General features: G+C 64.1%; 36 protein-coding genes and 1 pseudogene. 15 read left to right on the forward strand and 22 right to left on the reverse strand.

Annotation, left to right across the window (positions count from 1 at the left end; genetic code table 11):
* Positions 1-209, forward strand: a 209-nt coding sequence (locus tag HY852_RS22875) for a hypothetical protein (protein ID WP_291607168.1), incomplete at its 5' end; no start/stop codon positions are given.
* Positions 210-233: 24 nt separating this feature from the next.
* Here HY852_RS22875 and HY852_RS22880 read toward each other — a convergent pair.
* The 7 genes from HY852_RS22880 to HY852_RS22910 all read right to left on the reverse strand — a co-directional run bounded on the left by HY852_RS22880 (position 234) and on the right by HY852_RS22910 (position 11,146).
* Positions 234-1,742 (reverse strand): aspartate aminotransferase family protein, encoded by a 1,509-nt coding sequence (locus tag HY852_RS22880; protein ID WP_291607169.1) that lies wholly within the window; start codon positions 1,740-1,742, stop codon positions 234-236.
* Positions 1,739-3,007, reverse strand: a complete 1,269-nt coding sequence (locus HY852_RS22885) for a hypothetical protein (RefSeq protein ID WP_291607201.1) — start codon at positions 3,005-3,007, stop codon at positions 1,739-1,741. The genes HY852_RS22880 and HY852_RS22885 overlap by 4 nt, the downstream gene beginning before the upstream one ends.
* Positions 3,008-3,299: 292 nt before the next feature.
* Positions 3,300-5,171 (reverse strand): flagellar protein, encoded by a 1,872-nt coding sequence (locus tag HY852_RS22890; protein WP_291607170.1) that lies wholly within the window; start codon positions 5,169-5,171, stop codon positions 3,300-3,302.
* A gap of 23 nt (positions 5,172-5,194) precedes the next feature.
* A complete protein-coding gene (gene flgK, locus HY852_RS22895) occupies positions 5,195-7,063 on the reverse strand; it encodes a flagellar hook-associated protein FlgK (RefSeq protein ID WP_291607171.1) in 1,869 nt (622 codons plus the stop codon).
* Positions 7,064-7,102: 39 nt separating this feature from the next.
* Entirely contained in the window at positions 7,103-8,923 is a 1,821-nt protein-coding gene (locus HY852_RS22900; protein ID WP_291607172.1) for a flagellar hook-basal body complex protein, read from the reverse strand.
* Between the two features lie 182 nt (positions 8,924-9,105).
* Entirely contained in the window at positions 9,106-9,612 is a 507-nt protein-coding gene (msrB, locus tag HY852_RS22905; RefSeq protein ID WP_291607173.1) for a peptide-methionine (R)-S-oxide reductase MsrB, read from the reverse strand.
* Between the two features lie 109 nt (positions 9,613-9,721).
* A complete protein-coding gene (locus HY852_RS22910) occupies positions 9,722-11,146 on the reverse strand; it encodes an FAD-binding oxidoreductase (protein ID WP_291607174.1) in 1,425 nt (474 codons plus the stop codon).
* Between the two features lie 102 nt (positions 11,147-11,248).
* Between HY852_RS22910 and HY852_RS22915 the strand changes: the two genes are divergently transcribed.
* The 3 genes from HY852_RS22915 to HY852_RS22925 all read left to right on the forward strand — a co-directional run bounded on the left by HY852_RS22915 (position 11,249) and on the right by HY852_RS22925 (position 12,757).
* The gene (locus HY852_RS22915; RefSeq protein ID WP_291607175.1) at positions 11,249-11,785 is read left to right on the forward strand and encodes a histidine phosphatase family protein; all 537 of its coding nucleotides are present in this window, start codon (positions 11,249-11,251) and stop codon (positions 11,783-11,785) included.
* Positions 11,786-11,846: 61 nt separating this feature from the next.
* Positions 11,847-12,272, forward strand: a complete 426-nt coding sequence (locus tag HY852_RS22920; RefSeq protein WP_291607176.1) for a universal stress protein — start codon at positions 11,847-11,849, stop codon at positions 12,270-12,272.
* A 14-nt stretch (positions 12,273-12,286) separates the two neighbouring features.
* Positions 12,287-12,757: a hypothetical protein gene (locus tag HY852_RS22925; protein WP_291607177.1), complete on the forward strand. Its 471-nt coding sequence runs from the start codon at positions 12,287-12,289 to the stop codon at positions 12,755-12,757.
* A 59-nt stretch (positions 12,758-12,816) separates the two neighbouring features.
* On the opposite strand, the gene HY852_RS22930 is transcribed toward HY852_RS22925, so the two are convergent.
* Entirely contained in the window at positions 12,817-13,428 is a 612-nt protein-coding gene (locus HY852_RS22930; protein WP_291607178.1) for a hypothetical protein, read from the reverse strand.
* A gap of 68 nt (positions 13,429-13,496) precedes the next feature.
* Between HY852_RS22930 and HY852_RS22935 the strand changes: the two genes are divergently transcribed.
* The gene (locus HY852_RS22935; RefSeq protein WP_291607179.1) at positions 13,497-13,931 is read left to right on the forward strand and encodes a hypothetical protein; all 435 of its coding nucleotides are present in this window, start codon (positions 13,497-13,499) and stop codon (positions 13,929-13,931) included.
* A 95-nt stretch (positions 13,932-14,026) separates the two neighbouring features.
* Here the strand turns inward: HY852_RS22935 and HY852_RS22940 are convergent, their stop codons facing one another.
* Positions 14,027-14,533, reverse strand: a complete 507-nt coding sequence (locus HY852_RS22940) for a ferritin-like domain-containing protein (protein ID WP_291607180.1) — start codon at positions 14,531-14,533, stop codon at positions 14,027-14,029.
* A 388-nt stretch (positions 14,534-14,921) separates the two neighbouring features.
* Here HY852_RS22940 and HY852_RS22945 point away from each other — a divergent pair, with 388 nt between their 5' ends.
* Together HY852_RS22945 and HY852_RS22950 are read left to right on the forward strand one after the other, a co-directional pair.
* Positions 14,922-15,998, forward strand: a complete 1,077-nt coding sequence (locus tag HY852_RS22945) for a YbhN family protein (RefSeq protein WP_291607181.1) — start codon at positions 14,922-14,924, stop codon at positions 15,996-15,998.
* Positions 15,999-16,065: 67 nt separating this feature from the next.
* Positions 16,066-18,018, forward strand: a complete 1,953-nt coding sequence (locus HY852_RS22950) for a hypothetical protein (RefSeq protein ID WP_291607182.1) — start codon at positions 16,066-16,068, stop codon at positions 18,016-18,018.
* A 113-nt stretch (positions 18,019-18,131) separates the two neighbouring features.
* Here HY852_RS22950 and HY852_RS22955 read toward each other — a convergent pair whose 3' ends face one another.
* Positions 18,132-18,782, reverse strand: a complete 651-nt coding sequence (locus HY852_RS22955) for an acetyltransferase (protein WP_291607183.1) — start codon at positions 18,780-18,782, stop codon at positions 18,132-18,134.
* 150 nt (positions 18,783-18,932) lie between these two features.
* On the opposite strand from HY852_RS22955, the gene HY852_RS22960 reads away from it, so the two are divergent.
* Positions 18,933-20,381, forward strand: a complete 1,449-nt coding sequence (locus HY852_RS22960; RefSeq protein WP_291607184.1) for an aldehyde dehydrogenase family protein — start codon at positions 18,933-18,935, stop codon at positions 20,379-20,381.
* Positions 20,382-21,300: 919 nt separating this feature from the next.
* On the opposite strand, the gene HY852_RS22965 is transcribed toward HY852_RS22960, so the two are convergent.
* Together HY852_RS22965 and HY852_RS22970 are read right to left on the reverse strand one after the other, a co-directional pair.
* Positions 21,301-21,807 (reverse strand): DUF2147 domain-containing protein, encoded by a 507-nt coding sequence (locus HY852_RS22965; RefSeq protein WP_291607202.1) that lies wholly within the window; start codon positions 21,805-21,807, stop codon positions 21,301-21,303.
* Between the two features lie 224 nt (positions 21,808-22,031).
* Complete coding sequence (locus HY852_RS22970; RefSeq protein WP_291607185.1) at positions 22,032-23,060, reverse strand: NAD(P)/FAD-dependent oxidoreductase; 1,029 nt, start codon at positions 23,058-23,060, stop codon at positions 22,032-22,034.
* 169 nt (positions 23,061-23,229) lie between these two features.
* On the opposite strand from HY852_RS22970, the gene HY852_RS22975 reads away from it, so the two are divergent.
* Positions 23,230-23,712: a thioesterase family protein gene (locus HY852_RS22975; protein WP_291607186.1), complete on the forward strand. Its 483-nt coding sequence runs from the start codon at positions 23,230-23,232 to the stop codon at positions 23,710-23,712.
* A 72-nt stretch (positions 23,713-23,784) separates the two neighbouring features.
* Here HY852_RS22975 and HY852_RS22980 read toward each other — a convergent pair whose 3' ends face one another.
* Positions 23,785-24,105 carry a 2Fe-2S iron-sulfur cluster-binding protein gene (locus tag HY852_RS22980; RefSeq protein WP_291607187.1) on the reverse strand — a complete coding sequence of 107 codons (321 nt, stop codon included), beginning with the start codon at positions 24,103-24,105 and terminating at the stop codon, positions 23,785-23,787.
* A 117-nt stretch (positions 24,106-24,222) separates the two neighbouring features.
* The gene (locus tag HY852_RS22985) at positions 24,223-24,570 is read right to left on the reverse strand and encodes an Hpt domain-containing protein (RefSeq protein ID WP_291607188.1); all 348 of its coding nucleotides are present in this window, start codon (positions 24,568-24,570) and stop codon (positions 24,223-24,225) included.
* A gap of 409 nt (positions 24,571-24,979) precedes the next feature.
* Here HY852_RS22985 and HY852_RS22990 point away from each other — a divergent pair, with 409 nt between their 5' ends.
* Positions 24,980-30,133 (forward strand): negative regulator of septation ring formation, encoded by a 5,154-nt coding sequence (locus tag HY852_RS22990; RefSeq protein ID WP_291607189.1) that lies wholly within the window; start codon positions 24,980-24,982, stop codon positions 30,131-30,133.
* 142 nt (positions 30,134-30,275) lie between these two features.
* Here the strand turns inward: HY852_RS22990 and HY852_RS22995 are convergent, their stop codons facing one another.
* The 3 genes from HY852_RS22995 to HY852_RS23005 are packed head-to-tail and all read right to left on the reverse strand — an operon-like array spanning position 30,276 to position 33,076.
* The gene (locus HY852_RS22995; protein ID WP_291607190.1) at positions 30,276-31,154 is read right to left on the reverse strand and encodes an MlaD family protein; all 879 of its coding nucleotides are present in this window, start codon (positions 31,152-31,154) and stop codon (positions 30,276-30,278) included.
* 12 nt (positions 31,155-31,166) lie between these two features.
* Complete coding sequence (locus tag HY852_RS23000) at positions 31,167-31,940, reverse strand: ABC transporter ATP-binding protein (RefSeq protein WP_291607191.1); 774 nt, start codon at positions 31,938-31,940, stop codon at positions 31,167-31,169.
* A 2-nt stretch (positions 31,941-31,942) separates the two neighbouring features.
* Positions 31,943-33,076: an ABC transporter permease gene (locus tag HY852_RS23005; RefSeq protein ID WP_291607192.1), complete on the reverse strand. Its 1,134-nt coding sequence runs from the start codon at positions 33,074-33,076 to the stop codon at positions 31,943-31,945.
* 144 nt (positions 33,077-33,220) lie between these two features.
* Here HY852_RS23005 and dgcA point away from each other — a divergent pair, with 144 nt between their 5' ends.
* On the forward strand, positions 33,221-34,216 hold the full coding sequence (dgcA, locus tag HY852_RS23010; protein ID WP_291607193.1) for an N-acetyl-D-Glu racemase DgcA: 996 nt from the start codon (positions 33,221-33,223) through the stop codon (positions 34,214-34,216).
* Here the strand turns inward: dgcA and HY852_RS23015 are convergent.
* Complete coding sequence (locus HY852_RS23015) at positions 34,168-35,385, reverse strand: MFS transporter (protein WP_291607194.1); 1,218 nt, start codon at positions 35,383-35,385, stop codon at positions 34,168-34,170. The genes dgcA and HY852_RS23015 overlap by 49 nt on opposite strands.
* Before the next feature lie 75 nt (positions 35,386-35,460).
* Between HY852_RS23015 and HY852_RS23020 the strand changes: the two genes are divergently transcribed.
* The 3 genes and pseudogenes from HY852_RS23020 to HY852_RS23030 all read left to right on the forward strand — a co-directional run bounded on the left by HY852_RS23020 (position 35,461) and on the right by HY852_RS23030 (position 37,153).
* The gene (locus HY852_RS23020; RefSeq protein WP_291607195.1) at positions 35,461-36,597 is read left to right on the forward strand and encodes a hypothetical protein; all 1,137 of its coding nucleotides are present in this window, start codon (positions 35,461-35,463) and stop codon (positions 36,595-36,597) included.
* Between the two features lie 30 nt (positions 36,598-36,627).
* Positions 36,628-36,894 (forward strand): annotated as a pseudogene (locus tag HY852_RS23025) (ADP-ribosylation/crystallin J1); the annotation flags it as partial.
* 1 nt (position 36,895) lies between these two features.
* Entirely contained in the window at positions 36,896-37,153 is a 258-nt protein-coding gene (locus HY852_RS23030; RefSeq protein WP_291607203.1) for an integrase core domain-containing protein, read from the forward strand.
* 918 nt (positions 37,154-38,071) lie between these two features.
* On the opposite strand, the gene HY852_RS23035 is transcribed toward HY852_RS23030, so the two are convergent.
* Positions 38,072-39,007 (reverse strand): alpha/beta hydrolase, encoded by a 936-nt coding sequence (locus HY852_RS23035; RefSeq protein ID WP_291607196.1) that lies wholly within the window; start codon positions 39,005-39,007, stop codon positions 38,072-38,074.
* A 637-nt stretch (positions 39,008-39,644) separates the two neighbouring features.
* On the opposite strand from HY852_RS23035, the gene HY852_RS23040 reads away from it, so the two are divergent.
* Entirely contained in the window at positions 39,645-41,414 is a 1,770-nt protein-coding gene (locus HY852_RS23040; RefSeq protein WP_291607197.1) for a caspase family protein, read from the forward strand.
* Between the two features lie 70 nt (positions 41,415-41,484).
* On the opposite strand, the gene HY852_RS23045 is transcribed toward HY852_RS23040, so the two are convergent.
* The 3 genes from HY852_RS23045 to HY852_RS23055 form a co-directional block, all read right to left on the reverse strand.
* Positions 41,485-42,474, reverse strand: coding sequence for a threonine/serine dehydratase (locus tag HY852_RS23045; protein ID WP_291607198.1), 990 nt, complete (start codon positions 42,472-42,474; stop codon positions 41,485-41,487).
* A gap of 63 nt (positions 42,475-42,537) precedes the next feature.
* A complete protein-coding gene (locus tag HY852_RS23050) occupies positions 42,538-43,587 on the reverse strand; it encodes a glycosyltransferase family 1 protein (protein WP_291607199.1) in 1,050 nt (349 codons plus the stop codon).
* 101 nt (positions 43,588-43,688) lie between these two features.
* On the reverse strand, positions 43,689-44,472 hold a 784-nt coding region (locus HY852_RS23055), incomplete at its 5' end, for a UDP-2,3-diacylglucosamine diphosphatase (protein ID WP_291607200.1).

Genomic DNA, 44,472 nt, shown 5'->3' on the forward strand with positions numbered 1-44,472 from the left:
ACTTGAAACACGTTCTTCGCCAAATCCAAACCAATCGTGCTAATCTTTGTCATGGACGGTCCCCTTGTCTGGTCGAATCACAACAACCAGTCTGGCACACCGATGCCGTCGGGGGCCGTCCACCCCATCTTTGCGAGGAGCAAAGCGACGAAGCAATCCAGACTGTTGCCGCGGCAACATTCTGGATTGCTTCGCTTCGCTCGCAATGACGGCAGACACAGATCATCACGGCTCTAGTGCGCCGCAAGCGGCGGCACCTCGGCCTCGGTCAGGATCTTTGCCGACCGCCGCGCGCCGAATTCCAGCACCGCGGAAACGAGCGCATCGATATCGGCGATGTCGGTGCGGTGATTGACGATGGCCGCCCGTATCGCGAGCTTTCCGTCCAGCGTCGTGCTCGATGGCGCCGCGATCCCCGATTCCTGAACGTCGGCGACGATCTCGCCATTAATCCCGTCGGAATCCTCGGCGCGATAACGGAAGCAGACGATGTTCAGTGCGACAGGCGCAGCCAACTCCAGTTGCGGCTCGGCCAGCACGCGCGCTTCCAGGTATTTGGCAAGCGCGCAGGTTCTGGCCATTGCCGCGCCCAGCCTCTCCGTGCCGTAGGTCTTGAGCGTGAACCAGGTCTTGAGCGCCCTGAAACCGCGTGACAGATCGGGCCCGTAATCGCAGGGCCAAGGCGAACCCGCCGCGAGTCCCCGCGTCTCCCGACGCAGATACGCAGCCGGCGCGGCGAAAGCCTGCCGATGCTTCTCGCCGTCGCGGACCATGAGAAAGCCCGCGTCATAGGGCACCTGTCCCCATTTGTGGAAATCGAGCCCGATTGAATCGGCGTTTTCGATTCCGGCAAGGCGCGGCGCAATGGCCGGCGCGAGTATTCCGAGCGCACCGAACGCCCCGTCGACGTGGAACCAGAGCTTTTCCTCGCGGCACAAAGCGCTCAGGGCGGCAAGGTCGTCGATCGCACCGATATCCACCGTGCCGGCGGAGCCGACGACGAGGAAGGGCTTGAGGCCGCTCTCGCGGTCGATCGCGATCTGCCTGCGCAGGGCAGCGACGTCGATACGGTGGTCGCCGTCGACAGCGATCTGGCGCAGGCCGTCGCTGCCGAAGCCCGCAATATCCATTGCCTTGCTGATGCAGCCATGAGCCGCCTTCGACGTGTAGGCGGTCAGAAGCGCGCCTTCATTGCCGATGCCGTGCTGCCGCGCCATCGTTCCGAGCGCGGACGTTCGCGCGACCAGTACCGCCAACAGGTTGGCCATCGAGGTGCCGGTCACGAAGATGCCGCTTGCTCCTTCCGGGAAGCCGAACAACTCGCGCATCCAGGCGACGATCTGCCGCTCGACCGCGATCGGCATGTGGTCGCGACCGCCGAGATTGGCGTTGAGCGAGGCCGCGAGCATCTCGGCGAGCATGCCCACAGCGCTGCCGCCGCCGTGCACCCAGCCCATGAAGCCGGGGTGGACATTGCCGGTCGCAAACGGGACCACGTTGTCAGTGAACTCGCGATAGACGTCGGCGAGCGCGGATCCCTCGCGCGGCAGGCCGCTCCTGAACTTCGCGCGCACCTCGTCCGGTATCGGTTGCCAGACCGGCCGCTCGCGAATGTTCGCGATGTAGTCGATGGCATCGTCGAGCATGCGATGCGCCTGAGCGCGAAACTCGCTCCAATCCTGCGGATCGAGAGTTTCGCACGGCTCCGGCTTGACCTGCGCCTGGCGAAGGATCTCGTTCATGCCGCGCGCTCGCGGTCCGGCGCTGCGCGATCGCCTTTGGCGTAGCGATGCAGCATAGCCGCAAACGCGGCGAAGATCTTGCGCATCTGCGGCTGCTTGTAGGGAAAGACGTCCGGCGAATCCATGTTGTGTACGACCGCGGTGTTGTCGGCTTCGAAGATCAACAGCTCGCCCTGCTTGTTTTCGGCGCAGTCGATCGTGAAATAGTCGAGGCCGATGCGGTCGATCATCGCCGCAAGGGCGTTGCGATGCCGCTCGCCGAAAGCGGTGTCGAAATCGCGCATGAACGCCGCCTCCTCGTCCCGCTTGCTCTGGCTGAACGCCATGTTGGCGTTGAGATACCAGATGTCCCAGCGATCGGCGATCGCCATATGGCAGGCAAAGGGCCGGCCGTCGACGACGGCGATGCGATATTTGCGATAGAGACCGTCCGCGCTTGAATAGTCGACGAAGCGTGCGATGAAGAATTCCTGCTCCTGCCGCCCGGAAAGATAGCCCGCGAGCGCGGCGCGATCGTCCAGCTTGGCAAGTCCGACGCCGGCGTGCGAGCCGCGAGGCCGCGCGATGATCGGAAATCTTAGCTCGCTGGCGATATCGCCGCATTCCAGCGTTCCGCCCGCAAGGTCCGTCAGCCGCGATCGCGTGACGCTGAACGTCGTCGGGATATCGAGCCCCTCGATGCCGGCGAGCAGGCGATGCAGCTTGTCGCGATCGAGGTTGCCGATATCGCTCGGGCGATTGAGGAGCGGTCGCGGCCAGCGCGGAACGGCGCGCTCGATGACTTCGAGCGCCTCGCGGCATTCCTCGGAATCGGAAGCGACGACGATGGCGACGTCATGATCGGGCAGTTGCTCCGGCAGGCCGACGCCCTTCACGACGTAAAGCGTAAGCAGCTCGATATCGGCCCCCTCGAGCAGGAATTCGATCGGCGTGTTGCCACCCATGTCGATCGCCGCCGCGAGCGCCAGGACCCGTAAGGTTGGTTTTGCCGCCACGCAAGGCGAGCGATAAAGCTGGTGGAAAGCGAGAATCTCGTCCTGGATCGCAAGTCCGCCCTGCTTGTCGCCGAGAAGCTGCGTGATCAGGGACAGATCGAGCCCCTCGCCCGCTTCCGCGGTACCCGCGGCGATCTTGGCAAACAATTGGTCGCGCAGCGGCCGCAGGTCCGCACCATCGAACGCCCGGTGCGTCAGCGCGGCAAAGCCGATCCTGTCTGCATAACGTGGCACCGTCAGGGCGATCGGCTCGGCATTATTGGGCAGCATATTCACAGTCCAAACGCTCTTGAGCAGCGCGCCTGTGCCACCTTGGCGCCTGCGCGCGTTATCAGCGCATCGCCGCTGCAGCAGCACCTTCAGATCGAAGTTGGATCTCGCGAGTACCGCGTGCTGAAAGGCGATGATCAAGCCCACAAGGATGCTCGACAGCTGCCGATCGAAACGCGGGTTCGTGACCGGCAGATGAATGGGTTCGCTCATGAAGGCACCGCGCGCGGGATATCTCCCGCGCTCCTCACCAAAACGTAAAAAAGCGTGGTTAACGAAGTCCTAACGAGCATCATGCAAGGAACTTCACGAGCGTCAGCTGCGAGAGCATCGAGGTGGTCTGGTAGGACGCCTGCAGGGCGGTCTGCAGCGCCAGGATTTCAGCTGCGACCTGGTCGGGAGAGGCCAACTCGGTCTGGTCCACGAGGCTCTGGAGCGTAGCCTTGGCCTGCGATTGCCGGGCGGAGGCATCCTTCATCATGGACTGCGCCATCGCCAGATCCGTCTGGATGTCCTCGATGTTTTGCTGCCCGGAGTGCTCCAATAGTTGCAGCGTCACCCGGTAACTGAGCGCCGAAATCTGCCCACCCGAATTCGTACCTGTCGGCGAGGTCGAAAAGGCCGCGAACACGGCGACCGACTGCAGGGCCGAGCGGATGGCCGTCTCATTGGCCTGCGCTCCGTACTGAACCGTCAAGGCATCGTCGGCGCGCGCCGTCGCCGTCGAGCGCGCCGGGCCAGGTCCGGAATTTCCGGTGTACCACTTGACCGTGTTTGCAGAGCCGTTCACCAGCGTGGTCGCCGAACCCAGAGGCACGCCGCCGACGCGCAGCGGCGGCGTTGGCGCCGTCACGGTGGCGGGAAAGCCCAGTGCAGCGAGCGCCGCCGCATTCGAGCTCGTAACATTGAGGCTCGCCGCGTCGTCGGTGTGGATGGTAATGACGCCGCCGTGCACGGTCGACGGCGTTGACGTGCCTGTGATCGAATCGATCTTGCTCAGCAAGGTCTGGATGCTGTCCGTGACATTGAGCTGGTTGCCGGTCGCCCCCGCCGCGACGAAGGTGATTTGCGTGCCGTTGACGGTGATGGTGTCGCCGGGGGCGAAATCGGTCGCGATCGAATCGGTGGCGGCGGCACCCGACAGCAGCGTAGCTCCGGTGATCGGGGCCGGAACCGCCGCCTTGTTGTTCACGGCGGTGCCGGTGGCCGTGCCAGCGATGTTGAAGAAATTGTCGCTCGCTGCGACCGCGGAGGCCGCCACCAGCGAGGTATTGGCGAGCTTTTGAATCGCGCTGTTCAGTGCGTTATTGAGGTTGGTGGCCGTGATGGTCGAGTTGGCGCCGATGGCGAAGCTTCCCGACGGCAGCGGCGTGGCGCTCGACGCGGTGAGATCGATCTGTTCGGTCGATCCGTCAGGCAGCATGAACTGGAAGCTCACTTTCTCGCCGTCGTTCGGATTGGTCGCGCCGAGATCGACCGAGGCCGCAGCCGGCGATCCGCTCGGGCCGGTCACGGTTGATCCGCTCAGCGTCGAGGATATGGCCGCGAGCTTGAGCCCGAACGGCGATCCCGCAGCATCCTCGGCGATCTGCACCGAAGTGGGGACCGGCTGAGTCAGCACCAGGCGTCCCATGCCGGTGAGGCCGAGGTCGGCCTGCTGCCGTTCGGCGATCACCGTCTTCAAACCGGCCAGCGTCGTGGTGCCGTTCAGGATGTCGCTGACGGACGCGACCGACGGCGTATTCACGGCAGTGCCCGAAAACAAATAGCGGTTGCCGGACTGGGTGTTCAGAACGTCGAGCATGGACGTCAGTTGCGACAGCGCCGTTTGCTGTCCCATCGTCTGACCGTTACTATTGATGTTCTGCGCGGTGCTTGCGGCGGCGTTCTGAACGGTGTTGCGGCTGTTGACCAGCGACTGCAAGGCCGTATTTTCGATACCGATGTTGACATTCACGCTGGTGATCGTGTCGGTATAGGCGGAAATGTTCGACAGCTGCGCGCGCGCGGCGATCGCAAACCCTTCGTTGACGCCCATTCCGGCATAGGTCTGCGACAGCTTGCCGGTGGAAAGCTGCGCGGAGAGGTTGGTAAGTCTCTCGTTGATGTTGCGGACCGACAGCCCCAGGACGGACGATGCGTAATTGATACTGGCGATTGACATGGTTCAGCGCCTTACGTTTGACCCTAGACCTGAGCCTGGAGAAGCGTGTTCATCATGCTTTGCACCACCGACATGACGTGGGCATTGGCGGCATAGGCGTTCTGCAGCTGGATCAGGTTGGACATTTCGGTGTCGAGGTTCACGCTCGCGGTCGAATTGAACTTCTGCTGCAAGGTGCTGACCACGACACCCTGGCCCTGCTGCAATTGCGTGGCCTGCGTCGATGCGTTGCTTTGCAAGGTGAGGAACTGCTGCAGATAATTCGCGATCTTGCCGCTGAACGGCTGGCTGGTCGACCCTAACCCCGTCTCCGGGGAATAGGAGAACGTCGCACTCGTCAATTGCGAATACAGAAAGTCCGAGCGCGTGGTATCGCCCAGGGGCGTCACCGGCGATGTGTTGTAGACGGACAAGCGGGTCGGATCGGCAACCAGAGCTGCGTTCACCTGGATGCGACCGGCGAGGCCCGTCATCTGGGAGCCCGTCGCCTTGATCGCGCCGGTATAGATCGAACCGCCGTCGGTGAAGACCGGCAGTTGCGGGTTGCCTGAAGTCAGCGAGGTGATCGTCTTCGTGACCGAGGCGGCGTTGACCGTTACCGAGCTCGTGCCGTCGTCGACCACGCGTAGCGTCGTACCCGCGGGATTGGAAAATTGCAGGTGGTTGGCGCCCAGCGCCGTATTCAGCTGCGCGACGATCGAGCCCATGCCGCCGGAAAAATCGATGCCGACCCGCAACGGATTGGCATTGGCGGCGTTCTGCAGCGGCAACGCGGCGGGATCGGTCACGTTGATGATGGTGATCTGGCGCTGGCTATTGGTGGCGGTGTCGGTGTAGGTCAGGTTGACCGTGTTGCCCGGCAATACGTTCGAGACGTCGAGGTCGAAGCCGGAGGGCGGCCCCGCGACGGCCGTGCCAGCGGTCGTCTTGTCCGACAGCGCGCTTGCAATCGTGGCGGCGAGCTGGTCGACCTGGGTCTGCGCCTGCACCAGGGTCTGGTCGCGCAGTTTGATGTCTGCGGCGATCCGGCCCGAGGAGATGACGTTATTGGCGATGACATCGAGGTTGGCGCCGTTCGGCAGCCTGATATTCAGCGTCCCGACACCGGATTTCATGGGATCGCTGTTGTACAGCGAAGTCGCATCCAGCGCGCCCGGCGAGGTGAAGGTAAACTGAGAGGCGAGATTGGCGCCGACCAGCTGGATGCCGGTGCTGGTGAAGATGTTCGCCTGGTTCGTGCTGTCGACGACGACGCGGACGTCGACGAGCTTCGACAAGGCGTCGATCGTGGCGTCGCGCTGATCCATCAGCGTTGCCGCGGACGGGTCGTTGGGAGCGAGGCCCAGCAGCTTGCTGTTGATCTGCGCGATCTGCGTCATCGCCGCGTTGGCCTGGGTGACCGAGACGCCAATGTCCTGCTCGGCATTGGAACGCAGCGTCTGAATGCCCTTGGTCGTCTCGTTGAGCTGCAGGGCCAGCGCCTGCGCGGCCGAGAGAGCCACGACCTGTTGCGATTGCGAGCCGGCGCTGGTCGAGAGTGCCTGCAGCGCGTTGGTGAAATTGTTGAGCGTGCTTTCGAGCGTGCCGCTCCCTCCGGGCGTGCCGTAGACGCTCTGCAGCTGGCTCAGGATATTGGCGATCTGGTCCGCATAGGCGCCGCCGCCCGTCTCGGTGCGCAGCTGGCCCTGAACGTAGAGATCGAGCTCGCGGCTGACGCCGGTCGTGATGACCGAGGCGCCGAAGCCGCCATTGACGACCTCGCTCTGATTTGCACTTTCCCGGACGTAACCCGGCGTTTGCGCGTTGGCTACGTTGGATGAGACGATCGAGAGCGCGGCCTGGTTGGCACGCAGGCCCGACATCGCACTGGCGAGGGCTGAACTCAAACCCATATCACTGCCCGCCTTCTATCTGGTTACGCCGGTCGCCCGTCAGCGCAACACGTTCAAGAGATCCTGGACCATGCTGTTGGCCGTGGTGATCACCTTCGTGTTGGCCGAATAGGCCTGCTGGGTAACGATCAACTTCGTGAACTCGTCGGCGATGTCCGTGTTCGACCCTTCCAGCGACGAGCCGCTGATGCTGCCGGAGGCGCCCGCGATCGCCGGGCCGGACTGGTCGGTGACCGCATAGGCGGCGCCGTCCAACGACTTCAGGTAGTTGGTGCCGTTGAAGTGCGAGAGCGTGACGGCCGCGAGCTTGATGTTCTGGCCGTTGGAGAACGTGCCGATCACCAGGCCGCTGTTGTCGACGGACACCGAACGAAGCTGGCCCGCCGAGTAGCCGTTCTGGGTGATGGTGTTGATGGTCGCCGCGCCGCTCGAGCTCGCATATTGCGTGAGCGCGCCGGATGACAGATTGAAGTTGATCGTGCCCAGCGACTGACCGCCGACGGTGACGTTGGTGAGTGTGATCCCGCCGCTCGGCGACGACAGCGATCCATCGCTGCCGAAGATGAAATTCGTGCCGGCATTGACCCAGGCGACCTGCGCGCCAGTGGCGTTGGGATTGGTCTGGTAGAACAGGTTCCAGACGTCCTGATGCCCGACGCCGAGCGAGGCGCTGTCCGTCTTGGCCCAGCGCAGCTGCATGTTCACCGGCGTGCCCGCGGAATTGTAGCAGGTCACCGCGCCGCCGCTGATGGATTCGCTGGTGAAGGTCGTGAGGTCGTTGGCGATCACCGTGCCGGTGCCGGCCGTGCCGCCACCGCCGCGGTTCCGGGTCACGGGACTGGTGAAGCCGAGTGCGGAAAACCCCGGCGCCGCGCTTGTGACGGAGAGATTCTGCACCGTGCCGGTATGCAGCGTGATGGCGCCGGTGGCCGCGTTGATCGTCGGGGCCACGCCGGTGATCCCGCCGATCGCCGATAGCAGGTCGCCAACGGTGTCATCTGCGCGGACGTGCGTTGCGTCCTGCAGACCGACGCCTGCTGCGGTAATGGTGATCGTGGTGCCGTCGACCACGATGGTGTCACCGGCCACGAAGTTCGTGGTCAGCGAGTCGCTCGGCACCCCTCCCGACAGGAGGGTCGCCGCCGTGATCGGAGCGGGCGTCGCCGCCTTGTTCGACACCGCGGTGCCGGTGATGGTGGCGTCGGTGTAGGGCGCGGGCGGCGTACCGATCGGGAGCGGGTTCGCCGCGAAATCGGACGGGTTGAGGCCGCCGGCTGCGGTGATCGTGCCGGGGGTTGCGGTCGAGGACGCCTGAGTGCTCGGCGTCGTCGGCAGGTTTGCGCCGTATTGAATCGCGCTGGTTGCCTGCGCAGGGATGAAGTTGTTCTGGAACTGCAGCACCTGCGGCACGTTGCCGAGCGGGTTGCCCGTCTTGGGGTCGACCGCAACACCCATCAGGTAGTAGCCGGCGCCGTTGACGAGGTTGCCGTTGGCATTGACCTGGAAGTCGCCGCGGCGGGTGTAATAGGTGACGCCGCTGAACACGGGGACGTTGTCGACGACACCCGTCGCCTTCTGCACCGAGAAAAAGCCGTCACCGGCGATCGCCATGTTGGTGGCGACGCTGGAGGCAGAGATGGTGCCCTGAGTGGTGATCGTGGCCTGCGCGAATGCCGTGACGCCACCGGCGACCTGCCGGCTCGGCACGGAGGAGTTCGGGATGAGATCCTCGAAGCTGGTCCCGATGCCCTTGTAGGACACGGTGGAGGCGTTGGCGATGTTGCCGGAAATATTCTGCAGCGCGTACGACTGCGCCTGCAGGCCGCCAACCGAGGTCTGAAGTGCGTCGAAGATACCCATAACTTTGTCTCCAAGTTCGATCTCGGCGGCCACCCGGCCGCAATCGCAGGGACTCTCGCAAGCGCCGTGCCAGCAGGGGAAATGCAGAAATTTCAAGGGATTGAATAAAAAGGCCCCGGCCTTGCGACCGGGGCACAATTGCCGGGTCCGGCAACATTTGCCGGGCCGATTGATCAAAGAGCTCAGGTTGCGGAGCCTGGCGCCGGTTGGAAGACCAGTGCCAAACCGTTCATGCAGTAACGCAGGCCGGTCGGCTTGGGGCCGTCGTCGAAGACATGGCCGAGATGGCCGCCGCAGCGGCGGCAATGCACTTCGATGCGCACCATGCCGAAAGTGCGGTCCTCGGTGGTGCCGACGGCATTTTCAAGCGGCTTAAAGAAGCTCGGCCAGCCGGTGCCGCTTTCGAATTTGGTATCCGACGAGAACAGCGGCAGGTCGCAGCCGGCGCAGGCGAAAATTCCCTTGCGGTGCTCCTTCAGGAGCGGGCTCGACCACGGACGCTCGGTGCCGTGATTGCGCAGGATTGCATGCTGCTGCGGCGTGAGCTGCGCGCGCCACTCGGCATCGGCCTTTTCGATCTCGAACTTTTCCTTGTCCTTGGCCTGCGCCGGCACGGCCCTGAGCCATCGAAACGCGGTCAAGCCGAACAGGCCGGCTACGGACGCAAGAAGGATGCGGCGGTCGAACATCTTGGCCTCCGTGGGAAGGAATCCGGTTCTCCATCCGGAAAACTACGGCACGCCGGCAGGAAAGTTACACCGCGGCTTGAAGACGCCACTCACTTTCCTGCGAGCGGCTCTAACCACCCTCGCCTTCGGGATATTCGGCCGGCGGCGGTTGCATCTGGCCGGGCGGACGGCGCCGCGGCGGACGCGCGGCGGCCGCCCGGTTGGCTTCGGCGAGGCGCGCCTCCCGCAAGTTCTCCTGAAGTCGCGCCCGCTCGCGATAGCGGGCGAGCGCACCGGCCGCGGCGGAACTCGCCCTGCCCCACATTCCGACCAGTTGCCCGGCGACCCGGCCGGTCGGCCCGCCGGCCCAGACCAGTTCGAACGGCGAAAACAGGCGCCAGCGATCGTCGCCGAACAGGATGCTGCGGGCGATCAGTTGCCCGGCCATAGCCGCCGTATTCATACCCTGGCGGCCGAACCCGCTGGCCACCCACAGGCCTTTGCGCAACTGCCCGATCTGGGGCATGCCGTGCACGGTCTGGCCGGTGGCGCCGCCCCAAGTCTCGCTGATTTCGACGGGCCCAAGCCTGGGAAACACCGCATTGATCCGGCGTCGGATCGCGCCGGCAAAGCGCTCGGGACGAGCAGCCCAGGTCGTCTCCGGGCTGGCCCACATCAGGCGATCGCCGTCGACGATGCGGAAATGATCAACGCTATCGGAATCCATCACCGAGCCCTTGAAGGTGATCGCGTCGGCAAGCCGGTCGCCGAGCGGCGCGGTTACGCCGGCGTAGCGCCATACCGGCAACAAGGTCTCCCACAGGCGTCGCTGCGGGGCGCCCAGGTGAACGTTGCCAGCGAGCACGATATGCGAAGCCCGCAGCCGTGCCGACGGCGTGACGATGCGCTTGCGAATGCCCGACGGATCGATGCTGACGACCGGCGTATCCTCGAAGATCCGCGCTCCCGCCCGCCGCGCCAGCGCGGCGAGGCCGTGGACGTATTTGCGGCCGTCGACCTGGAAGGCCTTCGGATAGTAGACCCCGTGAAAGTAATGATCGGTCTTGAGCTGCTCGCGCACCCGATCGATCTGCCAGCCCTCGACTTCGGTGTCGAAATCCTCGTTGAGCATCTGGAGCCGGCCGATCAGCCGCTCGCCGTCGTCGACGTTGGAGACCTCGAGCGCGCCGTCGGACGGCGCGATGCCCGGCATCAGCTCTTCCGTGGCGTTGGCGCGGACGAACTCGGCGCCTTCCTTCGACAGCATCCACAGTTCGCGTGCATCTTCGAACCCGACGCGTTCGACCAGGTCCTGCAGAGGGAGCGAATAGCCCGGCATCACGGTGCCGAGCTGATGGCCGGAGGCGCTCCAGCCGATATGCCTGCCTTCCAGCACCGCCACGCTCGCCCCCAGGCGCGCCGCCTCCAACGCCACCGTGAGCCCGGCCAGCCCGGCGCCGACCACGCAGATGTCGGCGTCGAGGTCAAAGGAAAGCCGCGCATGATCGCGCAGGCCGAAAGCCTCATCGGATGCGCTTGTGAAAGTCTCGCTCATGTCGTTTTCTTAAGGACCCATCAGGCGCTTGTCACCTTGTCCTAAACCTGCACCTGTAGATTAATTCGGCCGGAACGACCCCAAACGAATCGAGATTACGTCATGCGCCGTTTGATGCTGCTGCGTCACGCCAAGACCGAAAGCGACGCGCCGAGCGGCCGCGACCAGGACCGCCGCCTCGACGAGCGCGGCCGCAGGGATGCGGCCGAGATCGGCACCTGGATCGCCCACCATCCCCCCTTCCCCAATTGCGTGCTGGTTTCCCCGGCTGTCCGGGCGAAGGAGACCTGGGACCTGGCCTGGGAAGCCATGAAGGATCGCGTGGACGCGCCGCAGGTCGAGCTCATTCCGGAACTCTACGGCGCCGACCCGGCCGAGCTGATGGAAGCCATCCGCACTGCAACAATCCCGGGCGATCCGAAACGGCTCATGCTGGTCGGGCACAATCCGGGCATGCATGAACTCGCGCTAATGCTTATCGGCAGCGGCGACAAGGCTGCGCGCAAGGCGGTCGAAGACAACCTGCCGACGTCGGGACTTGCCATCTTCGACTTCAAGATCAAGGATTGGGGCGATGTGGCCTTTCGCCGCGGCCATCTCGAGTTGTTCGTCAGCCCAAAGTTGTTGCGGCAATCCTGAAATTCTCGCGGCGCGAAGACATCGTTTGATGTAGCCTGATCGGCAGTCAAGGGAGGCGGAGATGTTCAAATCCATTCTCGTGCCGATCGATCTGGCTGATACCGACCTCGCCAAACCCGCGATCGCGGCAGCGGCCACGCTGTCGAAGACCTGGGGCAGCAGGATACGCCTGCTCAACGTTCTGCCGATGACGCCGGTGATGCTGGCCGAATATGTGCCGGCGGATTTCGACGAGCAGCAGCGCCAGACCTCGGAAGAGGCGCTTGCCATCATCGCGACCGAATCAGGCATCGATTCGTCGCTCATCTCTGCCGTGGTGCGGCAGGGCGGAATTTATCACGAGATCCTCGAGGAAGCCGCCGCGATGAAGGCCGACCTGATCGTCATGACCTCGCACCGGCCGGCCATGCGGACCTATTTCCTCGGCTCCAACGCCGGCCACGTCGTGCGCTACGCCAAGTGTTCGGTGCTGGTGGTGCGACACTGAATCAAAGGTCATTCGTGAAGAAGTGGTGGCGCAAGTGGTCGTATGACATCCCGCTGGCGATCAGCGATGCGCTGTGGGAGGTCATGGTCGTGCAGTTCGCCGCGTTTCTCGAGCGCCTGACCATCCGCAAGGTTCTGGAGTTCATCGCCATCGCGATCCTGGTGATGGCCTTTGCCCAGACCTTCCCGATCGATCTCGCGATCCTGTTTGCCGGCGATGCGCTGAGTTATCTCGAGATCGTCGTCGCCATCCGGCTCGCCGCCGGGCGGGAGGCCTTCCGGGACATAGTGCGAGTTGCCGTGCGCCTCGCCAGTTTCGCCTTCCAGATGGCGCAAGGCGGCATCGAGCAATCGCACATGCGGCTCAAACGGTGGCGTGCGCAGCGGAGCGCCACCCGCGCGGCAAGGCCGCGCCGCAGCCGACCGAAGCGCACCGAGGACGACGGGGGATTCGGCACGGCGTGGGGCGCATTCGTGGCTGCGTGAACTCCGGGATCCGCTTTCACGGACCTGGCGATCTCACATTGCACTTTGCCCTCGCCTGTTCACGCGACGAACTTCGGCAGCACCGTCTCGGGCAGCTTATCGTAGCTATAGACGACCGGCCGGTTGCGCCGGATGAAGCCGCCGACCTGCCAGGCGAACAGCGCGGCGAATCCGATGACGAACAGCCCGCCGGCGAATTCGCCGGTCGCGACGGCGCGAGCGAGCAGTGCCGCCATCGACGCCGCCAGCACGATCAACACCGCAATCGCCGCGGCATAGGTTTTCGGTCCAAGGCCGGCGGTGAGCACGGCGCGGGCGCCGGCCTCCGCCATTCGCCGATGCAGTTCGACGATAAAGCTGCGATAGCCGTGATCCTGCGGCGCCTGCAGGGTGACGGTTTGCCACGTCGTCGACAGGACGGCGATCTGGCTTCCGGAGGTGTGGCGGATGTCGGCGCGGAAGCGTCGCGACTGCATCGACACCGGCCGAAACGAGAGGTTGACCGCCATGATCTCCGCATACGGCCACAGGCCGGAACGGCCGCCGATGCGCCACGACAAGCCTTGATCGGTCAGATCGAACTCGTGCGCGCCCCCGATCAGCGAGGCCCTGTAGGCGTAGGCGACGGCAGGTGCTGCCGGTGCTGCAATGGCGGTTTCGTCCTGCTCCATCTATTCGATCTTTCCCGGCGACAGTAGCGCGCTTGCGCAGGCGAGGTGCTTTACCTTACAAGCGGGCGATGGCCGAGACGACCCCCTTTCCGCGCCACCTCATCCTCGGCGGCGCGATGATTTCCGGACTGCTGCTGGCGCTCGCCGTGCACATGCTCGGGGCACGCTACGGCCTCGACCTCGGGGGCCTGTGGCGAACAGACAAGCGCAGCTTGATGCCCGCGGGCGCCGCGATCGCCTGGTGGCTGATCGCCACCGTCGGTTTTTGCGGCGGCTACTTCACCGTAAACCTGATGCGCAGCGCCGTGTCTGGAGAGATACCGCAGCGGATGCGCCAGTTCCTGATCGCGGTCGGCGTGCTGTTGCTGGCGGGCGCGGGACACGTGGCGTCCGCCCCCAGCGCCGGACCGACGATCTCGGGCGTGCTTGCCGGACTCGCGGCCCTGTGCCTCGGCGCCGTCATGGCGTTCTGCGGCGCCCACTTTGCGCTTCGCCGGGCCTGAGCGCCTTCGGCCTCGGACATCAGCGCCAATCCACCCGCCCGCAGCAAAAGCGCCGCGCGAGTGCGCGGCGCTTTTCGATCCGCCGATTGAGGAGGTCAGCTCGCGGCGCGAAGATTGACCTTGCTTTCCGCCATGCTCGTCAACTTCTGGTCTGTCGCCTTTTCCTCTTCCAGGGTCTTGGCAAGCAGGTTCGCGCAATCGTTGCGTCCGAGCTGCTTGGCCCAGGCGACCAGGGTACCGTAGCGCGAGATCTCGTAATGCTCGGCGGCCTGCGCCGCGCTGATCAGGGCGGCATCCAGCACCGCCTTGTCATCGACATCACCCGCCGTATCCTCGGCTTCCTCGATGATTCCGTCGATGGCCGGGCAGTCGACCGCCTTGATCTCGGCGCCGTGCATCTTGAAGACCTGCTGCAGCCGCTGGACCTGGTTCTTGGTCTCTTCGAGGTGCGTCAAAAAGCTCTGCTTGAGCTGCGGGTCGGTGGCCTTGTCCGCCATTCTCGGCAGTGCCTTCGTGAGCTGCTGCTCGGCGTAATAGATGTCCTGCAGCTGATGCAGGAACAGGTCGTTCATCGTCTTGATGTCTCTGGTAAAGAGTCCCATCGCTTGGATCCTGTGTTGCCGGAACAAGGTCTCGCTTTGGCCCTTTTCCGGGCCTTTGGCGGACCATGTTCGAATTGCTGATGCTGCGCTAACAGCCTTCGCCCGAGGTTGTTCCTGAAAGCCGTGAAAAGCCGCGTTCCTGGAACATCCGGCGCTGCACGTGAGTTCGAATGCCAAATGCCGCAGCGGCTCGAATCCTTAACGGCGGCCGTATATGTACGGCATATGACAAAACTGCCGGTCGAAAGCAGAACCTGTCGTTGTCAAGGGCTGCACAAACGGCTGTTTTTGCCGTAATGAACCGTACGCTACTTGCGATCGCGAAACCGTCGTTGCCGACCGGTGTCGACAGACCTCTTTTTTCTAGCCGCCCCTGCCGGGAGGATGAATGCACGGACTGCTGACCGCGGTGCAACGCGGTTTCAAGAAATGGATCGGCTGGAGACGGCTCGGGGTCGCTGCAAGCATCCTCATCATTGCTTTTGCGATCACGACTCTGATCCGCACCCTCAAGGGTGTCGACACCAGCGTGATCCTGACGGCGTTGGCCGACATCCCGCACGGCCAGATCGGGCTGGCGGCGCTGTGCGTCTTTTGCGCGTTCTGCACCCTCACGTTTTATGACTTCTTTGCGCTGCGCACGATTGGAAAGAAGCACGTCCCCTATCGCATCGCGGCGCTCTCGAGCTTCACCAGCTACTCGATCGGCCACAATATCGGCGCCACCGTCTTCACCGGCGGCGCGATCCGGTTCCGCATCTATTCCGACTACGGCTTGAACGCGATCGACGTCGCGAAAATCTGCTTTCTGTCCGGTCTCACGTTCTGGCTCGGCAACATCTTCGTGCTGAGCATCGGCATGGCCTGGCACCCCGCGGCGGCATCCGCCATGGACCAGTTGCCCGACGCGATCAACCGGCTGATCGCGTTCGGCGGTCTCGCGGGTATCTTGGCCTACCTAGCCTGGCTCTCCATGGGCGAGAAACGCCGAGAGCTCGGCCAGAAGGGGTGGAAGGTGGTCCTGCCGTCGGCGCCCATGACGTTGGTGCAGATCCTGATCGGCGTCATCGACCTCGGGTTCTGTGCCATGGCCATGTACCTGCTCATGCCGGCCCAGCCGCCGATCGATTTCCTGTCGCTCGCGGTGGTCTTCATTCTTGCCACCCTGCTCGGATTTGCGAGCCATGCTCCCGGCAGTATCGGGGTATTCGATGCGGCAATGCTGGTAGCGCTGCCGGAGTTCGGGCGGGAGCAACTGCTGGCCACCCTTCTGGTATTCCGCATTCTATATTTCATCATCCCGTTCGGCCTCGCGATCTCCATCATGGGCACGCGCGAGCTCTGGATGAATGTCGTGGTACCCTGGCAGGAACGGCGCCGGCTCGCCGAGGCCTGCGCCGCCGCCAACCTGCCGGACCGGGTGATGCCGCTCGAGCGGGCAGCCAAGCGGGTCAAATCGCGCTAAGAGGAAGGCCGGAAGCCGAGGCAGGCCATCCTCTTATTTCTGCCTCAACATTGACGTTGAACGCGGCATGATCCGACTTGACCTTCGCATGGCGATCGCGGGCGCGCTAATCGCGGCGCCTCTTGCTCTACTGCCGTCCGGGCCTGCGGCAGCGCAAGGCGCCGGCGACGGCTCGATACAGATCACCTGGGAAGTCCGCAACCGTTTCCGGCTGTTTCGCGAGGAGCGCGACTTCCAGCTTCAGCTCGACGCCGCCCGCGCCCGCAGCGTTCTCGCCTCGGAGCAGGCGCTCGGTCTGCAGAGCGAAGGCCGTGGCTGGGCCCGCAACACCGTCAATCGCCTGTGCATCGATCTCCAGGGCCGCGTCAACGAGCCCTGCACCCGTGACAGCATCAAGGAAAGCTACCTGACGCCGATCGACCATCCGATCACCGTGCGCCTTCATGGTGCGGTTCCGGTCCGCGCCATCTGCGCATGGTCGTTCGACGACGGCGGCGACGGACCGCAGCAGTCGACCTTCGATTGCGCCGAGCCCGTCAACCTGCGGGTGCGCTACGGCAGGCAGACGGTCGCCACCGTCGACGTCTCCAGCGGCTCCGAGCCGACGCAGCGCATCTCGACCGAAATTCGGGTCCGCGACATTTTCATCGCCGGGCTGGGTGACAGCATCGCCTCCGGCGAAGGCAATCCGGACCGGGCGATCGCGCTCTCCGACGAAGGCTTCTGCTTCCGCTCCTATCTCGGCACTTCACAATACTACCGGCCGAGCCGCGCCGGTTTCAAAGGCGGACGCGCCTGCGAGGCGCCGGATACGCTGCAGAACTGGCAGCGCTACAGCGCGCTCTGGTTCAACGCCGCCTGCCACCGCTCGCTGTACAGCTACCAGACCCGCACCGCACTGGCGCTCGCGATCCGCTATCCGCACATCGCGGTGACCTATCTTCCCCTCGCCTGCACCGGCGCGAGCATCTCCAGCGGATTGTTGGGTTCGCAGCGCGCGCGGGAATGCCCGCCGGGAAAATCCTTTGCGAACTGCCAGGGCACCGTGAACGCGCAACTCGGCGAGCTGCGCGAGGCGCTCGCCGCCGCGAGACGCCGGCAACCCGACCGCACGCTCGATCTCGTGCTGTTGTCCGTCGGCGCCAACGACGTCTACTTTTCCGGACTGGTCGCCGACGTCATCGTCGACACGGGAACCGAGCGCGCGCTGTTTCGGCGCACGGGCGTGATGGCCAGCGTCGATGATTCACGCGACGCGCTGAGGCGCGAGCTGCCGCAAAGCTTCGCCAGGTTGCGGGAAGCATTGAAGCCGCTGGTCGGCGGCGATCTTTCGCACGTGGTCTATGTCTCCTATGCAAATCCCACGCTCGCCGACGGTGGCGTGCCCTGCCGGGGCGGGCGCGCCGGCTTCGACATCCATCCCTCCTTCAATGCCGATCCGCAGCGGCTCGCCATCGTCTCGACCTATGTGGAGACCGAATTCCTGCCGCAACTGAAGGGGCTCGCCACCTGCACGCGCGGCGCCCTCTGCCAGGACCCCGGCACTGAGGCGATGACCTTTATCGATACTCACCAGGCGGCCTTCGCCGACCATGGCTTCTGCGCCCGCGCCGGCAACGATCCCGAGTTCGACCGCACCTGCTTCTCCGAGCGCGGCGACAGCTTCGACCCGAATATCGTCACCGCCGCGAACCAGCCGATGCGGTGCGGCCTCAGCGCCTCCGACTATCGCGCCTATCTGCCCCGCGCGCGCTGGATCCGCGACGCCAACGACAGCTATTTCGCGGCCATGACCTATCCACAGGGCCTGCCCGCCGCGAGCCAGCCCGCCGACATTCACGACGCGACCTGGGGCGTATTGTCGGCGGTCTATGGCGGTGCCGTGCACCCGACGGCCGAGGGCCATGCCGCGATGGCCGATGCCGCGTTGCCGGCCGCCGTCGCGGTGCTCGGTCTCGACAACGTCCGCGGCGACGTCCAGCGCGGACAACTGGCGCCGGCCGGCTCCACCCAGCAATAGGTTGTCATTGCGAGCGAAGCGAAGATTCCAGATCTCAAACCGCAGCGACAGTGGTGCTTCGTCGCTTTGCTTCGCGCAATGACGATCATCAAGCGCCTGATCGACGTCTCGCCCTAGGCATCCGCGCCTGCACGCTGAGCCCAGCGCGCGCAGAAGGCCTCGATGTCGGACGACTGGAAATCCGGCAAGCGCGACATGATGGTCTCGATCGGCCAATCCCACCATGCGATCTGTCTCAGCTGCTCGGCAATGCTGCGCGGGAACCGCTCGCGGATGTGGCGGGCGGGCACGCCGCCAACGATGCTGTAAGGCGCGACATCCTTTGTGACCACGGCACCTCCGGCCAGCACCGCCCCGTCGCCCACCGCGACACCGGGCAGCACGAGGACACCGTGACCAATCCAGACATCGTTGCCGATGACCACGCGGTCGGCGCGGCGCTTCGCAAAAAACGCGTGATCGCGCTCAACGCCCTCGGAGTAATATTCCGGGCAATAGGTGAAACGGTGCATCGATGGACGCTCGACCGGATGGTTCGGCGCGCCGATGCGAACCTGGGCGGCGATCGCACAGAACTTGCCGATGCTCGCATCTGCGACGCTGCAGCCGTGCCCCAGATAGGAAAAATCGCCGAGCTCGCTGTATTCGACATAGGTGTCGCCGAGGAGTTCGCAGCACTTGCCGATCCTGGCTTCGCGCAGCTTGACCGCCGGATCGATGACGGTTTCGGCGATCTTCGGGCGCGGGCGGGCGATGTCGTTCATCGTGAGATTTCCTGGTCAGTCCAACGGAACAAGGCGATGCTGCTACCATCCACTATTGACGTGGAGGTGACATCCTCAAAGACTGGCATCGAGATCGACCGTCGGCCACCGTCCGTGCCCGGCGCGCCAGTGAACTGCCTGGAGGAAGCGATGACAGCGGTATTCAAGAACTTCATCGGCGGCGAATGGGTTGACGGCACCGGCGTCACCCGCAACATCAATCCCTCCAACACCAACGATGTCGTCGGTGAATACGCCAAAGCCGACAAGGCGCAGACGGAGAAGGCCATCGCCGCCGCCAAGGCCGCCTTCCCGGCCTGGTCGCGTTCGACGCCGCAGGAACGCTATGACGCGCTGAACAGGATCTCGGCCGAGATCCTGTCGCGCAAGGAAGAGCTCGGCCGCTTGCTCGCCCGCGAGGAAGGCAAGACCCTGCCCGAAGGCATTGGCGAGGTCGCCCGTGCCGGCCAGATCTTTGCGTTCTTTGCCGGTGAGGCGCTGCGCCTGTCCGGAGAAAAAGGCCCGTCGGTCCGCCCCAACCTCGAGGTCGAGATCTCGCGCGAGGGCGTCGGCGTCGTCGGCCTCATCACGCCGTGGAATTTCCCGATCGCCATTCCCGCCTGGAAGATCGCGCCCGCGCTCTGCTACGGCAACACGGTGGTGTTCAAGCCGGCCGAGCTCGTGCCCGGCTCGGGGCATGCGCTGGCCGAGATCGTCGCCCGCTCCGGAATTCCGGCCGGCGTGTTCAACCTCGCGGTCGGCTCCGGCTCCGTGGTCGGTCAGACGCTGATCGAACATCCCGACGTCGCTGCGATCTCCTTCACCGGATCGGTCGCCACGGGACGCAAGATCGCCCAGGCCTGCGTGGCCTCGAGCAACATGAAGAAATTCCAGCTCGAGATGGGCGGCAAGAACCCGCTGGTCGTGCTCGACGACGCCGATCTCAAGGTAGCGGTCGAGTGCGCCGTCAACGGCGCCTATTTCTCCACCGGCCAGCGCTGCACCGCCTCTTCCCGCCTCATCGTGACCGAAGGCATCCACGACCGCTTTGTCGACGCGCTGACCGAGCGGATGAAGGGTCTTTTGGTCGACGACGCGCTGAAGTCCGGCGTGCATGTCGGCCCGGTGGTCGACCAGAGCCAGCTCGACCAGGATCTGCGGTACTTGAAGATCGGCAAGGACGAAGGCGCAACGCTTCACTGGGGCGGCGAGCTGCTCAATCGCGAGACTCCCGGCTTCTATCTTCAGCCGGCCCTCTTCACCAACACGACCAACTCCATGCGCATCGCGCGCGAGGAAATCTTCGGGCCGGTCGCCTGCGTCATCCGGGCGAAGAATTATGAAGAGGCGCTGGGAATAGCCAACGACACCGATTTCGGCCTCGCCTCCAGCGTCTGCACCACCAGTCTGAAATACGCCTCGCACTTCAAGCGCAACAGCGAATCCGGGATGGTCATGGTCAACCTGCCGACTGCCGGCGTCGACTATCACGTGCCCTTCGGCGGGCGCAAAGGCTCGAGCTACGGCGCCCGCGAACAGGGCTCCTACGCACGCGAGTTCTACACCACGGTGAAGACCGCCTACACCAACCCCGGCTAGAACGAGATCACGTTGATCTGAAGCCACACATAGAGATCCTCGTTCCTCGGCCTGCTGAAGAACGGCGAGCCCCTCTGCCTGACGGGCAAATCGCATCAAAAACCCGTCAAGCCCTTTCCGCAAAAATATTCTGCTTTTCAGAATTTCGGATTTGACGTATACGACCTCTCGTCCCGCCCGACACGAGGGGCGTACGCGTCGTCACGAAACGTGGGCTGGGATGCGGTGGACGCGGCAGCGTCGGCGCGAAACGGCGATCGCAGGGCAAGCCTCCGGGCATGTGAACGAGTTGCCGGCGCGCAGGACGAACGGCGCTGGTAACGTCTTTGCTGGAGCTTGATGGGGCCTTGTGGCTCCGAAGCTTCAGCGGAGGCGGATGCGTACGGCAAAACCGTGTGGTCCTGGCTGCCGTTGCTGCAGTCAAGCTTCGCGGAGGCGGCTCAAGCCCAACCGGGCGTGAGGCGTCGTCAATCTGCGGGGCGACGGTGACAAACAGGAATTCGTCGCCGGGGAGAGCACGGCATAAGCCGTAAAGCCACTGCGCAGGGAAGGCCGGGTGTCGTCGGCTGTACCTGTATGCTCGTGTGCAGCTTCTTTTGCGCAATTGCACACGAGACCGCGGGTGCAGCGGGCACCCGGTCTTCCCTGCGCCCTCTGTTTTCGAAAGAGGGCGAGGAGATCACGCAAACCTCGGGCGCAACGCGCCGCGAGAAGGCGAAGTCGTGTCTGTCGTTTCGATGGGGCGTTGCCTTTGATTCGTCATTGCAAGCGAAGCGAAGCAATCCAGACAGCCTCCGTGGTGACGGTCTGGATTGCTTCGAAGCTTACGCTCCTCGCAAAGACGAGGTGGATGCACATGCGCGCCACATCCTCCTTCGTCACGCCGAAGCTTGACTGCGCGCGCGCAAAACTTGCGCCGTCACCGCACCGCTGCGGTGCCCTTCTTCGCCGGAGCCGGCTTCGCGGCAGCGGCCTGGGCGGGGAGGTACTTGGCGATGATGCCGGGATCGACCTGCGCGAGGTTGCTGTCCGGCAGGCGGTACCAGGTCTCGTCCTTGCCGAACAAGGCGATGCCGAGATAGCCGCGCATGGTCAGCGTCTGGCCGTCGGGACTGACGCTCATCTTGGCGCGGTAGATGTTGCCGTCGCGCGGATTTAGCACATTGCCGTCTTCATACTTCAATCCTTCACGCTTCATGTCGCGGACAAAGGAGATCCCGAGCAGCGGCGCGTTCTTGCGATCGTCGGTGCATTTCGAGCAGATTTCATTGGGGTTGTCGCCGGGACGTGGAAACGTCTTGGCGATGACGCCCTCGAAGACGCCGCTGTGGTCGACGAAAAGGAACCAGCCGACCGGCTTGCCGTCTTCGACCTTCTGCCAAAGCCCGGCCGCCGACGGTTCCTGGGTCTGGGCAGGCGATGCCATCGTCAGCAGGAGCGCAACGCCGGCCACAAGCGGCGATGTCGATCGAAGTCTGTGCAGAATGTTCCGCATCGTCCTCACCTGATTATCGCGACACCAATGGGTTCGAGGCCATAGCCCAAGACGCCAATAAGCCCAAGACTAAGGCTATTTCGCGAATGCTTGCAGTGCGGGAACCCGAACGAGCAGCGAGCGCGCAGGTTCGCTGCGGCGTCGCTCGCGGCGGATCAATTGACGCCGAGCTTCTTCTGCAGGCTCGAGGACGAGGTCGTGTACTGGAAAACCAGTCGCTTCTCCGGATAAACGTAGCGATGGGCCTTCTGCGCCATCAACGCGCCTTCATGGAAACCGCACAGGATCAGCTTGATCTTGCCGGGGTAGGTGTTGATGTCGCCGATCGCGAAGATGCCGGACACGTTGGTCTCGAACGCGCTGGTTTCGACCGGCACGAGATTGTTCTCGAGCGAGATGCCCCAGTTCGCCACGGGACCGAGCTTCATGGTCAGCCCGAAGAACGGCAGCATCGCATCGCAGACGATCTGGGAGACGCTGTTGTCGTTGCCCTTGATGGTGGCGCCAGAGAGTCGGCCGCCCGCGCCTTCGAGCGCGGTGACCTGGCCGATCTTCAGGTCCATCTTGCCGGCAGCGACCAGCGCACGCATCTGCTCGACGCTGTGGGGCGCGCCGCGGAACTCGTCGCGGCGGTGCACGAGTGTGATGCGCTTGGCGATTGGCTGCAGGTTCAGCGTCCAGTCGAGCGCGGAGTCGCCGCCGCCGACGATCACCAGCTGCCTGTCGCGGAACTGCTCCATCTTGCGCACGGCGTAGAACACCGAGGTGCCCTCATAGGCCTCGATGCCCGGCACCGGCGGACGCTTGGGCTGGAACGAGCCGCCGCCGGCGGCAATCACCACCACCTTGCATTCGAACACCTTGCCGGCATCGGTGGTGACGCGGAATGCGGGATCGCCGATCTTCTCGATTTTCTCGACCATCTCCCCGAGATGGAAGGTCGGATGGAACGGTTTGATCTGCTCCATCAGCGCCTCGGTCAGCCCATGGCCCGACACGTGCGGAATCCCGGGAATGTCGTAGATCGGTTTTTCCGGATAGAGCTCGGCGCACTGACCGCCGACCTTGTCGAGAATGTCGACGAGATGCGCCTTCATATCCAGAAGGCCCAGCTCAAAGACGGCGAACAGTCCGCAAGGTCCCGCGCCAATGATCAGCACATCGGTTTTGATCGCTTCGCTCATATCGGTTCTTTTCGGTTTGATCAGCGCCCGGAGAGGAAATGGGCAGCGCCTGTCTAGCCAACACGGAAGGATCAGGAAAGGCATAAATGGCAAACCAGCCCCTTCCCGACCCACTTGCCGAGGCTGAATATCTGGGCTGTAAGTGCACGAATTTGAGGGAGATCAATCAGTGAATGCGCCAGGGACAGTGCGGAGCCGGGTCAATTCCTCGCCGCGCCTAGAGGATTACCCCTATCGGCTGAGCGACAACGTCCGCTTCGGCGACCTCGACCCCAACCAGCACGTCAACAACGCGGTCTATGCTACCTACTTCGAAACGGGCCGCGTCACCCTGATGAAGGATCCGCGCTACGGGCTCACCCCGCCGGGCCTCGCCTGGATCATGGTGCGGCTCGACATGCATTTCCGCGCCGAGCTGCGCTGGCCGGGCAAGATCGAATTGGGACTCGGCGTTGCAAGGTTCGGCCGAACCTCGGTGACCTTCGACCAGGTGGTCTTCTCGGAAAATACGTGCGTTGCCTCGGCGGTCGCCGTCGGCGTGCTGATTGACGAGGTCACGCGCAAGCCGACCCCTCTCACCGCCGAGATCGTCGAGAAATTTCGGCCCTGGCTGCGGCGCGACGTCGAGGTGGCGCCGCCGCCAAAGATCTAAAGCATGGTCGGGACCCGAAGGGCCGCGTTTGCGCGGAGATCAGGCTTCACGAGACATGGATCAGGCCTGGGATCAGGCCTGGCGCTCCGGCGTGGCCACCACCAGGCCATCGAGCTCGTCGGAAACCTTGATCTGGCAGGACAGGCGCGAATTCGGCCGCACGTCGAAGCCGAAGTCGAGCATGTCCTCCTCCATCGGCGAAGGTTTGCCGACCTTATCGAGCCAGGCTTCGTCGACATAGACATGGCAGGTGGCACAGGCACAGGCACCGCCGCATTCGGCCTCGATCCCGGGAACGCCGTTGCGGATGGCTGCTTCCATCACGGTCGCGCCGTTCTCGACATCGACGGTGCGTGTTTCGCCGGTATGGTCGACAAAGTTGATCTTGGCCATGTGTGCTCGTGGTGCGGAAAAAGGGAAGGAAAGTCCGGGCTGTCCTATAACGGGTCGATCCGTTCCGCGCTAGTGCGCGGCACTGGGCCCGTTTGCGGAAACTCCGTTCCCGTGTTGTTAAGGCCGAGCCAGGATGTCTTCGATCGCACGGCATGCGTCGGCGACCGCGTTCTCAAGGTCCGCGAGAGCCTGCGGCCGGTCCTCGCCGGTCCGGACAGCCGCTTCCAGCCGGGCTGCCGCCTGCGCGACGGCAAAGGCCCCTATACCGCGTGCGGAGCCTTTAAGCGTGTGCGCCAGCGAACTCGCGTCGGCCGGCAGCGCCGCGATCGTGGAGATCAGCCGGCGCGACTGCTCGGAGAACAGTGCGAGCACCTCGCGCTCCAGCACGGCGTCTCCGAGCGTCATGCGATCGAGATGATCGAGATCGAGCGGACCGGGACCAGGAACGAGCGGAGGTGAGCGCATCCATTCCATCCGTTGCAGATCGGGAGACAGGGCCTCGCTCCGGAATCAAAAGGGCCGCCGGTATGGCGGCACACTCACCGCAGCCAAACATGGAAATGGTTAATGGAAGGTTAGGCCTCAAAGGCGCAATTCTGCCGTTTTGTTGCCGAAATCTCGCCTCAATTCCAAGAGTTCCGTGGAAAATCGTATTTATTGCTAAGGTCTTACGCCGCGATCCTGTTAACGATGATTAAGATTGTCTTAATCGCAAGCATTTCATTCGCACCGCTCAACCAATAGGATGTTTGCGGAAATTGGCGGACAAGCCGTCCGAAAAAGGACGGCACGGCTCCGCGCGCACGCACCGCTTGTCAGGACGTCGAGCAGGGGCGCGGGGACGAGTAAGAAGTAACGAGGGCTCGGTCTGAACATGGCGAACACCCCAAAGAAGGTCAAAGACCCCACCGAAGTCGCGCTTTCTGCCATCCAGGAAGCTTTGAACATCAACGAACCCTCAATCGATACCACCCGCGCTTCCGCGCGCAGCGACTCGGCCGCGGCCCCCCCGCCCCCGCTGCCGGTCTTCAACGAGCCGACCTTCGAGACCAGGCCCGCGGCGGCCGACCGTCCCGTCTTCGAACCGATCCCGGAGCCGCAGCCCTCGCGGCGCGCCGCCAATGACGATCGCGAGACGATCGGCCAACTCCTCCAGGCGCTCCAGAAGGGACGTCCGTCCCGCAGCGTCTACACGCTTGCCACCATCTTCACTGGCGTCTGGCTGGCTGGCTGCGCCCTGCTGACCCTCAGCTTCCTGTCCTCGCTTCAGGCGGCCATCGGCCAGGGCGCTGGCGGCGTGCTGGTGCTCGCGGGCCTTGCGGCGTTGTTCTTTGCGCCGGTCCTGCTGTTCTATTTCCTCGCCAGCCTCGCCTGGCGCGGCCAGGAATTGCGCATGATCGCGCAATCGATGGCGCAGGTCGCGATCCGCTTCTCCGAGCCGGAAGGTTCGGCTTCCGATTCCATGGTGACGGTGGGTCAGGCGATCCGCCGCGAAGTCGCCGCGATGGGCGACGGTATTGAGCGCGCGATTGCGCGCGCCGGCGAGCTCGAGACGCTGGTCGCCAACGAAGTGGCCGCGCTTGAACGCGCCTACACCGACAACGAAGTGAGAATCCGCGCGCTGCTGCAGGACATCGCCCATCAGCGCGACAACCTGGTCGGCCAGGCCGAGCAGGTCCGCAGCGCCATCTCCGGCGTGCAGATCGACCTGCGCCACGACATCGCACTGATTTCGGATGCGATCGCCTCCCGCGTCGACGAGGTTGCCAAGAGCATCACCAGCGCTCTGGAAGAACGCGGCGCACACATCACCTCGGCACTCAGCAATGCCGGCGACAACATGATCCTCGCCCTCGGTGAACGCGGCGGGGACCTGCTCGACCGTCTCGAGGAAGCGAGCTCCGAGACCACCCGCGCGGTGCTCGACGCCAGCGAGCGGCTGACCACCAGCCTCAACTTCAAGACCGGCCACGTGCACGACGAGTTCGTCGAGCTCGCCGACCGCGTCCACGACATGCTCAATGAGCGCATCGACCGCATCACCGGCGAGTTCGAGCAGCGCTCCTCCGCCATCGTCGACGGCATCTCCGAGCGCACTGAGCAGGTGCACGATTCCCTGAAGAACTCCAGCGACTCCCTGCTCCTCGAACTCGAGCTGCGCAGCAACGATCTTTCCGGCAAGATCGACGACGCCGGCAGCCGGCTGGCCGATCGCGTCCTGTCCAGCGGTGACAAGGCCAGCGAGGCGCTCGACGTCACCGTCAACGCGCTGATCGCCAAGGTCGTCGGCCAGGCCGAGACGGCGCACGATTCGCTCGCCCTGCAGATGAGCGCCTTCGACGAGTTGGTGAAGAACCAGGGCTCGGAACTTGTCGAGAAGTTTGCCCGTGACAGTGGCACCCTCGGCGCGCTGATCACCCGTCACATTTCCGAATTCGACCGCACCGTGAAGACCTTCGGCGGCGAGATCGTCGATCGCATGGGCCAGCGCACCCAGGAGATCGGCGACAGCCTGAAGAACTATGTCGACAACTTCGACGCGCGCCTGACCTCGAATGGCGGCGAGATCACAGCGGCACTAGACCAGCGCCTGCTGCAGTTCGACGGCTCCATCAATGCCAAGATCTCGGGCTTCAGCACCGCGATCGAGGGCAGCATGAAGGCCTTCGACGAATCCCTTGGCGGGCGTATCCAGTCGCTCGAACAGTCGTTCGACGCACGCGCCAAGTCCGTAACTGAAACCGTCGACAGCCGGCTCAACCACCTCGCCTCTTCCCTGACGGATGGCGCGGCGCAGACGATCCAGTCGATCGATTCTCGTCTGAACCTTTTGACCTCGACGCTGACCGGCGGCACCGCCCAGGTCATCGAGGCGATCGACCATCGCGTTGCCAGCGTCACCGAGACGATCGACGGTCGCAGTGCGCATCTCACGGACACGGTGACCGCGCGCTTCCAGGAGATCCATCAGGCCATCGAGACCAAGGTCGGCCTCGTCGCCAACGACATCGACGTCCGCGTCGCGCAGTTCGAAGACCTGCTCGGCTCGCGCGTCGAAGCCGTCGCCGGACGCATCGAAAGCAGCGGGCGGCAGGCCAGTGATGACCTGATGACGCGTGCGGAGATCATCTCCACCACCATCAGGTCGCATGTCGAGGACGCCGAGCGCTCGCTCACCAACCTGGTCGTCAACACCAGCGAGACGATCCAGACGGGAGCGCGCTCTGCGCAGCAGGCGCTGCTGACGGTCTCCTCGGACGTCGGCGCCCAATTGAAGCTGACCTCGTCGGAAGTCGAACGCGCCCTCACCGCAGTCGGTACCGGCGCGGCGAACTCGATCCTGACCAGCGCCCGCGAGGCTCAGACGACACTGGTCTCCGCCTCCGGGGACGCGGCCAACCAGATCAAGTCGCTGTCGGCCGATGTCGAACGCACCCTGTCGGCCGCGGGCTCGGCCACGGCGGCCTCCGTCCTGGCGGGCGCGCGCGAAGTGCAGACCACGCTGGTCACGGCCTCGTCCGATGCCGCCAACCACGTCAAATCGCTTGCCGCCGACGTGCAGCGATCGCTGTCGATGGCCGGAGCCGCGACCGCAGAGGCGATCACCGCCGGTGCCAAGGACGCGCAGACCAAGCTGATCGCGGCTTCGACGGAAACAGCCAACCAGATCCGGGTGCTGTCCTCCGAAGTGCAGCGCTCGCTTTCGACGGCCGGCACGTCCACGGCGGAAGTGGTCACGGCGGGTGCCCGCGAGGCACATAACACGCTCGTGTCCGCCTCGTCGGATGCGGCGAACCACGTCAAGTCGCTCGCGCTCGACGTCGAACGCACCCTCACCGCGGTCGGGACCGATACGGCGGCTTCGATCCTCAACAGCGCCCGCGACGCGCAGGCCTCGCTGACCTCGATCTCGGCCGACGCGGCAGGCCAGATCCGTACGATCTCCATGGAAATCGAGCGCACGCTGGGTAACGCGACCTCTACCGTCACCAACGATATCCAGACCAGCGCCATCAACGCCCAGAACGCGCTGGTGGCTGCTTCGAACGAAGCGACCTCCCGGGTCAAGTCGAGCTCGGCTGACGTCGAACGTTCGGTGTTGGCCGCCAGCAGTTCGTTCAGCTCCGCCATGACGACGAAGACCGACGAGATCGTCAACTACGTGCAGCAGCAGACCGATCGGCTGTCGCAGATGATCGACGGCAAGCGCGGCGCGCTGGTCGAAGCCCTGGGTAGCAAGACCACCCAGCTCTCGCACGACATCGACCGGGCCACCTCGGACGCACTGAAGTCGATCGAGACACGCAGCCAGTCCTTCGCGCAGTCGATGATGGGCAACGGATCTGAGGTCGCGCGGACCATCAACTCGGCCGGCGAGCTTGCGACCGGCGCGATCAACAAGTCGCTGAAGGACCTCGAACAGACTTCGCGCACGGCGATCGAGCAGTCGCGGCAGGTCTCGATTGCGGCCGTCACCGAGATGCAGGAAACCAGCAAAATGCTGCGTACCGACACGGTGGCGCTGTTCGAACGGCTGCGCGAAGGCAACATCCTCCTCCAGGAGGTGCTGACCGGGGCGCACGACAACCTCAACTCGCTCGAGCGCGCGCTCGTCACGCGCGTGGCCGATTTCGTCTCGGCCATGAACGATGTCACCGTGCGCAACGGTGCGGCGACGCAGACGCTCGAAGAGCAGCTGAACATCTTCAACTCCAAGACCACCAAGGCTCTGCAGGATCTCGGCGAGCTGTCGACGCAGTTCGACGAGCACGGCAGGGCCCTGGTCGAAGCTGCGGCCGTGGTCGAGCAGAGCAACCGCAACACCACCGCCTCGCTCGCCGAGCGCAAGCAGACGCTGGAATCGCTGGTGACCACGATCGACCTGCGCACCGCCGATCTGGACCAGCGGCTGTCGCGCTTCACCGGCCTGCTCGATGAATCGCTCGCCGCGGCCGAAGAGCGTGCGCGCGACATCGCCCGCGTGGTGGCGGAAACCGCAGGTGCCGGCTCGGTGGCGATCACCCGCCAGTTCGAGGCGGTACGCACCGCCTCCGAGGAGGAGCACCGGCAGACCATCGAGGCCATGCACGACATCTACCGCCAGACTACCGACGAGGCGGACGCGATGTTCAAGCAGTCCGCGGACAAGTTCGCGAACCTGGTGTCGAGCATGAAGCAGATGGCTCTCGAGATGCACAACGAGCTCGAAGCCACCCGCAACGAGCTGCGCCGCGGCGTTCTCGAGATGCCGCAGGAGGCCGCCGAGAGCACCGCGCAGATGCGCAAGGTGATCGTCGACCAGATCGAGGCGCTCGCGGAGCTGAACCGCATCGTGGCCCAGCATGGCCGCGGCCTCGACGTGGCAACCGTCGGCCGCGCCACCGTCCAGCGTCAGGAAGAGCCGGTGCTGGCGGCCGTCGGCGGGCGTGGCACCGAAACGCGCATGCGTGATAGCGGCGGCGAGGCGCGTATGCGCGATAGTGGCAGCGCCTCGAACCTGCCGCCGCCGGATCTCGGCATGTCGAACTCCCGCCGCACCGAAGCTCCGCCGGTCTCGCCGGTGAGCTCGGACCAGGGCCGCGACGGCTGGTTGTCGGACCTGCTTCACCGCGCGGACGGCGGTAACGGCCGTGACGCTGGCCGTGAGGCCCCGCGCGGCCGGGCGCCGCAGCAGCAGCCGAGTGGCGGCGGCAATCCGCTGGAATCGCTCTCGCTCGACATCGGCCGGCTGATGGACCGCAATCTCGCGGCCGAGATGTGGGATCGCTACCAGCGCGGCGAGGCCAAGGCATTCACCAAGCGCCTCTACACGCCGGCCGGCCAGAAAGCCTTCGACGAGGTCGCCCGCAAGTACCGCGCCGACCGCAACTTCAAGCAGACGGTCGACCGCTACATCACCGAGTTCGAACGCCTGCTCGATGATGTCGCCCGCGACGGCCGCGGACCGCAGGAGCTGCGCGGCCACCTGACCTCGGAGACCGGGCTGGTCTACACCCTGCTCGCTCACTCCGCTGGACGGCTGGGGTGAGAGGCGAACCGAGCGAATAGCGAAGCGAATGTGAAAACGGAGGCCTCACGGCCTCCGTTTTTTTTAAAACGATAGACCGTCCGTCCGGCGCAATGCGCCTTGCCGCTGCCCTATTCGCTACTCGCTATTCGCCACTCGCCGATCACTGCGCTCTGCGCCCTTGCCCCGCACTGGCCGCAGGCTTCGGCTGCTCCGGCGGCGGCGCTTGTTGCGTGTTGCTGGCGCCAAACAGCACCCGCGTCGGGTTGCGATCGAAATTGTTCACGGCCCGGCTGATGTCGCCAAGCGTGCGGCGGCCGTCCGCCATCAGGGCGCCGGAGCGCTTGTCGAAGTCCTCGGCGAGTTCGCGGATCGACTTCACGGCCTGGAACAGCTCCCCGCCCTCCTTGCCGCCGGCGAGCGTGTTGAGGCCGAGCATGAGATTGTCGGCCTTGACCATCACGCCGTCGACCTTGGCCATGACGTTGTCGATGCGCTCGGAATTGCGCGCCAGCGAAGTCGTGAAGGTCTCCAGATTCTTCAGCGAATTCTTCACCGCCTCCTGGTTGTCGGCGACAACCTTGTTGATGTTCTGCAGCGTGCCGCGGATCGCTTCCGTGACGTCCTGCAGCCGGTTCGGATCGGCGGTCAGGATCGGTATGCCGTCTTCATCGAGCGGCACCGGCGGCGCGGCTTCCTCGCCGCCCTTCAGCGAGATCGCGGCCACGCCGGTCAGGCCCTGGAATTCGAGTCCGACCAGGGTGTCCTTGCGAATCGGGGCATTGTTCTCGACCATCGCGAGTGCGACGACGCGACGCGGGTTGTCGAGCTTCACCTTGACAACTTCACCCACCCGAATACCGTTGAAGTTGACGTTGCCGCCGTTGCGCAACCCCGTTGCGGGTCCCTCGAACACGACGCGGAGCGGGCTGCGCTGCTTGGTGGAGTGCAGCGACTGGAACCATAGTACGAAGCCGATCGCCGCCGCGATCACCACCAGGGTGAACGACCCGATCAGCACATAGTTCGCCCGCGTCTCCATCAACTCACTCCGCTACTGGCCCGTGACCGCGCGGGCGCGCTTGCCATGGAAATACTGCCTCAACCAGGGATGCTGCGAGGCCTGCATGTCGGCGATCGACCCTGCGGCAATGATCTTACCGTTCCCTAAAACGGCGATACGGTCGCAAGCGGTGTAAAGGCTGTCGAGATCGTGGGTTACCATGAAAACGGTCAGCCCCAAAGTACGCTGCAGCGTCCTGACCAGCTCGTCGAAGTCGCCCGCGCCGATCGGATCGAGTCCCGAGGTCGGCTCGTCCAAGAATACCAGCTCCGGATCAAGCGCAAGCGCGCGCGCCAGCGCCACGCGCTTGATCATGCCGCCGGACAGCTCCGACGGGAAGCGCTCCGCTACCTCCGGCCGCAGGCCGACCATCGCCAGCTTGGCCATCGTGATCTCGTCCATCAGGCGCTGCGAGACGTTCAGATATTCGCGGACCGGAAACTGGATATTCTGCCGCACCGTGAGCGAAGAAAACAGCGCACCCTGCTGAAACAGGATGCCCCAGCGTCGCTCGACCCCGCGACGCTCGTCCGAATCCGTCGCATCGAGATCGACGCCGAACACCTCGATGCGGCCGCTGACCTTCGGCACCAGGCCGATGATGGTCCGGGTCAGCACCGATTTGCCCGCGCCGGATGGGCCAACGAAGCCGAGAATCTCGCCGCGCCGGACGTCGAGGTTGAGGCCGTCCAGAACCCGCGTCGAACCGAACTGCACGGTGATGTCGCGGACCCGAATGATGGGATTTGCAATCTCGGGCGCCATCGTCACATCCCGACGGAAGCGAAGAAGATGGCGAACACGCCATCCATAACGATGACAAAGAAGATCCCCTTCACCACCGATGCCGTCGTGTGCTGGCCGAGCGATTCAGCGCTGCCCTGCACCGCAAGCCCCTCGACGCAGGCGACGATCCCGATCACCGCCGCCATGACCGGCGCCTTGACCAAGCCAACGGTGAAGTGATGAATCGAGATCGCATCGCGCAGGCGCAGCAGGAAAGCGTCCGGATCGACGCCGCCGTAGAGCCAGGCCACCAGCCCTCCGCCATAGAGCGCCGCCATGGCGCCGAGGAAAGCAAGGACCGGCAGCGCGATCACCAGGGCCAGCATCCGCGGAAGGATCAGGACCTCGATCGGGTCGAATCCCATGGTGCGCAGCGCGTCGATCTCCTCGCGCATCTTCATCGAGCCGAGCTCGGCGGTGTAGGCGCTCCCCGACCGGCCCGCGACCATGATCGCGACCAGGAGCACGCCGATTTCGCGCAACACCAATACGCCCAGCATGTCGACGACGAAGATGTCCGCACCGAACTTGCGGAAATGGAAGATGCCCTGCTGCGAGATGATGCAGCCGATCAGGAAGGTGATGAGCACGATGATCGGCACGGCCCGCCAGCAGACCTGTTCGAGGTGATGCACGGTGGAGGTCAGGCGGAAGGAGCGAGGGTGAACGAGCACCCGCCCGGTCGCCGCGAGCACCGCGCCGAGCATGTCGATCAGGCTGACGAGCGTCCCGCCGATGTTGACCATGCTGCGGCCGACCTGGTCCAGCATGCCCGTTATCGTCACCGGGTTCGTCTCGACGACCGGGGTGGCTTTGACCCGGCGCACCTCGTCGACGAGACTCGAATAATTGACCGATAATCCTGCGATCTGGGCTTCGACGCTGCCTTGGGTCAGGCTGCGACGCAGTCGCTCGATCAGCCAGGCGCCAAAGGTGTCGAGCTTGGAGACTTGCGAGACATCGATGAAGATATTGGCGCGCGTGCCTGCGAGCTTTTCAGCATCGGCTACCATCCGCTCCAGCAGGGGGGCAAAATGCGCGGTCCAGGCTCCTGTCGCGCACAGCGCCAAAGCGTTGCCGCGTGCGACCCTCTCCAGCGTCGGATCGCCGCTCACGACAGAAGCTCCCGTGCCGGATGGGCACTGCCGGAGAAAAAGAGATGATTGCGCACGCCGCCCCTACCTTGAAGAAGGTATCCCCAACCAGCCATAATTAGTTGCACGAGGCAACCCAGCGGTTCAGAATTGCCAGATTCCTAAATGACTTCCAGCAAACTTCCAACGCTGATTGCGAGAATCGAACGCTTTCCAATCGCGGGCAGCTTCACCATCAGCCGTGGCGCCAAGACCGAGGCCGTCACCGTGGTGGCGGAGATCGGCCTCGACGGCCTGACCGGCCGGGGGGAATGCGTGCCCTACCCGCGCTATCGCGAGACCCCGGAGGCAACGCTCGCGGCCATCCAGGCCATGCAGGAGCACATTGCGCGGGGGCTTGACCGTGAGGCCCTGCAAACGGCCATGCCCCCCGGCGCGGCCCGTAATGCGCTGGATTGCGCCTTTGTGGATCTGGAGGCCAAGCGGGCCGGAAAGCGTGCCTGGAATCTGTTGGGGCGCCCCGCCCCACACCCCTGCACCACCGCCTACACGATCTCGCTGGGAACTCCCGAAGCCATGGCAGCGGCAACCGCAAGAGTGGCACATCGGCCACTTCTGAAGATCAAGCTGGGGGGCGCCGGCGACGGCGCGCGCATCCGGGCGGTACGCAAGGCCGCTCCCGAATCGGAACTCATCGTTGATGCCAATGAGGCCTGGACGGCGGCCAACCTCGAGCCGAACCTTGCCGCCTGCGCCGAAGCCGGGGTCACGCTGGTCGAACAGCCGCTTCCGGCGGGCCAGGACGAAGTGCTGGCCCGCATCCGCCGGCCGCTCGCAGTTTGTGCCGACGAGAGCGTGCACGACCGCAAATCCCTCGAGCACCTGCGCGAGCGCTATGACGCCGTCAACATCAAGCTCGACAAGACGGGCGGCCTGACCGAGGCGCTGGCGATGGCCGACGCGGCGCAGGCGCTCGGATTTCAGATCATGGTCGGCTGCATGGTGGCGACGTCGCTGTCGATGGCGCCGGCGATGCTGCTCACCCCGCGAGCCCGCTTCGTCGATCTCGACGGCCCGCTCCTGCTGGCGCGCGACCGCGACAACGGGTTGCGCTATGATGGCAGCCTGGTCTTTCCGCCGGAAGCGTCGCTCTGGGGGTGAGGCTGCAACCGATGCCGCGCCAGCCATATCAGTACGGCGCCTGAGCCGGCCATCGCCGCCATCACGTAATAAACGGCCTCGCCGTAGCGCGCGTAGATGACCCCGGAACCGATCGACGCGACCGAACTGAGCAAACCGCTTGCCGCCGCGTAATAGCCCTGCCCCCTCGCCATGGCATGCACCGGCACGTGCCGCACCAGCTGGCTCATGGTGCCGACCTGGGTGATGCCGAAGGTCAGGCCATGGCCGAGCTGGACGATTGCCAGCACCGCGACCTGCGGCTCCAGCGCCGTGATCGACCAGCGCACCACCGCGCTCAGCCCGCCGATCATGATGAGAATCCAGGGATCGAGCGTGAACCGCGGCGAGATCGCGAACACCAGGATTTCCGCGAGCACGCCGATCGTCCACAGGCCGGCGATGGTCAGCCCGCCAAAGCCCTGCGCCTGCCAGTTGATCGAGGCGAACGAGTAGTAGGCTGCATGGCTGCATTGCACTAGCGCGGCCGAGACAATGATCGCGAGAAAGGCCGGATCGCGCAGCAGGGCGTCGCGGCCCTGCGCGGTCACGGCCCTTCGGCGCGAATCATCCAGCGGCTGGAGCAAAAGGCTGGTAGCCGCGGCAAGCACGGCGACCGCGACGATGACCCAGATCAATTGACGCGGCGCGATGACATCGACGAGTAGCCCGCACGCGAGCGCGCCGACGACGAATGCCGCCGAGCCCCACAGCCGCAGCGGTCCGTAGTTCAGGCCGTAGCGGGCGACGCCGCGCAGGGCATAGGCGTCCGTCAGCGGCACCGTCGGCGTCCACAGGCAGCAGGTCGCGACATAGGCCAGAAACAGGGCCAACGGCTGGTACTGGGTGCCGACCATCGAAAGCCCGAGCGCGGTGGCAAAGGTCGTGAAGATCATGGCCCCGCGCAGCGCGTGGCGTCTTTCGGCGAACCCCGTCACGAACGGCAGGATCGTAAAGCGCGTCACCGCCGGCACCGCGTTGATGATGCCGATCCAGGACGCGTCGATCCCGATCGCCTTCAGCCACACCGGGAAAAAAGGCAGATGCGTGCCCAGGACACCGAACACGGTACCGTAGAACAGCGCGAGTCGCGCGGCGAATCGACGGCTCACGAGCTGCGATGCGATGGGGATTTGTGATTCGGACGGCATCAAAGCAATTGCGATTCGGTCGATATCGTGGTGATCGTTAGCCTAACGTGCGCTGATTTGCGCGAAGAGTCTGCCATGGCTGATGAAGCATTCGCCCTCTCGCCGATTTCCGCCCGCGCGGCCCAGCCGAGCGAGCAGGATTATGACGCGATCCGCGAAGCCTTCATGGAGACTTCGCGCGGCCGCTGGTTCCTCGGCGAATACGCCAAGCGCAACCGCAACGCCGACACCCGCATGGTGCTCGATGCGGTGGCAAAAATCGAGGAAACGCTTGAAGCGCAGCGGCAACCGGTCGTCATCGACCGCACGCCCGAGGTGCTCGACGCCGTCAGGAAGGTGCTCGCCGAAGCCCAGGAAGCCGCCGCAGCCGCATTTGACACCGCCTCCGCGGTACAACACCTCGGCCCAATCCACCGCGGGGTCCGGATCATCAAGGAGATCTCCTGGCGATGGCGCGAGATCGGTGGCGACAGCCGGATCTGCGACCTGATTGATTCGGAGCTCCTCGCCATCGAGGGTGCCTGCGAGCTGCTTTCGGCGATGGATCCGCGCGATGAACTTGAGGCAGCGTTCGATCTCATCAAGAGAGGGTTGGCGCAGGTGGAGGTCGGCGAGGCCCGGCCGGCGCAGCCCGCCGCGCCGAAGCCGGCTCAAGAAGCCCCGGTGGAAGCAACCGCTGCAGCGTCTCCAGCACCTTCGGAAACCGTGGAGAGGCCGCCGGCAGCGCCCGGTCCCTGCGAGCCCGAACCAGAGGTCGATCTCGCCGGAACAGATGACCTCGAGCTGACCCTCGCAGCCGAGCCGGTCGAAGCCATGGAGCTTTTGGCCGACGACGCCGACGCGCAGGACGAGGCTATCCTGGACATGGTGGCGTTCGAGATGGCGGCGCCGGATCCGGAGTTCGACGAGGACATGGCCGGCGAGGGATTGGCCGCACCGTCCGCCGTTGCCGATCCCACCCTCGAGCCGGTCGCGACGCAGCCGACGGCCGTCACCGAGATGGCCGAGATGACGACGGTAACCATGGCAAGCCCGGAGGTGACGCAGGCTGCACCGTTGCCGGCGTCCTCCCTGGCCTTCCTGCCCGAACCGTCCCTGGGTGCGACCATCATCGCCAGCGGAATCCTGCAAAAGCCCCGCACCGCCGCCAACGATCCGCTGGCGCCGATCCGTCGCATGACGCAGGCAGAGAAGATCGCGTTCTTCTCCTGACGGCCATCGGTGCCAAGATCGATTGAAAACATGCCTGAGAACGAAGACACAATCACGCTTTGGCGGCCGGTTGGTCCCGCGGAGCTTGCGCTGATTCAACAGGCCGGCATGCGTGCCTTCCCTCCTCGGTTGCCGGATCAACCGATTTTTTATCCAGTTCTGACGGAAGACTACGCGGTCAAGATCGCTCGCGATTGGAATGTGCAGGCGAGCGGCTCGGGGTTTGTAACCCGTTTCCAGGTCAAACGGAGCTTCATCGATCAATACGAGGTGCAGGAAGCAGGCGGCCGAGCCCATGCTGATCGAGCTTGGCATCAAGCATCGCTACACCAGGCCTTACCGGCCGCAAACCAATGGCAAGGTCGAACGCTTCTGGCGAACCCTCGACGACGACGTCATCGAAGGAGCTACCTTCGATAACCTCGAGCACTTCGCCAACGAACTCTTCGAGTATCTGATCTACTACAACAACTTCAGACCCCATCAGGCCCTCGGCGGACAAACCCCAAAGGACTTCGCCGCAGCCCAAACCAAAATCTCTCGATCACCGAATTAGTGAACACGCACAGCAATGACGCCTGGGGTGACATTATTCGCATCTCAGATAGTGAACGTGCATTAGCATTCTCGCGGCATGTTCTGCCCGAGTCTTGCTGCACTTTCCCGCCCGCTTCATTGAAGAGGGCGCAGGGAAGGCCGGGTGCCGGCTGACACCCGCGGTCCGTGCGCGAAACGCACACGGCTTGGACCACAGGGCAGCCGAGGACATCCCGGCCTTCCCTGCGCGATGGTTTTGCGGCTTATGTCGTGATCTCCCCGGTGAGACGAGCTCTATTGCCACCGTCGCCGCGCGGATCCTGTGGCGTCTCGCACCCGGTTGGATGCAGAACGCCTCCGCGCGCCTTGACGCCAGCTTCGGGCGCCAGGACCACACGATTTCGCCGTCCGCAGACACCCTCGCCTCACCTTTCGACGGCTGGCGTGTGCTCACCATCGAACCAAGACAAGGACGCTCTTCATTGTCGTTCGTCCGCGCGCCGGCTTCTTCGCTCACGGGCCTCGTTGAAAGCGAGAACACCGCCCTGCAATGCCTTGCGCGCCCGACGCTGCCGCGTCCACCGCATCCCAACCCGCGTTTCGTGACGACGTACGACCGCCCCTCGTGTCGGGTGAGACGCACGTCATATACGCCGAATCCGAATTTCGGAAAAGCGAAATATTTTTTCGTAGGAGTCTTGACACATTTGGGCCGATTTGCCCGTCAGGCGGCAATCAGTCAGTCTGTGCTCTAACTAAGCGAACTAAGTCTGACGGGAGAAGAATGCCAACATCTTCATAGCCGCTCCGAGTCCCGGCCGCCCTACATCGTCGATTTTGAGTCCCGTCAGACCATCAGCACTTCCGGTTTTCGCCCAAACCGGACGTTTGCTGGGTCCCACGAGTCCGAGAAGGGCCAACAGCAGACTCACGCAGTTCAGTGCTTTGCAATGAATGCAAGCACCGTTTCATTGAAGGCTTGGGGGTTCTCAACCTCCATCTGATGAGATGCCGCTGGAATCGTTGCACGTTCTACGCTCGGTAAGCAGTGCTCCAGTCTGTCGTTGATGAGACGGAACATCTTAGGACTGCGCTCACCGTCGATGAGCAATGTTGGCGCTTTCACCTTCTGCACATCCTCGCATGTGGTGGGCGGGAAGAGGTTTCGCGATGAGGCCTCGCCTTTTAGTTCTTGGACGTTATCCATGAGGCGCTTCAGAACGGGAGGTGGGAGTTTCTCGTACGAACCCTCGCCCAACACGCCGTTCACAAATCGACGCACTCCTTCTTCGTCATTTCCCTGCTTGAATGCTTCGCTCGTAGCGACTGATCTCGTGATAGCGGCGGTAAGAAGAGCATCTCCTTCAGGTGTAGTTTTTAGTAACGGCATTATGGGCGGTTCTCCCAGCGTCAGACTGCGAATGACCTCCGGGTGATCTCGTGCGACCAGGAACGTAATAAACGCCCCATACGAATGACCAATGAGATGAACCGGGGGCAGATTGAGTGCCTTGATGAAGGCAGCCAGGTCTCTCGCATGTATGGTGACAGAAAAATCCGTTGCATCTTTGGGCCATTCATTTGGATAGTGATACCGACGACTGTAAGAGATTAGTCGATATCCCTTCGACAACGCCTCAAGCTGTCCCTCCCACGTGCGGTAGTCCTCCAGTGTGCCGTGCACCAACACCACTGGAGTTCCTTGCCCGAGTTCGATGTAATGCAGCGTAAGGCCATTAATTTGCACCTCTCTTGTTTGCATCTCAGAAGAGGATGCGCCTTTCTGCTGCGCGAATGACGGACTCGCGACGAAGAACATGGCTGCTAGCGATATGAGGACGATGTGTTTCAGGACGAGCGCTCTCGATTGCATATGACTCTCCTGGTGTTGTGAGACCATCTGCTTCGGTTCTGCCGGTTCAACAGCTCGAAAAAAGCTCGGTAAAGCCAAGTCTTGTCAGCCCTCATATTGCTGACCTTGGTTACGGAGGCTACCAATGTGATGCGTTTCGTCTTTTCCGGCTGCTGCGCCACAGCATGCCGCATCGGAGCCGCAATCATTAGCCCAGCAACGAAGTCTCGCGGCTTCATCGATCACCTCATCGGCGATAGCGAGCAGTGCTGATGGCGTGCATGGGCGATACCCAGCACCGTATGATTGAAGCGGACAAAGCAACGTGAGACAAGAAAGCACTATGTCGCAGTTGGGTCAAAACGCGACTTGCGTTCTGCGTCTGCTCTTAAGCCAAACCGGTCGGTCAAGGTCAGCAAACCCGGGGTAGGCAGCTGGCGAGAGGAAGCAATGTGGATGCGCCGGATTTCATTGTTTTTATCAGGCTCTCTTTGGCCTTGCAGGCACACACTCCTCCCGAACTCGCCATTCCATGCGTTTTGGAGCGTGACCTGGATCACGCTGAAGACCGGCGTGACGGCCGTCACATCGCCTGAACTTGAACGCGGTCTAGCGTGCCCGCCACCAATCTCGCATCGAGATCCAAAGGGAGCACGCCATGTTCCGCCTGAGATCCTTCCTGTTATGCGCGGGCCTGCTGGGAAGCCTGATGGGCTTCGCCTGCGGCTCCGCTCTCGCGCAAGCCGCAACCGGCGAGACCGGCAAGCCAGCGCCGACCGCCCTGCAAGGTCCCGAGCAGCGCCTGGCGCTGGTCATCGGCAACGCGAACTACCAGAACGCCCCGCAACTGCCCAATCCCGACGATGACGCGCAATCGATGGCGCAGCTGTTGAACTCGGCGGGGTTCGAGGTGATTGCCGCGACCGACCTGACGCAGAACGACATGATCAAGGTCGTGCAGGACTTCTCCGCCAAGGTCGCGACGCGCGGCCCCAACACGGTGGCGATGGTCTACTACGCCGGTCATGGCGTGCAGCTCGCCGGCGAGAATTATCTCCTTCCGGTCGATGCGAAGATTTCCACGCCGACCGATCTCGTCAGCAACTCGCTTCGCCTCGTCGACCTGATGGCGACGCTGGAAGCGATCCCGAGCCGGATGCGCATCGTCATACTCGATGCCTGCCGCAACAACCCGTTTCCGACCATCAACGACGCCGGCCGGGGCCTTGCGATCGTCGATGCTCCGAACGGCTCCATTGTCGGCTACTCGACGGCGCCGGGCTCCGAAGCGCTCGACGGCAGCGGCGGACACAGCCCCTATACCCAGGCCTTCCTGCAGGTCGCGCGCGAGCCGAACCTGCCGATCGAGCAGCTCTTCAAGCGCGTTCGCCTGGAAGTGAACCGCACGACCGACGGCCAGCAGACTCCATGGGAAAGCTCGTCCTTGACGAGCGACTTCTATTTCTTCGGCGACACGGCCGTTGCCGCGACCCGTCCGCCGACGAACGCCCCGGTGGTGCAGATGGCCTCCAACCTGCCCAGCCGCTCGGTCCGCCAGGCCTATGACTACGTCCTGTCGGAAGGCCGCCCGGAGCATTATCGCGAGTTCATCCAGCTGTTCCCGCACGATCCGCTGTGCGACCGTGTCCGCTGGCTGCTCGCCAACCTCTTGACGGCGCAGGCCTGGCACAAGGCCGTGCTCGCCAACTCGCCCGTCGCCTACAAGGCCTTCCATGACAGCCACACCAACAGCCCGTATGCGCAAATCGCGCTGAAGCTGCAGACGCAGCCGAAGGTCGTCCCGCTAATGCAGGCCTCGCACTTGCTGGTCCCGCAGCAGCTGGCTCCGACGCTGAAGCTGACCAAGCTCGGCGCGACCAAGTACAACCCGGTCGTTCAGCCTGGTCTGGGCGGCGCGCAGCACAACGGCAGCACCACGGGCATTGCGCTCGACAAGCCGATCAACGGCAACATCGCCGGCAAGCTCGGCACCGGTCGCATCGTCATGCTGCCCGCAGCCGGCGAAACGAAGCAGCCGGTCACCACTACGTCGACCCAGGGTCTGTCGAAGATCGTCACCCCTGCGCAGGGCAACAGCAATGCGACCTCGTCCAACGGCAACTCGGGCAGGATCGTGACGATGCCGGCCGGAACGGTCGTCAAGGGCACAATCCCGGGCGTGAAAGGCAATGTCACGACGAACCGCGTCGTCGACCTGCCGACCACGAACCGTCAGCCCTTGAAGACCGACCTGCACAATAAGCAGCGCAGCCCGGCCGTCATCAAGCTCAACAACAACCCGGCGCAGGTCAACCGGCAATTCAACTCGTCGCCCGGCCGGGCCGGCGGCGCCGCGATGACCAACAGCATCAAGCCGCAGGTCGCGCAGTCGGGGAGCCTCATGGGTCGCCGCGGATTGTTGCGCTGATGCTACCGCGCAAGCGTCGCGCACGAAATGGGGCAGGGCCCGAAGGCTCTGCCCCATTTTGTTGCGCTGTTCAGGCAATCAGCCTGGCGTAGAGATCCGCATCCACATTGCCGCCGGACAGCACGATCACGACGTTCTTGCCGCGCGCATCGAGACGGCCCGCCAGCAGCGCGGCGAGAGCAACGGCCCCGCCGGGCTCGACCACGAGCTTCAATTCGCGAAAGGCAAAGGCAACCGCGGCGGCGACTTCCCCATCCGAGGCCGTGACGCCGCGCGAGAGCAGCTTGCTGTTGATCGCGAACGTGATCTCCCCGGGGATCAGGGCCATCAGCGCGTCACAAATGGTGCGGCCTGCGGCCTGATGCGCCTCGCGCCTGCCGGCGCGCAGCGAACGGGCGTGATCGTCAAAATCTTCCGGCTCGGCTACGATCAGTTCGGCCTGCGGAAAGCGCGCCTTCACGGCGGTCGCAACGCCGGCAATCAGGCCGCCGCCCGAGGCCGGCGCCACCACGACGTCCGGAGCAAGTCCGAGCGCGGCCATGTCCTCGGCGATCTCGCGGCCGGCGGTGCCCTGCCCCGCGATCACGAAGGGATCATCATAGGGTTTCACCAGCGTCGCGCCGCGCTTTTCGGCGATGTCGCGGGCGATCGCCTCGCGATCTTCGCGGTCGCGGTCATACAGCACCACCTCGGCACCAAAGGCCTTGGTCCGCTCGCGCTTGGACAGCGGTGCGTCGGCCGGCATTACGATCGTCGCCTGCATGTTGAGCAGGCGCGCCGCCTCCGCCACTCCCTGGGCATGGTTGCCGGAGGAGAAGGCGACGACGCCGCCGCTGCGCTTGTCCTGAGGAATGGAGGACAGCTTGTTGAAGGCGCCGCGGAACTTGAAGGAGCCGGTCCGCTGCAGCGTTTCCGGTTTGAGGTACACCTTGGCCCCGACCAGTTCGTCGAGCGCGGGCGAGGACAGGAGCGGCGTGCGCACGGCAAACGGCGCAAGCACGCGCGCTGCGGCTTCGATGTCGGCGGGGCCGACCGGCAGATGTGGGGAAAGTTCCGTCATGCCGCGACTGTATCGCGGCCGGCAACGAACGGGCAAGACACCCGGGCGTGAGGCAAATAAGCGTCAGGCGACGAAGCGGGGCTGCTCCTGACAGGACTCCGCAGCCTGCGGAAGCACCGCTCCGACCTCGCGGATGGTATCGACGAAGGAGCGCGTCGAAGCTTCCCAGGTGTGATTGGCGGCGAATTCGACACAGGCTTGGCGCGAAATCTCGAGCGCAGACAGGCAGGCGCTGCGCAGATCCCCATCGAGGACGCCGACCGGCGCGTCACCAATGACATCCCGCGGTCCCTTCACCGGAAACGCGGCAACCGGCAAACCGCTCGCAAGCGCTTCCAGCAGCACCAGGCCGAACGTGTCGGTTTTGCTCGGAAAAACGAACACGTCCGCGGCGGCGTAGATTTCGGCCAGTTCCTCCCCGTGCCGGGCGCCGAGGAAAATCGCCTGGGGAAATTCCTCTTCGAGACGGGACCGCGCCGGCCCGTCGCCGACGATCACCTTGGTGCCCGGCAGGTCGAGCTCGAGGAACGCCTCGAGATTCTTCTCGACCGCAACGCGGCCGACGCAAAGGTAGACCGGCGCGGGCAGGCAGAGATCGACGGGGCGCGGATAAAACAGGTTGGTGTCGACCCCGCGCGGCCACAGCGTCACGTTGCGAAAGCCGCGCTCGCGCAATTCGCTCGCCAGTTCCGGCGTTGCCGCCATCACGGCGCGGCTCGGGGCATGGAAGCGGCGCAGCGCCCGCCAGATCAGGTTTTCCGGAACCGGCATCCGCGCCCGGACGTATTCCGGAAAGCGGGTGTGAAAGCTCGTCGTGAACGGCAGGGCGCGCTGGCGGCAGTAGCGGCGAACCAGAAGTCCGATCGGCCCTTCGGTCGCGATGTGGATGCTGTCCGGCCGGGCGTCCTCGATCAGACGCGCGATCTTGGCCGGCCGCGGCATGGCCACGCGCACGTCGCGGTAACTCGGCATCGCAAAGGTACGGAACGATTGCGGCGTGAGATAGCAGAACTCGGCGTCCAGGGCCTTGGCGGCCTCCGCCGTCATGGTCAGCGTCCGAACCACCCCGTTGACCTGGGGATGCCAGGCGTCGGTCGCGACCAGGATGCGCATGCTATTGCCGCTTTCCGAAATTCGCCAGGAATCGCTGTACCCCGTTGCGCGAACTTCGGAAAGCAAAGGGCGATGATGGAGTGTTCATTGCGGCGCTTGCATCATGCGGCACGCGCAGCCACGCGCGGCACCGGCGCCGCGATGCGCAGCGGATCGGTCCAGGTGATGATCTCGAACCGGCCGTCTTCGTTCTCGGCCAGCGCCGTGCAGCTTTCCACCCAGTCGCCGCAGTTCATGTAGCGGATGCCCTGCTCGTCGCGGATGACGGCGTAGTGGATATGACCGCAAATGACGCCCTCGGCGTCGTGGCGCCGAGCTTCCGCGGCCAAGGCCACCTCGAACGCGCCGATATAGTTGACCGCGTTCTTCACCTTCAGCTTGGCCCACTGCGACAGCGACCAATAGGATACGCCGAACAAGCGCCGGAACATGTTCACGAGCCGGTTCATCTGGATCGCGAACTCGTAGGCCTTGTCGCCGAGATGGGCGAGCCAGCGCGCATTCTGCACCACGAGATCGAAGATATCGCCGTGGATGACGAGATAGCGGCGGCCATCCACACCGGTGTGGATGGCGTTTTCCTTGACATCGATGCCGCCGAAATGCGTGCCGTAATAGTCCCGCAGGAACTCGTCATGGTTTCCCGGAACGTAGATGATCTTGGCTCCCTTGCGCGCCTTGCGCAAAAGCTTCTGGACCAGGTCGTTGTGCGATTGCGGCCAGTACCAGCCCGACTTCAGCGCCCAGCCGTCGATGATATCGCCGACGAGATAGATCGTATCGGCATGGTGATGACGCAGGAAATCGAGCAACAGATCGGCTTGCGAACCGCGGGCTCCGAGATGGACATCGGAGATGAACAGGGTGCGAAAGCGCCGTCCGGGA

It is taken from the genome of Bradyrhizobium sp. (assembly GCF_016213215.1).
Lineage (GTDB): Bacteria > Pseudomonadota > Alphaproteobacteria > Rhizobiales > Xanthobacteraceae > Bradyrhizobium.

Coding starts and splice junctions, on each gene's coding strand:
- HY852_RS22940 (WP_291607180.1), bottom strand. CDS start 14,533: ATGGGACTCTTTACCAGAGACATCAAGACGATGAACGACCTGTTCCTG.
- HY852_RS23035 (WP_291607196.1), bottom strand. CDS start 39,007: ATGCAATCGAGAGCGCTCGTCCTGAAACACATCGTCCTCATATCGCTA.
- HY852_RS22945 (WP_291607181.1), top strand. CDS start 14,922: ATGCACGGACTGCTGACCGCGGTGCAACGCGGTTTCAAGAAATGGATC.
- HY852_RS22950 (WP_291607182.1), top strand. CDS start 16,066: ATGATCCGACTTGACCTTCGCATGGCGATCGCGGGCGCGCTAATCGCG.
- HY852_RS22920 (WP_291607176.1), top strand. CDS start 11,847: ATGTTCAAATCCATTCTCGTGCCGATCGATCTGGCTGATACCGACCTC.
- HY852_RS22955 (WP_291607183.1), bottom strand. CDS start 18,782: ATGAACGACATCGCCCGCCCGCGCCCGAAGATCGCCGAAACCGTCATC.
- HY852_RS22900 (WP_291607172.1), bottom strand. CDS start 8,923: ATGGGTATCTTCGACGCACTTCAGACCTCGGTTGGCGGCCTGCAGGCG.
- HY852_RS22980 (WP_291607187.1), bottom strand. CDS start 24,105: ATGGCCAAGATCAACTTTGTCGACCATACCGGCGAAACACGCACCGTC.
- HY852_RS22970 (WP_291607185.1), bottom strand. CDS start 23,060: ATGAGCGAAGCGATCAAAACCGATGTGCTGATCATTGGCGCGGGACCT.
- HY852_RS22960 (WP_291607184.1), top strand. CDS start 18,933: ATGACAGCGGTATTCAAGAACTTCATCGGCGGCGAATGGGTTGACGGC.
- HY852_RS22965 (WP_291607202.1), bottom strand. CDS start 21,807: ATGGCATCGCCTGCCCAGACCCAGGAACCGTCGGCGGCCGGGCTTTGG.
- HY852_RS22890 (WP_291607170.1), bottom strand. CDS start 5,171: ATGTCAATCGCCAGTATCAATTACGCATCGTCCGTCCTGGGGCTGTCG.
- HY852_RS22930 (WP_291607178.1), bottom strand. CDS start 13,428: ATGGAGCAGGACGAAACCGCCATTGCAGCACCGGCAGCACCTGCCGTC.
- HY852_RS22880 (WP_291607169.1), bottom strand. CDS start 1,742: ATGAACGAGATCCTTCGCCAGGCGCAGGTCAAGCCGGAGCCGTGCGAA.
- HY852_RS22915 (WP_291607175.1), top strand. CDS start 11,249: ATGCGCCGTTTGATGCTGCTGCGTCACGCCAAGACCGAAAGCGACGCG.
- HY852_RS23045 (WP_291607198.1), bottom strand. CDS start 42,474: ATGACGGAACTTTCCCCACATCTGCCGGTCGGCCCCGCCGACATCGAA.
- HY852_RS23000 (WP_291607191.1), bottom strand. CDS start 31,940: ATGGCGCCCGAGATTGCAAATCCCATCATTCGGGTCCGCGACATCACC.
- HY852_RS22935 (WP_291607179.1), top strand. CDS start 13,497: ATGGCCGAGACGACCCCCTTTCCGCGCCACCTCATCCTCGGCGGCGCG.
- HY852_RS22985 (WP_291607188.1), bottom strand. CDS start 24,570: ATGCGCTCACCTCCGCTCGTTCCTGGTCCCGGTCCGCTCGATCTCGAT.
- HY852_RS23015 (WP_291607194.1), bottom strand. CDS start 35,385: ATGCCGTCCGAATCACAAATCCCCATCGCATCGCAGCTCGTGAGCCGT.
- flgK (WP_291607171.1), bottom strand. CDS start 7,063: ATGGGTTTGAGTTCAGCCCTCGCCAGTGCGATGTCGGGCCTGCGTGCC.
- HY852_RS22885 (WP_291607201.1), bottom strand. CDS start 3,007: ATGCTGCCCAATAATGCCGAGCCGATCGCCCTGACGGTGCCACGTTAT.
- HY852_RS23020 (WP_291607195.1), top strand. CDS start 35,461: ATGGCTGATGAAGCATTCGCCCTCTCGCCGATTTCCGCCCGCGCGGCC.
- HY852_RS22910 (WP_291607174.1), bottom strand. CDS start 11,146: ATGAGCGAGACTTTCACAAGCGCATCCGATGAGGCTTTCGGCCTGCGC.
- HY852_RS23050 (WP_291607199.1), bottom strand. CDS start 43,587: ATGCGCATCCTGGTCGCGACCGACGCCTGGCATCCCCAGGTCAACGGG.
- dgcA (WP_291607193.1), top strand. CDS start 33,221: ATGACTTCCAGCAAACTTCCAACGCTGATTGCGAGAATCGAACGCTTT.
- msrB (WP_291607173.1), bottom strand. CDS start 9,612: ATGTTCGACCGCCGCATCCTTCTTGCGTCCGTAGCCGGCCTGTTCGGC.
- HY852_RS22990 (WP_291607189.1), top strand. CDS start 24,980: ATGGCGAACACCCCAAAGAAGGTCAAAGACCCCACCGAAGTCGCGCTT.
- HY852_RS22995 (WP_291607190.1), bottom strand. CDS start 31,154: ATGGAGACGCGGGCGAACTATGTGCTGATCGGGTCGTTCACCCTGGTG.
- HY852_RS23040 (WP_291607197.1), top strand. CDS start 39,645: ATGTTCCGCCTGAGATCCTTCCTGTTATGCGCGGGCCTGCTGGGAAGC.